The organism is Brachybacterium sp., assembly GCF_036379615.1.
Classification (GTDB): Bacteria; Actinomycetota; Actinomycetes; order Actinomycetales; family Dermabacteraceae; genus Brachybacterium.
In genome coordinates this window covers 1-57183 of record NZ_DASVGJ010000060.1, presented here as the reverse complement: position 1 = coordinate 57183, position 57183 = coordinate 1, and the positions used below count along the sequence as shown (strand labels likewise).

Genomic DNA, 57183 nt, shown 5'->3' with positions numbered 1-57183 from the left:
CCGTCCATCGGGGCATCACCTCCCGGTCGACGAACGCCCCGGCACGGCCCGCGAGGGCACGTGCCGGGACGGCGTCATCGATGGAGCGGGGGATCACTGCAGGGACGAGAGGTCACCGGAGCAGAGGATCTCGGCGGTCATGTCCTCCGGCGGCAGCTCCTCCTCGGTGAAGCCGAAGTCGCCCACGATCGACAGGTAGCGCTCCGGATCCGCGATGATCTCGGCGAGCTTCTCGTTGTAGGCGTCCAGCACCGAGGTGTCCTCCTGGCGGAAGACGGTGCCGCCGGCGCCGACCTGCTTGACGCCGTCGAGCTCCGCGACGAAGCTGTCGGTCACCTCGACGCCGTCGACGGTGTTGTCGGCCAGCCAGTTCAGGGAGATGGCGGTCAGGGCGAAGGCATCGGCGTTGCCGGCCTTGAGCGCGTCCACGCCGTCCTGCGGGCCGCCCACCTCGATGCTGTCCAGGCCCAGCGTCTCCGCGTATCCCGACTCGACCGCTCCGGACATGGTGGCGACCTTCAGCCCGGAGTCCACGAAGGACTGCATGTCCACCAGGCCCTCGGGGTTGCCCTCGGGCACCATCAGCGCGGTCGTGTACTGGAACTCGGGCTCGCTGAAGGCGGCCTCGGCGCAGCGCTCGGGCAGGATCGACATGCCGGCGCTGACGGCATCGAACTGCCGCGAGTTCAGACCCGGGATCAGCGAGTTCCAATCGGTGAGCCGGCCCTCGACGGTGTCGATGCCCAGCTCGCCGAAGATCTCACGGTGCATGGCGACGGTCGCGCCCATCAGCTCGCCGCCGTCCTCGAAGCTGTAGGGCGCCTCCCCGGCGAAGCCGACGGTGATCGTCCCGGCGTCCTGCAGCTGGCTGAGCAGGTCGCCCCCACCGCCGTCGCTGCCACCGCCGGTGTCCCCTCCCCCGGTGCTGGTGCGGCTGCAGGCGGCGAGACCGCCCAGTGCGGCGGCCGACAGGACGAGCCCGCTCCCTCGGATGAAGCTGCGGCGGTTCTGCATGGAGATGCTCCCTTGGCGTCTGTGTGACGTGATCTGCTGTGATCGGCAACACTACTCGGTGTCGGACAATCTGCGGATCGGCGGATCGGATCGCACTCCACGCTAACGGGGCCCCCGGGGTCGGGGCGCGGTCGAGGCGGCTTTCGTGATGGGGTCGTGACCCGCCGCGAGGTCCCGGACGTTCGCCGCGAACCGTCCCCGAGGGGCCCGGAGCAGCCCCGGAAGCGCCCCGGACGAGGCCCGCTCGAGGCAGATGTGACGGCGATGACGCGAGGCGGGAATGACGTGGGCGGCCGGAGGACGGATGATGGGACGACGCACCGCGCGGACCTCGCGCACCAGCACAGGAGGATCACATGCGCCCTCGCCAGGAGGCGGTCCGGCTGCCGATGATGCAGCCCATCCGTCGACCCTCGATCATCGACCAGGCCGAGCTCGAGCTGCGCAATGCGATCTACGTCGGGGACCTGCGCCCCGGCGACACCATCCCCGAGGTCCAGGTGTCCAAGCAGATGGGCATCTCCCGCTCCTCCCTGCGCGAGGCCTGCCAGCGCCTGGTGCGCGACGGCCTGCTCACCCAGATCCCGGGCCGCGGACTGTTCGTGACCACGATGGATGCCGAGACCATGTCGGACTTCGTCGACTACCGACTAGGCATCGAGATGCAGGCGGCCACGATCGTGGCCGACCGCGTCGCCACGCTGCGGGGGGCGGGCGACGAGGACGGCGCCGTCTCCCTGCTGGCCCCTCTGCAGGACGCCCTGGAGCGGACCCGTCGGGCGCTCGAGGCCGAGGAGGTCATCGAGGCGGGCAACGCCGACCTGGAGCTGCACCAGCTGCTCGCCGAGAGCGCCCGGAACCGGTTCCTGGTCTCCGCGATGAGCACGATCGTGATCCTCACCCGGATGGGCAGCTTCTCGGATCCCCGCGGCTTCGGCGTCCGCGCCGACATCACCGCCGTGCACGAGGCCCTGTTGGCCGCCCTCGCGGCCGGCGATGGCTCGCGCGCCCGCGCCGTGCTGCGCGAGGCCCTGCAGGAGCTCGCCAGCCGGCTCCGCAGCGGGGAGAGCGAGCAGGAGGTCGTGCGCGACCCGGACCTGCTGGAGTCCGACGGCCCGGAGTGGACGACCATCGGCGAGGACTGAGCGAGCACCGAGCGAGGAGCGACCGAGGCCCGACCAGGGAAAAAGCCCCTCCCCTGCGGAATCACCGCAGGTGAGGGGCCTTCTTCTGCGGAGACGAGAGGATTTGAACATCTCGTCTCACCCGTCTTGACCTGCCCTTTTGTTCAAACCGTTGACCTTCGTGCCATCTACGTGCCAGATGCTTCGCGCCGTGTCGGCACGTGGAAGGCCGGCCGCGGACGGCGTGCCAGATCGAGCTCGCCCCTTGACCCTCGTGCCAGATGGACCCACGCGGCATCACCCTGCCGCTCCCCTGTCGCCTTCGAGCGCCTCCCTTAGTTCGTCTGCCTCAGCTCGACAACCAGCGCGCTCGAGAGCAGCGACCGCGGCACGAGCAGCAACAGTGACTCGCTGGATCTCGGCACGCAGCGCAGCAACCTCGCCCCGGACCAGGAGGGCGTCGTCGCCGACCCACTCGCGGCGGAGGTCCCGAGACTGACGCTCGCCTCGTTCGTCATCGAGACGGATGTCAAGGCTCCGCTCCTCGGACCCATGCTCCGAGCAGTTCTGCGCATCTGCAAGCAGACGCCGGACCCCCCGCTCCTCTTCCTCGAGCTGCAGGATGACCTGATCTGGGAACCTCGTCGCGAGCGACTTCGCGACCTCCAGAGCTACCGGCCACGGGGCGACGGTCACCGCGCCGTCTTCGTGCGTGAGGTCGTGCCCAGTCAGCTCACCACTCGCGACACCGGAGAGCCTACTGAGACGGTCAGCCGAGACGATCCTCAGACAAGGGATATCCATTCCGAGCGAAGCGACGTCATCATCGACAAAACCTCTGAAGAGCGCAGTGACCGCCAGTTCCTCCGGAGATTCCCACCTCGGTCCGAAATCGAGGTATTCCGGCCCTAGTTCACAGAAGGCTTCACGCCGCGCTTCCTCCGCCATGAAGTCATTAACCTGATCCCACTGCACCTTGAGCCGGTTGGGAGTCACTCGCTCCTCGAGGCCATCCGGCGTTCCGACCCCGTGATGGACGACAACCCGCGCAGGGGGCCCGGGGTCGTGCCGGAGCACCGTGACAGGCGTGAGGGGATCTCCTGGGCGCGCCCGGTACGCCCAGACCTCTCCGACCTCAGCATCAAGACCCCGCATCGCATTCTTGCCCACCGCACACCTCTGATCGTCTCAACAGGACCGCCGACCCGACGATTCATCGTCAACACCGCACATTCTCTCACGCGAAGTCACGACGATGCCTCGAGGATGCAACATCAGAAAGACACTCATCCTGATACAGGAAATGGAAAGGGCGCATCAACGACACTGCATGCCGACTCATATAGGAACGCGCGGCACGCCCGTCGACGCACTGGCTCCCGGAAGGTCGCGATCCTCCGAAGGCTTCCACGAATAGCTCCCGCGGGAGGCCCAGCTCGGCGCTGGCCACCGCCGCGTCACGGTGTCCACAGCACCCAACTCCGACCATCCGTCGCCGACCAGCTCATCGGCGGAGCCACTTCGTTGAGCGATGCCGATCCGCCGGCTATCGATCGGGAGCAGCTCTCCCGCCCCTTCCGTAGGCGAGAATGGCAAGGTGCCCAGCTACTACGCGCTCTCTGACGTCCACGGCCATCGAGAGCAGCTCGCCGCAGCGCTCGACATCATCGACCTCGATAGTGATAGCGCCGCTCGTCTGATGTTGCTCGGCGACTATGTGGATCGTGGCCCGGACAGCGCCGGCGTACTTCAGCTCGTCCGGCAGACACAGGAGCGCTACAGCGGCCGCGTCATCCCTCTCCTCGGGAACCACGACGTGGCATTCCTTGAGTGGCTGGACGGCGAGGACGACGACTACAGCTGGCTGCTTGCCGATGCTGGCTTCACCACTGTGCGGTCGTTCCTGTCGCCGTTGGAGCTAGCTCTCGCCCTCGGTCATGACGTCCCGGGCGACGACGCAACCGACCTCGACGGCGAGTCGATGAACGGCAACATCAAGCGCGCGATCCTCACTCGTCACAGGGATCTCGTCACGTGGCTTCGCAGGCTGCCGCTCGTGCATGAGACCGAACTCCACATCTGGGTGCATGCCGGTATCGACGAGGACGCAGGAGACCTCTGGCGGCACGCGACGCCGGACTACGTCCTCACCGAGAAGAACCCGGCCTCCGTCGGACCCCATGAGGTCGGCAAGACGATCGTCGCCGGGCACGTGCAGACATCTCAGCTGCATGGGGATCCCGGCCAGCACGGCGTCTACGCGGACGAGGGCCACATCTACGTCGACGGCTCCGTTGAGGTCACAGGTCGACTGAACCTGCTTCGTATCGATGGCAACGGGAGCTGGACGGCACGTTCCATCGGGGCATCAACAACCGGGCACTGATCGGGGAGCTACCACTCCGCGTCATCGGCGATGTCGTGGCGCTTCTCCTCGACCCTGCGAGTCTTGTGACTCGGTCGGCAGAGCCGACCCGGGGTGAGTCTTGAAGAGACTTTCTGTTTAACCCGCTGGGTCGAGGAGATCCTATCCATCGTGTCAAATCGGCGCAACAAGCCTCAACAAGCTCGCACCGCGAGCGCCAGGCCGGGGCTGCCGCCACCTGGTCATACGGCTGCACGACGTGCGCGGTTATAGAGCTGCGCCGACCGGCGCAGCAGTTATAGGAGCGTGAGCGCACAGGCGAAGCCCGCTCGCGCAAGTGACACGCCCGTCCCGAGCAGCGGTAGACGAGCAACGTCGGAAGGGGCTGAGCCGGACTGTGTCCGGCTGGGGAGCAGCACAGCTGCTCCGGGGAAGAGCATGACGAGCGACAAGTCAGCGAGTGGCGCAGCTACTTAAGGACGAGTGACAAGCGAAGGAGCAGCACAGCTGCTCCGGGGAAAAGCTCGAAGAGCGACGACAAGTCGAACCACCACAAGAAAGCAAACCTACGATGATCTTTGCAACCAACACCCGCAACAGGTGCTCGCGATGCATGCGCCCCTTCTCCGACAAGCTCACAGACGCGACGAGGTGGAACGCGAACTTCAAGACGGGAGTTTTGGTCGGCCTACTGTGCCCCAAGTGCCAGACCCAGGAAGAGTTCCTCGAGGCCGAGACCAACGCCGCCAATCTCGCGGACGCCGATCTCGTGAGCTTCCGCTCGCTCGATCCGACGAAGCGCGCCGAGCTGATCATCGAGATGATCGACAAGAGCGCGCACACCGTCATCGAGAAGCACCGCAAGAAGGCGGAGCGTACCGGAAAGACGCGCGTCCGAGTTGACGTCCAAGCTTGGGCTGCGGAAGCCGCTGCGGGCGTGCCTGCCATCCAGGGCCAGTCCGAGTCCTTCATGGCTCACGCCCGTGAGATCGCGGCTGAGTACATCTCCGGGGCTCTCGGTCTGACGACAAACGCCGCGAAGGCCTGAGAGCGCCGCAACGCCTGCGGCCTGAGTCGCGTTCGCACAGACGGCCCTCGGCGTCCTCATGCGTCCCCTCCATCACTCTTCCCGGTTCTGCTCCGCAGAACTCACTCATCCGCCGGAAGCGAATAGGCATCGCTCGACTACGCGACCACCGACGCCGACGGGCCACGCGCCCCACACACCCGAGCACTCGAGCTGCGCTCGCCCCAGACCGTGGGCGATCCGCACTTCGAATCACACCCCAGAGAACCAGAGCCCATCCATTTCTACGGACCGGCACCACAGACGGCCAATCAATAATTACCACGAGAGCCCAAAAGGGAAAAGTAGACTTACCCCACTGCCTCCCCGAACAGTAGACATTCGGATCGAAAGAAGACCACCATGCCCCTCACCCTCCCAAACGCGGCACTCCCCGTGTTCTCTGACTCATCTTTTGATCGCACCGACCCCAATCACCTACGCGAGTGGATCCAGATAGTTTCGAGCGACTGGGATCTCATGCAAGAAATCAACAAGGGATCCCATCGCCAGCGGGCGGCCGCACCGGCTGAGCTAGAACTCTTCGACTCTCTAAATTTGAGATTGACGCTTGAAAGGGCTGCATCATTGACTACACCTTTGGGTCGATCACATGCAATGCAGGTGCGCTACTGGGCCGGTTGGTGTCTCGCCGCTGGATGGGAGCCGAAGGATGACTATATCCCTGAGGCCATCGAGGACGTAATAATCTGGCATGCGATCTTCGAGATCGAAGTATTACACCCAGCCAGGTTGAGGGACTTTGGCTTCTCGGTTGCGAAAGAACGTCGTGCGGTCAGCGAAGGCACTTGGTCCTACGACGACCCTCAGAAGTATTTTATGCCAGAATGCGATCAACTCGATGCCATCGACGATGAAGGATCCACGTGGCGGATCTGGTATAACGAGTACGGGTGCTATCACATTCGGCTTCTCACTCCCGCTTCAAATAATTGCAAGGCCTGAGACGCCAACGCACCCCAGGATCCGTCGGTGGTCGCAGCGCTGGCAGATCCAGGTGCGGTGCCCAGGGGCAAGGGTGTCGCTGCGGCAGCTGCAGGCGTGCCAGCCGACGAGGTGCTGGGTGCCCGAGCACTCGGGACAGGGTGTCGGCGACTGCTCCACCCAGCCGCCGGGCGTGCGGGTCAGCGGCGGGATGACCTGCAGTCCGTCGTATTCGTGGATCGTCTCGCCCATCATCGTCATGAGCCCAGTGTGCGCCGCCAGCCCGACAGAGAACGAGGCCCCGAGGGGATCACCCTCGGGGCCTCGTCATCGGTGGGTGCGGATCAGCGCTTCTTCGCCGCCACCTTCGCGGTCTTGTCGGAGGTCTTCGAGGCGGTCGCGTAGCCGCTCCTCCTGCCGGTGACCTCCACGGTGACCTGCTTGCCCTGCACCGAGCTCGGCAGCACGAGCGCGTTTCCCGCGTCGGCGCGGGGGGGGCAGAAACGGATCCGCTCCTCCAGCGAAGAGTACGCACATGGCCTCGCGTCCGCTGAGTATCATGAAATCTCCGGGCTCACGCACCACGGTGATAGGGGCGTCCAGTACGTCGCCTTCCGCTACACCGAGCGGCTTGCATAAGCCGGCGCGGTCGCGTCAGTCGGCTCGACCGGCGACTCCTATGGTAACGCCCTGGTAGAGCCCTTCAACTCGCTGTTCAAGTAGGAGCTGGTCCGCAATCTCGGGCCCTGGGAGAACATCGACGAACTCGAGATCGCAACCGCCGACTACATTGACTCGTTAACCACCGGCAACTTCACGGCCAGATCGGCATGATCCCGCCCGTCGAACTCAAGGAGAACTACCATCACCACCAGACCGTACCGGCAACCGCCGACGCGGCACTTGCGAGCCTCTGACAAACCCGGGGTGATTCACGCAACAACTAGCGGGCGAGACCCGCCGCCGCTTACGCGACCACGTAGAGCAGAACGGACAGAACAACTCCCACGCCGCCAAGGATAGCAATCCATAGCCGCGACCTCGGGATATTGCCCCGAAGGGCAAGTGAAACATACACCAGTCCGAGCCAATTCGCCCAAAGCGCTGCAAGCAGAAGCACGACCGTCAGCCCCGGCACCTCCGCGCCGGCGACACCGAAGTACGCTGTCGCGAGAATGCAATAAGCGAGGGTTGCGACAAGAAAAACAATCTCGCCAACTCTAATGCGTTGCTGCCTGCCGACATCCCTAGTTGCAGCAAGCATAGACGTACCCTCCCGTGCAGTTGTTCGCCAAACAGGCGGAGCAGAGCAATACTGCGCACGCGAGGAAGAGCTGCCAAGCGCTACCGGAGAAGGCACATCCCGCGCAGCAAAGGCCCGCGCTAGCGCGATCGAACTCACGGCACGTGCGACAGCTGGAAGAGCTTCCTGTGCAGCTGCACTTCACGAGCGGATCAGGGCATGGGCCAGGCGCTCGGGACAGAGATCTAGAAGCAAGTGTCTGGCCGTCCGGGGCCGTCTCAGAAAAGCGAGCGGTCTCGGCCGCTTCATTCACTTCAAAAACGGTTGACGCTGTACGCAATTTCGTGCCGTCCGGAGAAAGCTCGACATGCCGGAAGTAGAGGTTCGAGTTCGCCATCGGAACCGCGAAGGCCAGTAGCTTATTCGGCCCAAGATCAGAGATTGCACCTATCGGGCCATACTGCTCTGAGGCCCCGCCGAGAAAGACCTCGGTGCGGGCCACGTCATCCATGTACAAGTCTGCGTGTTCCGAGAGCGTCGAGTCGTCCATCAGGACACTGTTAACCCCTTGCCAAAACCATGCCAGTTGGTCGCTACCTGCGCCTCTGGTGTTCGACTCTGCGCGGGCGAACTCTGGGAACAGCGCCGAGAGCGCCGCGACGAAACCGCCACCGATGAGAGTTCTTCGCATCAGTTTCATTATCTCTCCCCTGCTAGTGTTCAACTTTCTCTGAAAGTGCTACTTCTGAATGAAGTTTAAGTTCTATGCGGTTAGACTGTCGGAAAGGCCGCTCATGCTCTGCTTCGCAATAATGGCGGCAAGAATCACCAGCGATGCGCCAAGCGTTGCGACGGCCCATGCATTCCACGGGAGCGAAGAAGATCCAAGTCCGATGATGGCGGGTACTAGAAGTGCAATAAAGAACAGGTTCCGCGCCACCAGGATCGGGCTCGCCCTTCTCTTAGATAGCGAGCCGAAGCAACCACACGATGTCGGTAGTCTCCGAGCGATAGCAACAGAAATCACGGCTGTGTATGCGGCGAAGATTGCTGAAGCTACCAGAACCCAAGGCCCCGCCATATTGATCACTACTGCCATTCCCACGAGAATCTCAACCGCAGGCAGTACCATGGCTAGGGGTTTTTCGGTTCTAGGCCGCGTCATCTTGAAGGCCCGAATCTGGAGAATTAATTGGCTCGGCCCCTCCCTTAGCTTGGCGATGCCAGCGACAACCAGCAAACTGCCCGCGATAATGCGCATTAGATCAAAGACCATCGGTAACCACGACCCTGTAGTACATGCTTTGGCTTTTGCGCGCCCGACTGCTCTGGTAGTTGTCCAGTAGACGCTGTGATGAACACCACCGTACATGCTCATAGTCTGCTGTCAAGGATGACTGCTTAGAGCACGCATCTCGATTGTTTCGGCGTCAGGGCCTCAGGCGGTGCGGATGATTGAATCGGCCCAGGGTTGATCCCGCTGCTGTTTGAGTCCGGAAGGATCGATAGCATGCCGAGGAAGATCGATTCCCAACTGCGCGCGAGGTGCGTGCGGCTCGTGCGAGAGCACCAGCAGGAGCACCCCCACCCTGACCGCCGCAGTCACCGCGGTCGCCCGGCAGGAAGGCGTCTCAGGGGCAGGTGAAGCACCTCGGCGGTGCGTTCTTCACGAAGTGGCTCGCCTTCGCCTCGATGACCGGGGCGGTCGACGGCTCCGAGGTCGCCCCGATCCTCGACAAGCGGGTGATCACCTGGCTCCGAGAGCACACGACGCCCTCCGAGGGGCTGTCGACCTCGAGGACTCCGAGCTACGAGCGATACCTCGAGCTGCTCGACGCTTGGGGTGGGCCGTTCGCTCGAACCCGGACGCAGGTGGAGCTCGCGATCTTCGAGCTCACGAGGGACCGACCGGCCGGGTAGCTCGCTGAGGCACCTAGGGCGTGTCGCTAAAGTCTTCCAGCGCAGTTGTGCGATCGGGGAGACTGTGCGTGTGCTAGAGAACCAGCGAGTGCTCATCCGCCCCGCACGATTGGGAGACGCAGATCAGGTGTGGCCCTTGGTCCACGACTTCGGACCCTCGTTCGCTCCAGAACGCCGCGAGTTCGAGACGACCTGGCGAACGCTCAGCGAAACCGCCGACACGCTCGTCGCGGTCGCCGAGGTGACGGGGCACCAGATCGTGGGGTACGTATTGGCCAACAGCCGTCTGACCTTCGTTGCCAACGGACCTGTCGCCTGGGTCGAGGAAGTGATGGTCGCCAAGAGTCATCGCCGATTTGGCGTCGGGCGGGAGCTGATGGAACACGCCGAGAACTGGGCGGCCGAGCGCGGTGCCTCTTACTTGGCGCTTGCGAGTCGACGAGCAGGACCGTTCTATCTCAGGCTCGGCTACGAGGACGCGGCAGTCTTTTACAAGAAGCCCCTGGTCTGAGCACACCTCTAAAGCAGGTGGTTGAGCCATTGAATGATGGCGCGGAGAACGGTTCCGGCGCGGTAGGTCAGGGCGAGCTTGTCGTAGCGGGTGGCCAAGCCCCGCCATTGCTTCACGTCGCTATAGCCGCGTTCGATGACGTTGCGACCCCGGTACGCCTCGGTGTCCAGCCCGACGGGTCGGCCTCCGCGGGACCCGCGGTTGCTGCGATGCTGCTGCTGGTCGCGGGGCTCGGGGATGACGGCCTTGATCCCGCGACGGCGGAGGGTCTCGCGGGTGGCCCGAGAGGAGTAGGCCTTATCACCGCGCAGCATGTCCGGTCTTGTGCGTGGCCGGCCAGGCCCCTGGCGGGCGACGGAGAGGCCATCGAGCAGAGGAGCCAGCATCGGTGAGTCACCGTTCTGCCCGGGCCCGCACAGGACTACCAGGGGCAGGCCGTGGCCGTCGACGAGCTGATGGATCTTGGTCGAGAGTCCGCCGCGGGAGCGCCCCAGCGCGTGGTCAGGCGGCTCGACGCGAAGATTCTTGTGTTTCCACAATGCCCCCTGTGGTGCGCTCGAGATTAGTGCCGTGCTGGTGAGCGCGGCAGATCGTGGAGTCGACGGCAACCGACCAGTCCAACTTCCCGTTCGCGTCGGCACGGACCAGGAGCGCGTCAAGGATGCGGTCCCAGGTGCCGTCTGCGGACCAAGCGCGGTGGCGTTTCCACACCGTCTGCCAGGGCCCGAAGTCGGAGGGGAGGTCGCGCCAGGCGATCCCGCACCGGTATCGGTAGATGATTCCCTCGACCACCTGACGATGATCCCGCCTCGGCCTACCTGACCAGGGGCGTTGAGCCGGCAGAAGGGGCTCGATGGCCTCCCACTGGGCCTCGGACAACACACGTCGGCGACTCATTCATCCACCATCACGCCCTCGACCCCCACAAGCTTAGGAGACACGCCCTAGGTCACGCCGAGCGCGTCCTCCGGCTCGTGCTGCGCGCCTGCCGCTGCACCGGTCGCAGGCCGTGCTTGCCGAGCAGCCAGTGCACCCAGGTCGCCCCATGCTCAAGGGCGAGCGAGAGCGTCTGCATCGGCACCCCGTCCCCGACGAGGGCGAGGCATCTCTCGGCGACGGTGAGCCCCTCGGGGCCTCCCATGTCGCGGTGCCCGGGCCGAGCGCGCGGCGCGGGAGGGCACTGCTCGAGCAACCGGCGCAGCTCAGTGAGCTCCGCGGCAGTGGGTGTCCTGCGCGTCTGGAGCGCTGGGTAACGGGTCGCCCTCAACCCCTGGGTCGCCTCGAGCGCGGTGCGCACTGCGGTTCTCGAGCACTCGAGCGCCTCGGCGATCGCATCGAGGGTCTCCCCCGCATCGCGCCGGCGCGCGACCTCGGTGGGATCCGCTACGGGTTTCTGGCCCCAGCGGCGGTACTCCACGGGGCGCAGCTCAGCGACGATGCGGCGAAGGCTGCCGGGGTGCAGGTCGAGGTCATGGGCGATCGCTGCCCAGGACTCCCCCGCGGTGTACCGCTCGTGGCCGGTACGCGCGATCCGCTCACGCTCGGCGACAGTGAGGCGTCCGCGCACCATCAGAGCCCGGTCCTTCGCGGGGTCGTCACGATGCCGTGGTGCACGCTGAGCTCCTGGTGCTGAGGGCGGATGAGGATCCGATGCCTTGCCCGTGTCGGTGCGGGAGCGGGTTCAGAGACGGATCTGCTCCTTCAGCGCAGAGTATGCACATGACCGCGCGTCCGCTGAAGATCATGGCGTCGGACGGACATGCCACGAGGCATCTATGACACCGGGCGACGTTCATGCGATTTGACTCACCTTTTTGAGGATGCTTAACCTGCTAGTGCCCCGATGGAGATGGCGGGATGGGGCCGCCATGAAGTCAACCCGAAGGGATGAATGAACATGCCCAATCTGTCTGAACTCAATGTTGATCGCAGGCGCGCATTCATGCTGGGTGGCGGAACTCTGATTGCCGCCGTGCTCGGCACCGGCTCGGCCGCCTCGGCCTCAGCCGATTCGACGCAGCCTCTTCCGCGAGCAACGGGCGCGACGGGCAATTCCCCGAGCCTCGACCTCACCGACGAGCAGATCGCTGCCGCTGACAAGTTCGTCACCCAGACAGGCCAGCGCTACGAGCTGGACGAAGCGGCCGCCACGCGTGAAATTGGTGCGGCTGCGACCGACGAGGTCCGCGCAGCTGTTGATGCCTGGAACGAGAGCGTCGGCGCTGGAAGCACCAACGGCGCAATTCGCCCACAGGCCGGGGGAAAGACCATGTACACGGGGCCACACGGCTCTATCTCGGCCCACTGGTACGGCCTGAAGATCCACTTCGACAGCTACCTTGCCGGAAAGGTCACTGCGGGCACCGCGACGGCTTCGGCGATCGCCGGAGGAATCGGCCTCGCCACGTCCGAGACTGGTGTAGGGGGCATCGCCGGCGGGGCCGTGGCGACCGCACTTGCCGCCGCCAGTGGAATCATCGGGCTGTGCCAGGAAGCGGACGGTAGCGTGACTTGGTACTGGCTGCTGAACGGCGTCGGAGCATGCAACCCCTTCGCCTGACCCGATAGTTTTGCGCCAAGAGAGGATTGGTTAGATGCGAAGCGTTAAGCCGATTGGATACACTTTCGTAGCGATTGGCATTCTTTTGGGAGTGCTTGCGCTCCTTGGCGTAATCCATCCGCCGGTGTATGTCACATTGCTCCCAGCTATCGGAGTGATTGTTGTGCTGATTGCCGAGCTCAGGTTGCGGCAAACGCGGGAATGATCCGCCCCGGCAGTGGGTCGACCTCCGCGGCACAGCTCCCGGCCGCCCATCGACTCGCCGTCCTCGCGTCGCGCGCCCGCCTTGGCGCAGCGCGAGGGCGCACTCGCCGTCATCCCGGTTGGAATGGTGGCAGGTTTCGCCGCCAGTCACATCACCTGCCTCCCCTAAGGGTGTACACAGCAGGGTGTAGGGTGTGGATATGTCTATGTTCATGTTCAGAGATAGACTCATTATCGTGGGAGTGATTGTTGCTAGCACTGCACTCATTGCCTACGGCTCCCCTTTCCCCAGCGCCGTCCGAGTGACGATCGCAATGATTGGCGTCGCTCTCGCTTTTGTTGTGGGGGATAGATTGCGCACCCGCTCTGAAACAGCGGAAGACGACATGGAGACTGATCCTGACGAACACGTTCGATGAGTTCGAGCCACCGATTCTCGAACGGCGGAACTGAAGAGATGCGCTCGATCACGGCCTTGATGCCGGGATCGAGCGCATCTCTTTGGGGGTCGCGTACCGAGGCGGTGCTCGGCCGACCGTGTCAGGTTGCTACAGCTCGACGGGCTCGATCAGCGCGGGATCGGTGCGGTCCAGGGGCCGGACATTGTTCACGGCGCGGTTTGCCCGGTCCCACGCTCTGGACAACGCCGAGCGGATCTCAGCCGGCCTCGCGGCCAGATCGACCTGCCGCACCGCGAAGGGGATCCCGTCGATCGTGACGTCCAGGTCACGGCCCGGGGAGCCGCCGACCAGCGCGCCGAGCAGCACCGCGCGGGTCTTCCCCGCAAACGTCGCCCTGAACACCGAAGCGTAGGAGACCAGCTGGCGCACATGGTCGGGCTTGATCATCGCCTTGTCCCGGTGGTGGGTGAAGATCGGTGCGAACTTGCACTCGATGATCACCTGCTCGCCGTGCCCGCTGATCACCACGTCGGCGTTGAGGTTCGGCAGGAACGCGAGGTCGGCCGGGTCGCCCGTCGCGGGCCACGGTTGGCTGGCGCTCTTCACCGCGTACCCCTGCGATACGAGGTGGTGGCGGTAGAAACCGCGCACTGCCTTCTCGAAGAGCGCTCGCATCGCGCCCTCCTTCTGCCGCAGGATCTCCGGCAGCTCATTCGTACCGGGAGCGTGCTCGGGCGCGCACATGTCCCGCACCAGGGAGCTCAGCGCCAGCAGTGTCCGGTCCTCCCCGTCGAAGTGCCCGAACTGCTCCGTCGACAGCTGGGCCGGCGTCGGGTCCACGGGGCTCACACCGCACCGCTCGAGCATCTGCGCGGTGGTCAGGCATCGCCGGCGCACGTCGTCCGAGATCGCTCGGGGCGCTGCACGCCGCAGCGTGACGAGCATCGACCGGTAGCGCGGCAGATCCACCGTCTGCTCGTCGTAGCGGCACAGCACTCGACCCGACTGCATTAGCTGTCCACGGGCTGTGCCGAGGTGGTCGATGCGACCACGAACCCGGGTCAACGGCTCGATCCGCCGGCGATAGCCGAGAGCGAGCATCGTGCGAACCCGGCGCTCGACCCGCGCGGCAAGGACGTCCGCGAGAGCGTCCAGCAGGTCGTTGTCGCGTTCTCCGCGCAGGAGCCGCTCCCGATCCTCACCGGTGAGTCTCTCGAGGAACTCCGAGGCGTACAGCAGCAGGAACCAGACGCTGCGCACGTCGATCCGAGTCGAGCCCTCGCCGGCGACGAACACCTCAGAGCTCCGCGCGCAGTCGGCCGACGATCGCGTCCACCGTTTCCGGTCGGTCGTACCAGTACTCCCGCAGCTGCGGGGCGACCGACGTCTCCACGACCGCCTCGAACCACGGCCACAGCTCGCTCGCCTCCACTTCCGGGGTGAAGTACGAGTGGCCGATGCGGAAGGACTTTCCGAGGCTCGGGTCGGCGGCGATCTGGTCGTTCATCGCAGTGATCCGGCGCGCGATCTCGTCGATGTGTCCTGTTGGCGCGGTGCGGAACTTGTCCCGAAGGTGGGCCTTCCAGGCGTCGTTGAATTGCGGCTCGAGCTCGAAGAACGCGAAGCGGCGGCGCAGCGCGAAGTCGACCAGTGCGAGCGACCGGTCCGCGGTGTTCATCGTGCCGATGACGTACAGGTTCTCCGGCAGGTAGAAGCGATCCTCATCGTCATGGGTGTAGGTCAGCTCGAGGGCGTCTCGCTCGCTGCGCTTGGTGTGCTCGAGCAGCGTCAGCATCTCGCCGAGGGCCTGGGCGGGGTTGCCCCGGTTGAACTCCTCGATGATCACGACGTGCGGGATGTCGAGGTTCTCGCGTGCGAACTCGGCATGCTGCAGCAGCGGGCCGTCCACGAGCTCGAGAGTCCCATCGCCGCTCGGCCGCCAGCCGCGCACGAAGTCCTCGTAGGAGGTGCCAGGGTGGAACTGCACTGCACGGACGCTCTCCTCGTCCTCGAACCCGATCAGCGCGTATGCCAGCCGGCGCGCAAGCCAGGTCTTCCCGGTCCCGGGCGCGCCCTGCAGGACGATGTTCTTCGTCGACTGCCAGCGGTCCACGATGGCGCGCAGCTCCTGCGGCGAGTGGAACGCTCCGTCTTCGACGATCGACTCCACGGTGTACGGCGCGAGCTCCTCATCATCGGTCACCTCATCCACCTCCGGGTCGACGGCCTCATCGTCAGCGATCCAGAAGTCCGCCAGCGGCGGCCGGTAGAACTCGGGCAGGGGGCCCGGCGACGGCGAGAGCCACTCACGCAACGCCGCGAGGTCGACGTCGACATCACCACTCGCCTCCCGGCCGGTTTGCGCGGGGAAGAACGCCGCGACGATCCTCTTCTTGTCCTCGCTGGAGACGATGGGGAAGAAGTAGTCAGGGTGTCCCAGATACGTGAGCGAGCTGCGCAGGGACAGCTCAGGGGATCCGGGCGCGCTTCCGATGATCTTGCGCCACTCGAGCGGCTCCTCTCGACCTCGCTGGATCTCCTCTGGGGTAAGGGTGCGCAGGTGACGAACGAACTCGATCAGCGTGGAGAGCTGCTGGAAGCGCCGGATGCCGAAGGCGACTCCGCCACGGAAGACAGGAGATTCGAGTGCCTCGAGGATCTCCGGCGGAATCTCGTACTCTCCGCTCGCGTCCCGCAGCACCCTTTGAATATTGGCGATCTTCCTGCCGGGGAGGAACTGCACCAACGGCAGCATCTGCAGCAGGAAGAGCTCCGCGAACAGCACACGGACGTCGTCGGCGACCCCTTCCAGCTGCAGGTCCAGCTTTGTGAAGAAGTCCTGGCCCGAGACATCGGGGCGCTTCACGAATCGGTCGACGAGGATCTGGATGTTCTCGTCGGTCCACACGTCGTGATCGGTGAGCACGGACCCACCGCTGCGCGCGCACTCGAGCAGCCGCTCCGCCTCTCGGCTGACCGGCCCGTCTCCCGTATTGACCTCGCAGGCAAGCGGTTCACGCTCGATCGACCCCACCGCGACCTCGGGAGCACTGGTCTGAGCGGCATCGAACTCTGCGAGCAACTTTTCGACCTTCTCCGGGGTCGTCGTCCCGCGAGAGATGTTCTGCGTCCCGACGGCCTGGATCATCTCCCGGGTGAGCTTCCATGGCTTTCCCTTCGGGTGCTCGGGGTACTTGTCACGGAGGATCTCGCGCACGTAGTAATTGTCGTTCTTCAGACCGAGCTTCTCGGCCACATCCTTCGGCTCCCATGTCGTCATATCACTGACCGTAGCGGCCAGGTGCGACGCGCGGAGGTCGAACCTTGCACCGTCACCGGAAGTTCGCCGTGAGGGCGTCTCGACGCCGAGTCGTTGCGGGCGAAGCGCTGACCATGCCTGGTGCCGGCACAGGAGCGCGTCCTGCGAGGATGGATCCCATGACCCCTCGGCCCAGCTATCGCATCTTCCGTGCCGCGTGGATCATGGCCCGCGCTTTCACCCCGCACTTCGTCCTCGCACCGCTTGCGCTTCCGTGGACGCTCCTGTCGGTCATCCCCGGCACGCTTCGTCGCGGCCTCTATCTCGATCCCACGCGCACGGGCATGGTGATGCTGTACCGCTCGAGACCGATCTTGGACCTGCTCGTGCTGTTCCCGGTAATGATCTGCCTGTTCGCCGTCTACTTTGCGGGGGTGCCCGTGTTGCTGGGGCTCATCGTTCCCGGGCGGTGGATCATGCTGACCTTCGGAGTGGTGACCACGATGTTCATGATCGGGCTGCTGTTCCTGCTGCCGCGCGGCGGTGGCTCTCTGTTCCCGTGGGGGTCGGAGACTCCGGAGGGCCAGCGGTGGGAGATCGCCGGGCTCGCGCAACTCCCCGGCACCAACCTCACGGGCATCCAGCTCGCCCTCCGCGCACTCGATACCGTGCCGGCGACGGGCGATGTGGTTGTCGCGACCGCGAACTCCGCGGACCTGTACCGGCAGTACCAGGCCTTCGGGTTCACGGGCGGGCCGAAGCACCGCGTCCACCGCGTTATCGCCTGAGCCGCGACGAGGCGCGTCTCCGCGCTCAGCGCCGCCATCGACCCCGGCGGGTCAATGGACGGTGTCCGAACCCGACCCGGTGTACCGCTTGAGGAAGCCGTCGATCCTGCCGCGCACGAGGGTGTGCTCGTCGGGGAGCAGCGCGCATCGCTCGCGCAGGGTCGTGACGTGCAGCAGGCGGGCTTCGATGAGCGCGTCCACGAAGTCCAGGTCCTTCTCCCGGGCCGCGCCGAGCTTCGAGATCGCGAGGTCGTGGGGCTCGAGGAAGTGCGGATCCGCAGGCTCGGATGATCGCAGCTGCCAGCTGATGAGTCGGTCCCGCCAGCCTCGCGGCAAATACTCCGCGGTCGAGACGTGGACACCCTCTGCGTAGACGCCGTAGGAGCGATGGAACGAGGACATCTCGCCGATCGCTCCTTCGACGTCGTCGGCCTTGATCCGCTCAGGGTCGTCGAGGAAGGCGATGTCCGCCTCGATGGACGCAGTTGCGGCGGCCGGCAGATCGTCCTCGTCGAAGGTGCCGAGGATCGACTGCGACCCGATCACGAGGACGTCGCGGTCGCCAGCGATGTCGCACGCAGCGCGCAGGATGTGCGCGAGCTCCTGGCGTTTCACGCGGCCGAATGCTCCTGGCCCCAGTGCTCCCGGAAGGACGCAAGCACGCGCCGTCGAACCTGGTCCGAGAGCACGCCCGCGAAGGGTGAATTCTGCCGGAGTTCGCTGGAGCGGTCGTCGGTGCCTACGAGGACTTCCGCGACGTCATCGACGCCGCCGTCCACTATCTCCAGCCACTGCTCGAGGTAACCCGCCGCCATGCCGTCGCTGCGGTGCTGCGGCAGCCACACCATGATGTTCTGACGCGCCTGATCCAGCACCGTGGTCGGGTCGATCATCAGCGGCCCCATCAACGCACGGTGGAGCCAGAGGCTCTTCTCCTGCTCGCGGGTCAAGGACGGTTCGAGCAGCTGCTGGACGTCGCGGCGACGGATCCGACGATGACTGCCGGCACGCGAGCATGGCAGCTCGCCGCGGTCGCAGAGATCGACGACATGCTGACGCGAGACGCCGAGCATGCCCGCCGTCTCTCCTGTGGTCAGCCAGTCCTTGTTCATGCCCACGATCGTACCCCTAAACACCATAAACACAACGGGAGAAGGCAGTGCCGGGCGGTCACCCCAAGTCGATCGGCGCGATGAGCCCCGAGTCGCTGCGGTCCAGGGTCCGCACGTTGTTCACGGCGCGATCCACGGGATGGGTGACGAGCGTCCTCGCGATCTTCTCGGAGACCTCGCCGAGCGCGCCGTGGAGGTGCTCGCGCTCGTCCTTCTCGAGCTTGCCCGGAGCGATCCACTCCCTCATCACCTCGTCGTCGAGGAACGCCGGCATCCGATCGTGGACGTCACCGGCGGCGTCCCTCGCCTCGCGGGTAATGATCGTGCCATTACGGACCGTTTATGGTGCGGCGCGGAGCGGTAGCGAGGTGATCGTGAGTTGTTCTTGACGACCCGGAGCTGGGCAGGAGTGCCGGCAGCCTGGAGAAATGAGGTGCCGCGTCCGAGACAGACCCGTAGCCTCGACTCCAGCACACCGTCGAACTGAGCCGGAGGTATCGTTGCGTCCCTTGATTCTTAGCGGTGGACCAGCTGTAGGGAAGTCGACCTGCGTCCGAGTACTAGCTCGCGAACGCGACCGTTGTGCGGCGATCGATGGCGACGACGTTCGACAGCTTGTCGTCTCCGGAGAGCGAACGTTGTGGAGCGGTCACGATGGTGAGGAACAGTTCCTCCTATCCGCTCGGAACGTCTCTGCGCTAGCTCGGAACTTCGGAAACGCCGCCTTTGATGTCGCGGTCGCCGACTTCGTGACCGCATCCTCGCTCAAGGTCTACCGTCGCGAGCTGCCGGGTTGCTTCGTGGTCCACCTCCAGGTCTCGTTGGCGGGTGCGCAAGAGCGCGCCACCACTCGCCCTGTCTATCTGACCGACCAGGAGTTCGTGGTCCTCCATGACATGATCGCGACGCCGCCCGCGGCAGATCTCTTCATCGACACGGAGCGGATGAGTCTTGAGCACCAGCTCCGCGAGATCCGCAACGCCTGGCACTCAACATGACTCCGCGGGACAAGATCGACACCGAGGTCCCGAGAGACTCCTCTGGGTCATATGCGACAGTTTGTGGGACAGCACCATCGGTGTGCGGGGACCTGGGCCACTACTGCCCATAATTCTGTGGACGGCCCACCTACCCTGGTCTGATGACTGACTACGATTCCCGCATCGTTGACCTCTACGACGAGGACAATCCGGAAGGCCCGGACCATGCCTTCTTTCGCGCTCTCGCGGATGAGCGCCAGGCCCACGAGGTCCTCGACCTGGGGTGCGGGACGGGCATGTTGACGGTCAGGCTCGCGACCGGGAATCGGACCGTCGTCGGCGTCGATCCTTCGCCTACGATGATCGCTTTCGCACGGGATCGGCCCGGTGGTCAGCGGGCTACATGGGTAGTGGGAGACAGCTCAAGCGTCCCGCGAGCGCAGTTTGATTTCGCTGTCATGACCGGCAACGTTGCTCAACACATTTCCAATCCTGACTGGACGAGGACGCTGAGTGACCTTCGCGCAAGCATGAGTGTGGGCGGCACCCTCGCTTTCGATAGCCGCAATCCGTCGGCCCGCGCATGGGAGGGCTGGGCCGCTCCCGATAGGAATAGCAGGGATACCCAGCACGGTCCGCTTGTCGAGTGGATGGATGCGGAGCTCGTTGATGACCGTACGGTCCAGATCACTGCTCACAACCTTTTCACCCGTACAGGCGATACCGTCACCATCAGGGAAGCCCTCAGGTTCCGTTACCGCGTGGAGATTGAGCGCGACCTCCGGACTGCGGACTTCGACATCGAAGCGGTCTACGGCGACTGGTCCAGAACTCCGTTCGATGACACCGCCCCGGTGATGGTCTTCGTAGCTCGGGCTCGCTGAGCCAGTTCACCGATGCAGTTGTCGCTGAAGCGCGCTGGCAACTCAACGGGACGCATCTGTCACCGTGGAAGCTCCCCTGCAGGCTGGGTCGTGATCAGATCGTAGTCGAGCACGAACCGTCCGCACATCGCGGCCTCCTCGTCGTCGATGAGCACAAGCGTAGTCCCAGGCACAAACGGGCCTTCCGATGTCCGCGCCACCCGTAGAATGTCCACAAACTGGACAACGTGGAGGTGGGGGATGGAGCCGGAGATCACTGAGGCTGCCAAGTACGACAACAGCCCAAAGGCGATCACCAAGAGAAAAGCCCGGCTCGAGCCGCGCGAAGTCACGTTCTTCATCGGGAGCTGCTCGACCTTCAGCAACGACATAGCCAGCTTCTACCTGACCACTCTGGGTTTTGCGGGTTTCTTTTTCTCGAAGCCTCTCGTGCGTTTCATGTACGCCAATGTCACCGGCTATGAGGACACGGATAATCGCAGTTTCGTCATACACCTCAGGGATGGCAGCGCAGACGTCACCATCAAAAAGCTCGCGAAGGAGGAGTGGATCGCGCTCAAGGCGGCACTCGACACCTTCCCCCGCCTCGGCCCCAACGCAGAGGCATGGAACGCGTGGCTCACGCGACGCCGCGAACTGGCCGCCAACTTCGTACCGACGGACAAGGAGGTCGCCAAGGAGACCCGCACCCAGCAGCGCAAGGAGAGCGCCGCAGCACGCGCCGCGGAATTGTCGGTGCGCCAGGCGCAGGACCAAGCCGAGCGGGAACATCAGCAGGCACTTAAGGAGCGGGCAAGAACGAAGTCCTGGCCCCGCACCAAGATCCCGACTGGGCCTCCGAACAAGACCGGCGGCTTGATCATCCTCCAGCACTGCCACCAGGGCGAAGAGCCATGGTTCATCTTCACGAGCATCGGCGCAGGATGTATGGCGTGCTTCAGCGATCGACTGATGATCATCAAGGGCGGGAACACGCAGGGGTTCATGACGGGAACGATGTTCGGAAGCCGGAGCACGACCTTCTACTACCATGACATCAATGCCCTCGAGTTCAACAAGCAGTTCGGAGGAAGTGTTCTCGAGGTGCTGACAGCGTCATACCAGGGAACCGCCAACCACGACTTCTGGCAAGGCTCGACGAAGAGCCGCAATGCCAACTCGGGAGATCCGTACACCCTCAGCAATACCCTGCCGTGCAGCAACGGCGAGTACACGCGTGCTCGCGCCGAGATGTCTGAGCTTCGCGAGCGGATTGCTGCGGCCAAGCAGAACAACGTGACTGTCACGATGCCGGCCTCTCCCGCGATGCCACCGGCGCTTCCGACTCCGGGAGTCACCGCGGCCTCGGGCGACGATCTGGTGTCGCGCCTCGCGAAGCTCGCAGAACTCCGTGATGCCGGTGTCCTGACGGACGAGGAGTTCGCTGCCGCCAAGGCGCGCCTGCTGTCGTTCCCTGAGGCGTAACGACCGAGCGACCCTGCCCGATAGCGACGCTACTCGGGCCACCTCACACTTTGATTCTAGAGAGGCCACCGCATTTGACATCGACAGACTCTCCGACGGTGTTCGGCTCATCACCCGTGTGAACAGCGATGACGGCACGGAGCCGATGCGATGCACCGCGTATTTCTCAGAGGGCTCGAGATCCAAGATCGGCGCTGTCGACGTTTATCTCGGGCGTTAACGGTGGCCAGCCGAGACGTTGCTGTCGCGAAGCGGATGCAAGATTGGCACGCGCGGAACCGATATCTCAGGGAGCACTACCGCAACCTTGACGGCGTCCAGCTCCGACCGACGAACGAGCCGTCAACGATCGTGCAGACGAGGTCCGGACCGCTCGAGTTCACGAGCCACACGCGCCTGCACGGCATGACCTCTCTCGTCACCGCTGCCGCGGGTGATGCCGCGGTCGGCAACGCCATCGATGAGCTCCTGACGCTGCGCTACTCCAAGGGGTCGATCACGGATACGGCCGAGTGGGGCCGGCACCGAGTGCGGCAGCAGGCGTTCGGACTGCGACATCGTGCAACCGGGGAGCTGAAGACCTCCGCGGAGCTCGAGGTCGAGGACGACGTGTGGAAGCACTACCTGCGCACGCTCCGCGGCATGCTCGCCCCCCTGCGCGAGGACACGATCGAGGACGAGCACCGCAGGACCGGGCTCGGCCGGCACGGAATGGTGCTCGGACTACATGCGGCCGTCGGACGGGAGCCGATGCTCTGCGATTCGCCAGAGCGCCGTCACAGCCGGCTGGGTACCTCCCACCTCGGCGAACTGCTCGAGATTGCGGACCTCGCCGAGATATCAGCCGTCGCGGACATGCTGCACCTCGCGACACAGGCGCTCCCCGCACCGTCGCAGGTGGAGGGGTCGGTCGTGCAGCCGCGGTGCGGGCACGGGAACGCGGACCTGCTGCTGGACGGGACCCTGATCGAGGTGAAGTCCGGCGGCAGCACCAGGGTGCAGACGCTGCTGACCGGAGACGTCATCCGTCAACTGCTGGGCTACGTGCTCTCGGTGCCGCCGAAGCTCGAGCAGACGGGTCCGATCACGCGGGCCGGCTGGTACCTCGCCCGCTACGGCCTGCTCTGGGACTTCCCGATCGAGGAGATCCCGAGTCGGCTCTACGGTAAACCCCTCGACCTCGAGGTCGCCCGCGAGGCGTTCCGACGCGGCATCCAGCCGGGGGAGCTGAGCTAGGAGAGCTCGACGGGCGCGATGAGCCCGGAGTCGTTCCGGTCCAGGGTCCGCACGTTGTTCACCGCGCGGTCGACCGGTTGAGTCACCAGCGACGCAGCGATCTTCTCGGAGACCTCGCCGAGCACACCGTGGAGGTGCTCGCGCTCGTCCTTCTCGAGCTTGCCCGGCGCGAGCCACTCCCCCATCAGCTCGTCGCCGAGGAACGCCGGCATCCGATCGTGGACGTCACCGGCGGCGTCCCTCGCCTCGCGCGTGATGATCGTGAAGGAGACGTCCCACTCGCCGTCGCTGTTCTGCTCGGCGGTGGTGAGACCGGCGGCGTGCAGCAGCTCGCCGCCGTCGGCGTGGACGAAGTAGGGCTGCTTGCCGTCATCCATCTCGACCCACTCGTAGTAGCCCGACATCGGCACGACGGCGCGCGAGCTCGCGAAGCCGGCGCGGAACATGCCGTTGGTGTGCGCGGTCTCGAAGCGGGCGTTGATCGGGCGGGGCCCCTTCTCCTTGGCCCATCCGGGCTTGAAGCCCCAGCGCGCGAGCTCGAGGGTGCGCTGCACCTCGCCGGAGTCCTCGTCGTAGTGCTCGCGCACCACCGGGGCCTTCGTCCGCGGGGCGATCGAGAAGACCGCCTCCCAGTCGAAGGCGGGGTCGGAGCCGATGGCGTAGGAGTGGAGCATTCCCTGGGTGTCGAGCTCGAGCACGTAGCGGCCGCACATCACGGACCTCCTCGTAGTAGGCACTCCGAGCGTAGTCCAGGATCGCATCACGCCCAGGGCGCGGCAGCAGACTCGGGGAAGAAGAAAGGCCCCGAGGGTGATCCCTCGGAGCCTTTCGCAGGTGCTCGGATTCGGCAGTCGATCAGCTCCAGGTACCGGAGACGCTCTGATCCAGCACAGTGCGCGCGTTGTCCGCGGACAGCATCGCTGCAATCCGGCCTTCGCCGCAGATCTGCTGGTACACCGTGATGTCGACGTCGAGACCAACGAGCTCGACCTCGACGACGGCGAGGACCTCAGGTCTGAACCAAGTGCGATCGCAAGCCTCAGCGCCCGCCACAGGCCCACCGCTATTCAGGAAGAGAAATCAGTCACTTCCCTTTCTCGCCTACCCATCCCAACAAAAAAGCTGACGGCAGCCGTGACGACGCAGAGCTGAAATACTGGCATAGAGCCGCCTTCGGCTAACCAGCCACGCCACCCCTCGAGGAACCCCTCCGGTGGCACATCCATCATTATGTATGCCATCACGACTGCAATAAGACCCAGAACTGAATACCCGATGCGAACACCCCTGCGAACTCCGACGCTAAAGCGGCTCACACGCGTAACAATCACCGCAACACAAAGCGCACTCAAAGCAACGATCGATACCGAAGAGAGAATGGGAAGCCGCGGCTCGGTAACCGCCACGACTATATTGCTTAGATCGTATACGGCACCGGACCGACTCCCGGAAGCCTGGATCGAGGAAATCCCAACGAGTAGGACGTGGACAATCGCAATTGCCGCCCCCGAAAGGAAACCAAAGAAAATTCTCATCTCACACCACTACCCCACCTTTGCATCACGACAGAAAACTCGCCCATCAAGTCCTCACCTTACATGTAATACTCGCGACTCCTCCGCCGCTATTATACCAGCCACACGCACTCGTTGCGTTCTTTACCCTCGTGTGCGATAAATGTCCTACTTGACCAGCCCCAGTGGCATTTCGCGCAACTTCCTTATAGCCAGGTGCCGGGTAGTACGTTTTAATATACTGAGTGACTGAAATCCCCAGGGTGAGCTGTACTGAACCTCCGCTAATCGTGGCACGTGTGCCGCTATCACGTTGAGCTCCCGACGCGAGACGAACATCATTCGCATACGTGTAAGTAGCGGCGTGTGCCGAGACGGAGGGGCCCAGTATCAGAATCGCCGCCGCCAACGCGGCGGCGATCATTGGAATCCTGCTCCAAACGGTAGTCATACAGACGCAATCCTCTTCCATGCTTGAGCTCACTCCGCATCATCGAGGGGGGTGAACTCGAAGGTCGAGCCGTCCTCCCTCGAGATCTTCGTTGGCTCGAGGACACGGTCCGCATCTCCGCTTCGAACAACCAGAAGCCCACTACGGATTCCAGCCTCTGCGGTTTGGGGCACAAAATTCGCACCCGACGCAGAGTATGGCTCGAGCTCACTCGATGACACGTCTGCAGGCATGAGATATGCCTCTGGATTGTTGTCCGCATCGGCAGTTTCGCCCGTTCGCAACGAAAGTCCCGTTCTACTAAACTGACCGATATCGGCGCAGGTCGACGATGTAACCTCATATTCACCGGGTGCTTGGACGACAAGACATACCTCAGAACTACCAGCTCGTCCCAGCCAGTAGGTCCCAAGCTCATCCTCACCCAAGAGACGCACGCTCGCTGGATCAATCCCACCCAGCGCCCCCAAATCCGCCTCTTCTGCGAGGACTAGATCCTTGGCGCTCTGCGACTCGTCGAACTCTGGCAACAAGGTTTCAACCGGAGTCGAGTGTGCACCGTCCGCGTACGCTGGAACCGCTGTGCACGCGACAGCCAGTAGCAGGGCACCGGGAATCAGAATATTTCTCTTGCTCAGCTTCTTCATCATTGCCTCCATTTCGTCATTTCACTAGCACCAAGTGTTGGTGCTAGGATCGCGCAGAACACGTCATCGGCAAGCTTCCAATGCTCCCACTCCCGAAACTCCACGTCCACGAGCATGCAGAATGCACTCTTGTTGCGCGAGAATGAGTGAGGTTTGCACCACTACCCCCAGTTGAACGTGCAATCTCCTTATACCCCGGAGCGGGGTGATACGTCTTGATCGTAACCGTCGGCTGTGCACCCTCCGCATTTAGGCCGTCTGCCCTTGCGGAGCCTCCAGTGATCACTGAACGCACGCCAGAATCGTGGCCAGAGTTCTCACGAGTCATGCTATTTGACGCATAATAGTAGTTTGCCGCATTTGCCGCCGGCACCCCGAATGCCAGGATTGCCGCCGCGACAAGAGTGAACATCAAAGACACCCGCGTAGGGTTCACGGTGCCTGTCTTGAACTTGTTCGCGCTGTGAACGTCGCTTTTCAACACTGAAACCCCCGTATGCGGAATTAATCTGTCCGTCGACCGTACATTCCTGGGGGATATCGGGCAACTTACCAGACAGATTTTTTGCACCGTATGTCTCTTTTGTCAGGGCCAGGGGGTACGGGATCTGCTGATGGACATCGGCAGGTTGCCCCACTGTCACGCGGTCTGCCGTCGACGAGTTTGTGCAGGTAAGCCCCAAGTTCCTGGGAAGAGGCTGTGGAACTGGTCGGATGTGCTGTTGGATGCGCAGTGCGCGTACTCGGAAACATGTAACGATGCCGTAACGCTCTCTAGGGCGTCCCTGAGCTGCTCGGCAAACAATGCGCTGGGGCAGGCGTGCGGACAGTTGACGCCGACTGAGCTTCTCCGCTCAGCAGCCTGGAAGAACGTGCAAGATGCTCTTGCCCTAGCCCATCAGTCCCGTGGCGACTTCACGCGTGTTGCCCGGCCCAGTGAGGACGGCGTCATGTTCGAGCAGATTGCGAGCTCCAGCGAGCTCCTAATGATCCCCGGCACCGAGTAGATCGCCACCACCGCTAGCTTGGTCGACGTGGCGGCTTGTATCCCTTCCCCTCTCGCCACTGATGAGCTCGATCACCCGGCCGCGGCGCGGCCATGGCGATGCGTGCCAGATGCTGTATGGGACGCTGATCGAGATGAAGTCACTTCGGGGCACTCAGCCGAACGCAGACCTGGCCAGCGACGTGATCCATCAGCTGCTCGGGTACGTGCTATCGGTACCGCCCGGGCTCGAGAAGGAGCAACCGGTGACTCAGGCGGGCTGGTACCTCGCCCGCTACGGCGTGCTCCGGGACCTCCCCATCGAAAGCACTCCCCGCCTGGTCTACGGCAAACCGCTCAGCCTCGCGAACGCGCGCGAGGCGTTCCGGCACGGAGTAGCGCCGGACGAGGTTTCCTGGGCTCGCCCCTGATGGGCTGTGCGACGACGAGCGCCCCGAGGCGATCCTCGGGGCGCTCTACGTTGGAGGGCTCCGCAATCGCAGTCACGATCGCTGCCAGCCGTCGACGGAGGGGCCGGGTTGCTTACCGCCGACTAAGAACCTTCGCCGTCTTGCCAGAGGTCTTCAAGACGGCGATGTAGCCGCTCTTGGCCGCCTTGACCTTGACGGTGATGGCCTTGCCCTTGTGTGCCGACTTCAGCACGAGGGAAGACTTTGTCGCACCCTTGATGGGCTTGCCGTTCGCGTACCACTGGTACGAAAGCTTCGTGCCGGAGGTCCAGCTGCCGGCCTTCGCGGTCAGCTTCGAGCCCACCCGAGCCGACCCCGAGACCTTCGGGGTGGGCGACTTCAGCGTGGCGCGGGTGACCTTCGAGGTCGCCTTCGAGGTCTTCGAGACGGTGGAGTACCCGCTCTTGGAGCCCGTGACGGTCACGGTGATGGGCTCGCCGACGGTGGACGCCGCGGGGGTGTAGGTCGACTTCGTCGCACCCTTGATCGACTTGCCGTTCGCCTTCCACTGGTACGAGAGCTTGGTGCCCTTCGTCCAGGTGCCGGTCTTCGCCGTGAGCTTCTGTCCCACCTTCGCGGTGCCGCTGACCTTCGGAGTCGAGGTCGACAGGACGCCGGAGGCGACGGGCTTGGAGACACGCGAGGTGTGCGAGACGGTCTCGAAACCAGCCCGCTCACCCGTGACCGTTACCGCGAGGCGCTTGCCCTTCAGCGACGGCGTGACGGACATCGACGACTTGGTCGCGCCCTTGATCGCGACGCCGTTGGCCTTCCACTGGTAGGAGAGCGTCGTGCCCTCGGGCCACGTGCCCAGAGTCGCGATGATCGTCTTGCCGATGCGGCTGCTGCCGGACAGGCCCGGCGTGGGGCCGGTCATGGTTCCGGCCTTGACCGGGGTGGTCGCTGCGGAGGTCTGCTCAGCGCTCGTGTAGCCGTCCAGGACGCCCGTGACGGTGACCGTGATCTCCTTGCCGACGTGCTCGGGCGACACCGAGAGCTTGGCGAAGATCTCGTTGTCCAGGGCGACGCCGTCGGCGTACCACTGGTAGGTGAGCTTGGTGCCCTTGGTCCACTGCTCCGGCATCGCGCTCAGCGTGTGCCCGACGGTGGGGGTGCCAGCGATGTCGGGGACCGGGGCGTCCAGGACGCCCGGCGCGACCGTGCCGTGCACGCTCGAGAGCCGCTTCTCGGGGTAGCCGTCGCGGGCACCGATGACCAGGAGGCCGATGTCCTTGCCAGCGAGGTCGGGGGTAATCGTCAGGCGGGGTCCGCCGTCGCCCTCGAGCCAGTGCAGATTTGCGCTGTGGCCGGCCGCCCAGACGTACTCGTACCGGGTGTCGGGCACCCAGCCCTGCGGGACCGCGGTGATCGTCTCGCCGACGCGGAGCGTGCCGGTGACCGTGGTCTTGCCCGGGGTCTGCGCCTCCGGGAGGACCGGGCCGTCGCTGTTCCCCGACGCGCTCCCGGAGATGTAGTCCGGGTGCGTCCCCTTCACGGAGACGATGACGTTCTGGTCGATGAGGTCGGACGTCAGGGTCAGGCTCGGACCGGTCGCGCCCGGGATAGTCACGTAGCCGTGGCCGTCAGGGCGCGTCGAGACTTCCCACTTGTAGGTCAGCTTCGTGCCCTCGGGCCAGCCGTGCGAGGTTGCCGTCAAGGTCGACCCGACATGCTCGGTGCCCGTCACCGAGACGGTCGCCTTGGGCATGGCCGGGAGGCTGACGGCCTCGCTCGGGTCCGACTCGACGGTGCGGTCGGTGTGGCCAGCGAGGACGCCGGTCACCTTGACGGTGATGCGCTTGCCGGTGGTGTCGCGCGGAGGCTTGATGCGGTCCTCGGTCTGGCCGGGGATCACCTCACCGTCGGCGAGCCACTCGTACGAGAGCTTCGTGCCCTTCGCCCAACCGGCGGTCTCGGCGACGATCGTCTTGCCAACCACAGGGGTGCCCGCGACCGCCACAGAGCCGCCGGTCTGCTCGACCAGACCAGCGACCTTCGTCGTGGTGATGCTGTCGACGCCAACCTGGTCGAATGTCCCCTCCGAGTCACCGAAGTAGAACCACACCGTCGTCAGGCTGATCTCGTGCCCGACGTGCCTGTCGCTGAGCACGTACTCGTCGGAGGAGAAGTCGACCTCGCTGTCCACGACGCCGTCGACCTTCCAGAAGAACTCCCGGGCCTTCCAGCCGGGCCAGGAGCCGGTCTCGGCCTTGAGGGTCGTGCCCACGGTCGCGCTCGTCGGGAGGGTCACCCGCGGGGTCACGGAGGTCGGGACAGAGGCGGTCTCGGCCGAGACGTGGTTCCTAGGCAGGTAGTCGACCTTGACTCCGAGCACTTCCACGGAGAGCTTCGCGCCGGCCTGAGCCGAGGTGACGGTGAAGTCGCGCTTCGTCGCGCCGGTGATCGGCTTGCCGTCGGCGAGCCACTGGAAGGAGAACCTCGTGCCCTCGGTCCAGTTGGCGGTCGCCACCGAGAGCTGCTGGTGCACCTGCGGCGGGTGCCCGTCCTGAAGCCCCGTGATCGCCGGGATCGACGAGGACAGCGTGCGGCGCAGCTGGATGTCGGAGTCCGCGATGTGCCACGGGGCCGAGGTGAAGCTCGCCGGCTGGTACTCCGGGTGCGAGGCGCTGACGGTCAGCGTCAGGTCCTTGTCCCCGTACCAGGGCTGGTCGAACAGGAAGGTGGGACCGGTCACCCAGTCGATGAGCTCACCGTCGACGGACCACTGGTACGTCACGGTCGTGCCCGAGGGCCACTCCAGCGGGAGCGCCTCGACGCCGCCGACACCGGGCAGCGGCGCGAGTTCGAGCGGCTCGACGACGAACTCGGCGCGGCCGTCGTCCTGCGAGGTGGTCGTGAGGGTGGTCGGGCCCGCGTGCGCCGGGGCCGTCGGACCGAGTGTCAGAGCGCCGCCGAGCATGAGGCTCGAGACGATGACGAGAGAAGCCGTACGCGCCACGGCGGTACGTGCTGAGAATGTGGACATACATCCCCCGTTCGAGGTTCGTGAAACCCCGAAATGGGGCCTCTTAGATACCACCTATTCTACTCGCTGAAGCATCACCCGAGAAGGTTTGTCGCGTAAGACTTTGAAGGGCTCGCACGGCCACGTTGATAAACCAACATGCCGGTGCCAAACCGGCACTATCTCTTCTCAGAGCGAACCGCAGGAGAATGCAAGGAGAGGGTGTCGGAACGACAAGAACCCCACCTCGGGAGGTGGGGTTCCTGCTGCCTCGGCCAGAGGCAATGTCTCGCTCTACAGAGACAAAGCCAGTCTACACGAGGAATGAGGAATATCGGAGGTGCACCGCGTCACTCGGCAGCACCAGCAGCGACCTCGCCAACCTCCTCGGTGACGGCCTCGCCGGCGTCACGCAGATCCTGCAGACGTTCGACGAAGGGGCTCGTGTCGGCTGCGGCCTCCTCGCGCAGCTGCTGCGCGAGAGCGGTGAGCTCCTCCTCCTGCGCACCGGCCATGGGCGCGAGGTCAGGCACGACGCAACCCTCCTCCAGCTCGAGGGGTTCGCCGAACTGGTCGCCGAGCTGCAGGAACACCGTGCCGGAGTCGGAGGCCGACATCACCCAGTAGGTCGCGTCGCCGGTGTAGTCGCTGGGGTGGGAGACGGGACCAGTCGCGATGCCGGTGACGCCGTGCCGGAGGAAGCTGTCCTCGACGAGGGCGTCCTCGGACACGTACGTCGCCGACCCCTCGCCGGCACCGAGGAGCCAGTGAGCCTCCTGCGCGACCTGCACCTCGCCGAGAGTCAGCATCGCCGCGGTGTCATGGCCGACGCCCAGAAGCGGGGAGAGCGCGACCGCGGAGCAAGTACCCGCCGCGAGGAGGCAGAGCCTGCCGAAGAAGGACGAGGCGACTGCGGAACCATCCTCATTGGCCCATGCGGCACGAAGCCTGCACAGAAGCGAACGGGAATCGGCGGTGGACGAGATGGACGGGGTGCCGGCAATGGCGGTCATAGTGACTCCTCTAGAGCGAGAGATGGCCACAGCTGCAGGGGCTTGGCTAGAACTCCTGCCGGTTCTGCTGTGGTGCTCCAAATGTATGGCCCCGGCGACCGAAAGGGAAGGGGTTGGACCAACTTTTCTCGACTTTCTTCTGCAGGTCGACGAGGCATGCTGATAAACCAGCATCGCACCGCCAGAATGACCCCTGCAGAACGCTCGAGAGAATCACGCGAGGCCTTGAGAACTGCGGGCTAGGCCTATCTGCCGGGGCGCGCCTCCGGCCCGCCCCTCCACGGGGAGTCGTCCAGGAGGAGAGGGCGAGCGCTTGATCTCCCTCGGGATCTCAGGGGTCAGGGGAGGGGGCGGGGCTCGCCGCAGGCGGCGCACTCGGGCATCAGCGCTGCCGATCGCAGGGGGTTGAAGTATGCCTCAACACCCATCACCACAGGTCAGATTCGGATCCCGGGGGGAGATCGGCCTGCCGTGTTGAAGTGAAGAAGATCCGCTTCAACACGCATCACTGCAGGTCAGAGTCCCTCTCTAGGCCAAATGTTGAAGTGTTGAAGTGATCTAGAGAGGTTCGTAGAGCAAATCTGCCGGAGGCCCGTGGTGGGGCCCCGATGCAGCATGTTCTACGGCGGGGTTCTGCCGAATCGCCTCAACCACCTCAACATTCAGCCCCGTTTCCCGTTCTGACCTGCGCTGATGCCTGTTGAAGTGCGCTCCGGCAACCTCAACACCGACCCGGTGGGTTCACCTCGACCCCTCCCCCTCCCCTGTCCGACCTGCGAGAACGCGACCGGAGGCCGTGTTGGAGCGCCGCTCAACAGGCAGCTCGACATCGCCACCGCGGCCAGCTCCCCCAGGGGTGTCAGAGGTCAGGGGAGGGGGACGCCAGGGTCCGGGGTCGCAGGGGTGTTGAAGTACGCCTCAACAACCATCACCGCAGGTCAGGGTCAGATTTCGGGGGAGATCAGCCTGCAGTGTTGAAGTGAGGAGGATCCACTTCAACACGCATCACTCCAGGTCAGAGGCCCTTATTAGACCGAGTGTTGAAGTGTTGAGGTGATCCAGAGAGGTTCATAGGGAACTTCCACCCCGAGGGCTGTAGCCGCTGCATGTTCTACGGCAGAATCCTGCCGAATCGCCTCAACACCTCAACAATCACTTCGGTTTCGTACTCTGACCTGGGCTGATGTCTGTTGAAGTGTGCCCTCGCAGCCTCAACACCGACACGTCGGGTTCGCGTTGACCCCCTCCCCTCCCCCTGTCTGACCTGGGAGAACGCGACCGGAGGCCGTGTTGGAGCGCCGCTCAACAAGCAGTTCGACATCACCACCGCGGCCAGCTCCGTCGCCGGCCGCGCGCCGCCTTCGCGGTCGCGGGTCCGGGCAACCTCGGCAGTCATGGCAGTAGTCATGCCAGTCATGCAGTCATGGCAGTTGCGTTTCATTACTGCCATGACTGCCCGTCCCTCGCTCTGCTGTCGGGCCGGTGGGATGCCGCTCGAGATGGCGGTGCGGCTACGCGCGGCTCGCGGCCGCGCGCGTAGGGCCCGGCAACCTCGGCTCGGAGGCTGCCCCCTCGCCTGGCTGACTTTGCGTGGGGCGGCCGGAGGCCGCGCCCGAAGGCCTTCTTGACCCCCGACTGCGCACCAGCGCCGCGTTCCCCTCGGCTCGAGTCCGGTCGCGTCTTGCCTGCGTCGTGATCACCGTGGGACCGCTCTGCCCGAGCGGCCGTTCGCCGTCAGTCACGATCGGCGCAGGTGAAGATGTTGCTTAAGCACCTTGCGAGACCTGAAGGAGCCATGTAAAATATACCCACTCCAGCAGATCCCACAGGGTCCGGGTACCCAAACCCGGCCAGCATCCCTGATAGTGGCCGGTGAATAGAGCCCAGACGAGGCCGGGAACCGGATGACTCCCCGCACCCTGAGGACTCTCCATGTCTGCTGATTCCACCCCTGATGCACCCCTGGCCGACGTCGGCCCGGTGCAGACCCTCCCGCGCTCGGTCGAGATGCTGCGCTCCGACGAGGGCGACCCGATCCTGACGATCGGCGAGGTCAGCCAGATCCGCGTACCGGGCCACCTCCCGGCGTTCGGCTCCGAGCCGACCATCCGCGACCACATCGCCCGCGGCGTCGTCCCCACCGAGCGGCTGGGCGGCCGTGGTGTCGGGATCCGCCGGTCTGACCTGTGGCGGCTCCACATCCCCGGCCGTCTCGTGCCCGCGTCCATGCAGGAGTACGTGGCTCCCCGGCAGAGCTCGCAGGACACCCGCGAGATCGCCGACGTGACCGCCCAGGTGATCCGGAGCTGGCCCACGATGGACGACCTGCACCGCGCAGCGCTGCGCGACCTCCTCGCCTCCTGAGGACAAAGAAGAACGCCGCCGGCTTAGCCGACGGCGCACTCCCCCAGTCTGAACCTCGCCGCTGAGCCTGCAACTCATTCGCGGCACCATCTCCTGAAAGGCCCTTTCATCGTGGCATACAGCGACGCCGAGAACAAGTACGAGCAGCCCATTTGGGATGACGATCTCGATGGCCCCGACACCGCCCCGCCGCTCGAGCTCGTCCCGCCGCCGGCGGAGGAGATCCCGCTCCCCGACTGGGCGGAAGCCGCGCTCGCGAGTGCCGAGCGCTGGCTCCAGCCGCGCATCACCTTCGCGACCCAGAGCGCGATCATCACGAACATTACGACGGCCGTCCTGCGTGGGGTCCCGAGGAGCGTCGTACTCGACACCGACTTCTCCAGCTTCGTCGTGCACATCACGAACAGGCTGCTGACGAAGCGGAACGATGAAATGCCGAAGGGTACGCCCACCGCCGGGAAGATGACCCTGCTGAAGTCCCTCACGCCCCGGCAGATCGCGAGGTTCATGAAGCATTTCAACCACGCCGTGCTCATCAACCCCGTCGATCTCACTCGCCCCCGCAAGACCGACTTGATCGCCGTCTACGTAGGGGACGGGCCGCGCGCGGGTACGTACGACACCGACGAAGACAGCATCGTCGAGGTGGCTCGGAAGCACTACAACGAGGACCTTTCGCCCTACGACGCAGAGTCCGTTCTGAAGCTCCTCAAGGGGTTCGCCGACCGCAAGCCGATCACGAGTCACCCCGACCTGATCGCTTTCAAGAACGGGATCTTCCACTACGGCAACACCGACTTGGACCTCGAGATCGAAGGTAAGCACTTCCATTTCGCCCCCAAGTCGCTGAACCCGTTCGCACCCGAGTTCATCTTCGTGACGAAGACTGAGGTGCGGTACCTGGATGTTCCGGAGCTCCCCGAGGTGCGGATCTTCGACAACGTCGCCACCGACGGGCCGAACGGATGGGAGGTGCGGGAGTGGATGGATGACCTCGGCGACTGGGAGGGTGGTGAGGGGATCACGGAACTTCTCTGGGAGGTCATCGGAGCGTCCCTTCGCCCGTTCGTCTCCTGGAAGAAGACGGCGTTCTTCATCTCCGAGAAGGGTAACAACGGCAAGGGCACCTTGTGCGCACTTATGCGCAACATACTCGGACCCGCCGCGCACGCCTCGATCTCGATCACCGACTTCGCCAAGGACTTCGCCCTCGAAAGCCTTCTGCGTACGCACGCCGTCATTGTCGACGAGAACGACGTGAATGCGTTCACGGAGAAGATGGCCGCTTTCAAGGCGGCCGTCACCGGCGACCACTTTCAGGTCAATGTCAAGTTCAAGGACATGATCAACTTCAAGTGGAAGGGGTTCATGGTGCAGTGTCTCAATGACATGCCGAAGGTGAGCGACAAGACCGGCTCTTTCTACCGCCGCCTCCTCTTCATCCCCTTCTCGAAGAGCTTCACGGGCAAGGAGAATACGTACATCAAGGACGACTACCTCGCGCGCCCGGAGGTCCTCGAGTACGTCGCCTGGTACGCGATGAACAAGGTCGGGGCCACGGCCCCTGGTGACTACTACCGGCTGAGCGAGCCCGTGGCGAGCCAGAAGTACCTCGCGGAGTACGTGGAGTTCAATGATCCCATCCAGCACTTCTGGGCCGAGAATCGGGACCTGTTCCGTTGGGACACGCTCCCCATTAAGGGATTCCTTTATCCGCTGTACAAGGAGTGGTTGGACAAGATGATTCCGGGAGGCAAGAAGGTGGGATACCCGAAGTTCCTGAAGGAGCTTCTGATGATCATCGAATACGACTCGGACTGGTGGGCTGAGATGGTTACCGATGGGGAAGGTAAGGAGCGGGTCAAGGTCGAGCGTCCGAGCGGTGTGACTGGCGTTCGCGAGTCCCTGATCGAGACCTATCGGATCCCGGAGTTCTGGGACGAGCGTCGGAGGCACTGGTCGACGTATTGGTGCAAGAACGACGGCCTGGCCGGGATCAAGCGGAAGGTGCCGGGCTCGGCGAAGCCACTGCCGGGCGACCTGCCCTGCGAGGACGACTGCACCTGCCGTGCCTGCAAGCTCCGGGACTACACCCCCGCCCCGGGGACCGGAGTCTGGGTCAACGCCGCCGAGGACGCCCCGGACGCGGCCTGACCGCAAACACCTGACCACCTGACCGCAGTACCCCAACACCCACCGAAGAACCCGACAGATAGGACATCCATCATGGCTCTCAACCGCAAGCTCACCCGCGAGGAGAAGGCGATCCGCGAGCAGCAGGCCGAGCTGCAGCGCCAGCTCGAGGCCCTGCAGGCCGAGAACAAGGCCGCGGAGGCAGCGCTCCAGGCCGCGGCGAAGGTCGCCGGGCTCAGCGCCTACCGCGTCGTCGACGCTCTGTACGACCTGCTCGAAGTCGATCCCGAGACCCCGACGAGCCGCATCACCGATCGCGGCACCGTCGCGGTGCCCGTCGACAAGAAGGAGGAGGAGCGCACCGAGCGCCTGCTGACCATGCTCGAGACGATCATCGAGGAGGCCGACCCCGCTTTGCTGGGCCGCCTGAAGACGGAGGACAAGGGGGGCGTCGAGATGCGCCACCTCGAGCGCGAGGAGCGCCGTGAGAAGCGCGAGAAGCGGGGGCGGGGTCGGACCGCCCCGACGCCCGTCCAGCCCGTCCAGAAGCCCCTGACGGCCCCTCAGAGCGACGACGAGGACGAGGAGGAGCCCGAGACGCCCCAGTGGGGTCAGCTCGCCTCCTGAGCCACTTCACGAAGAAGCCCCGCCGGATCGCTCCGACGGGGCTTCTTCATACCCTGGGTGCCCGCTCACGTGCGCAGCGGGCGACCCTCGGCCTTGGGGCAGGTGGGAGCGTGCTCGATCGGCTCCCCCGCGTACAGCGCGGCCATCTCGTCGCACTCGGGGCAGATCCGGTAACCGCCGGCGAACACCTCGTCGCCGTGGAGCGCAGGTCCGTTCCACATGGTCACATCGCCTGACCCTGGGACTGCAACTGGGGCTGACGAGCCCGCAGCTGCGCCTGCCGGCGCTGCATCGCCTGCAAGCGCTCCGTCGCCGACTGCCCCTGCGCCTGCGCCGCGGTGGCCCGCGCCGCCGCCGCCGGAGCCTGCCGCGGAGCACGGGAGGTCCGCTCGGCCGCCGGGGACTGCTGCTGCTTGCGCCGTGCAGCCGCCTCCGTCGCCGTCTGGTGCGCCCGCTGCACCTGAGCCTGCGACCGCGCCCTGCTCTCGGCCTGCGCCTGGCTCTGAGCGCGCGCACGCGCCTGTGCCTGGGCCTGGGTGCGCTGGGCCTGAGCACGCTGAGCCTGCGCCCGAGCCTGCTGCTGGCTCTGCGCCGTCCGATCCGAGGTCTGCGGCTGCCGGCGTTTGGCCGCCTCCGCCGCCTCGGCCTGACGCTTGCCCGCGTCCTGGGCCTGACCGGTCGGGGACGCCTGCTGCCCCTTGGTCGTCCTGGCCTCGGCCGCGTGCCGGGCCGCCTGCTCCCGACGCGCGACCATCCGCCGGCGCTGCCGGTCCTGCTGCGCCTTCCTGAACTCCGGGGAGTCCTCCCCGAACCGCTTCTTTGCCGCCTCCATGCCGTCGATGCGGATTGCCGACTGCACCTTCTGGACGTCCTTGGGGTTCACCGTCTGCTGTGCCATGCCTGACTCCTATCTCGTGGTGGGTACTGCTGGTGGGTACTGCTCAGAGCTCCATGCCGTGATCCTGGCTCGCCTCCCTCTCCCGGCTCTTCTGGTTGGCCCGTGCCAGCCGCTCATGGATCGACGGGGCGCGCCGCTCCTGGCGCGCCTCCTTCGCGATCTGTGCACGGTGGTTCTGGATGCGGATGCCCTGCAGCGTGTCGATGAGCGACCCGTCGCCCGCGGCGGCATTCAGCTCTCGCAGGACCTGACCGGTCGCGTCGTTCTTCGACATCGACGGGGCGGCGGTCGCGAGCTCCACGCGGCGAGTAGTGGCGAACCGCTTCAGCTCCTCCGGGTAGCGGAGCTTCGCCTCGGTCATCACCTCGTGGACACGCTGGTAGCGGGCCTCCTTCGCCACGCGCTCCTGCTCGGCCTGGCGGATCTGCTCCTGCTCGCGCTGCTGCGCCGCCAGTCGCTCCTGCTCGGCGGCCTCCGCGCGGACCCCCTCGAGCCGCGCGAGGAAGACGTCGGGCTTGCCCGGCTGCCAGTGCATTGCCCGCTGCGCGAAGTACGCCTCGTTCACGAGCTTCACCTCCGCGGCCGCCCGCCAGTACTCCTCGTCACCAGCCGGGTAGTCCTCGCGTGCGAAGTCCAGCGCCCGCTGATGAAGCACCGCGAGCTCGCTCGCGTACTCGCCGCGGTAGACGTCCAGCGGATCAGACGGCGCGGCCGGTGCGTCCTGCACCGACGCCTCAGTCTTCGCTCCCTCGAGAACCCACTGACGACGAAGTTTCGGCTCGAGCTCGAACGGCTCGTCCTCGAGCGACAGGTCCAGCGACTTCCGCTCGGGCTGAGCCTCGATGGTCTTCTGCTTGTCGTGCTCGCGTGCGATCGTCGCCTGCACGGCGCTGAGACCCTCGTCCCCTCGGACACGGGAGACGGCAGCGGTGAACTGCTCGAGCACGTCCGCGTCGTCCTCAGCGACCGCGTGGAGCAAGTTCGCGTACCGGCCGCGGGTGAGGCCGACGTAGAGCCCGGCCGCGTCGGTCTGGCCTGACAGCACCATGTGTGCGGTGTCGACGGTCATGCCCTGCGCGCCGTGCGCGGTGACCGCGAACGCGAGCTGGACGTTCTCGCGCACGTAGTTGGGGTCCAGCGTCCGGTGGTGACCCGACTCGACGTCCTTGACGATGACCGACCCGTTCTCCTGCACGGAGCGGACCTCCCAGACCTGACGGTTCGCGACGTCCATCTCCCGGTCGTTCAGTCGGGTCGCGACGCGCGCGCCCTTGGCGATCGGGTCACCGTCCCGGCCGCGCACGACGACGCTGGCGTCGATCGTCCTGTTGGCGACGAGCTCGTCGTAGACGGCGCGGTTGATGCGCTGGGCGACCGTGTTGGTTGACGCGACGGCGATCGAGTTCTCCCCGGCCGTCGTCTCGAGCGCGACCGTCTCGGCGACCCGGCCGATGACCTCGTCGACCTCGCCCGTGCGCACCTGACCGCGCTCCTGCAGCATCGCGACGAACGCGCCCGGCTCCTCCCGCTCGCGGAGCTTCAGCGACGCGTCGGCGTACTCGGTGTCGATCTGCGGGGTCGTGCTCGTGCCGTCGGCGATCCGGAACCGCTGGACGTTGGTGAGGTCGTGGTATGCCGAAGTCGCCGCCCACGCGTCACGCAGGTAGCCGCCGCGGCCGACGGCCGGCAGCTGCTTGGAGTCGCCGAGCAGGACGATGCTGCCGACGCCCTTGTCGTCCGCGTACCGGTGCAGCGCCCATGCCGTCTCCTTGTCGAGCATGCCGGCCTCGTCGACGACCAGGACGCTGTCCTTGTCCATGCGCCACTCGAACAACTGCGGCTTCCACTGCTCGGGGAGCGTCCAGCGCCCACGGTCATCGAACGACGCGCCCGCGGCGACCAGCAGGCCGTGCACGCTCGTCGCCTGCGCGCCGATGGACTTCCCCATCTCGAGCGCGCCGCGCTTGGTCGGCGAGACGGCGACCAGGCGACGGTCCTGCGCGATCAGCTCCTCGTTCGCCGCCTCGAGCATGGTGGTCTTGCCGCTGCCCGCAGCGCCCTCGACGACGACGAGCGCGTGGTTGCCGGTGATCGAGCGCGCCGCTGCTGCCTGGTCCTCGCTGAGCGAGAAGCTGCCCCTGTTCTCGGTCACGTACCCGTCACGTCCACCGCGCTGTCCGCGCTCCTGCAGACGACGCATCACCTCCCGATCGTTGGTGACCACGCGTCGGGTCGTGAAGCGCGTCCGCTTGGCATCGTTCTGCGGGTCGAGCCCGTCGAGCTCGAGCACCTCGCCGGTCGCCGCTTCGATCGCGGCGGACCGCACGGTGAGCGCGTCCTCGCCCAAGACGTACGTGTCGGCCACCCGACGGTCGATCGCCGCCAGCAGCTCCATCCGGGAGAACGCCGTGCTGTGCGCCTCGAGGTCCTTGATCGCCTCACGGGCGATCACCTCGGCGTCGATGGTCGCCGGGTCCTCCCGCATGACGGTGCGTGCCTCGTTCTGCTGAACGACCTCAGCCAGCCGCTGCGCCTTGTCCTCGAGCACGCCCGCCGCCGTCTTCGCCGTGGCCTTCTTCTCCGGACGGTCCGTCGCCCACCCGAGCTGATCCCACTTGCGCACCTGCGCGGCGCTCGGCTCCTTGCCCGGGTTCTCCGACCGCCATGACGCCTCGGCCGCCTCCTTGTGCGCGGCGACCTGGTCGCGACGCGAGGAGAACTCGTCCACCAGCGGCTCGAACTCGGCGATCTTGCCGCCGCCAACGCCGGGCTCCCACGTGTAGCCCTCCTCCGCGATGACGCGACGCAACTCCGGATCCGTCGACATCGCGAGGTCCGCCGCTGCCGACATCCGACCCGCCGCGGCGTAGACCATCGCCCCGTCGACGGCCTTCCACTCGAGGCCCTTGCGGGTCTCAACCTCCACCCTCGGCAGCAGCTGCACATGACGGTGATAGTGCGGGTCTCCCCCACGCGAGCTCGTGTGCTGAACGTGCGTCGCCTCGACGCGAGAAGCGCGCACCGCGACCTGCGGGCCACGAGTCTTCATGACCGCACGCCCTGCCGCGTGCACCGCGAACGCCTCGACCGACGCGGTCGTCGCACGGTCCATCGCGGCCTCGAGCGCCTCACCGATCCGGGGGTTCGCAGCTGCCGCGAGCGACAGCGACTTCGAGGACGAGACGAGCACCTCGTGGTACACCGGCGACTTGCGCTGACCTCCGCGCTGTTGACCGCGCACGGGCGAGTTGGCATCGAACGGGTCGCGGTGCTCCATCCAGCGACGGAACTGCTCGCCGTCGATCTCGCGGGCCGACGCCTTGCCGTTCTCCACCGCGATGTGGGTGACGGGGAGGTCCTTGCCCTCGCGGAGGTACGTCTCGCGGAGGTAGTTCTCCGCGGCCTGTGCCGTCCCTCGGAAGGTGACAACTCCGCCCCTGCTCATCTGCCTGCTCCGTCTCTGTCCGGGAAGTCCGGACACGCCGGACGGGGGTCATTTCAGCAAGGTGAATATGACCGCCCCGGAGGACGAGCATGCGCGAGAAATCTGGCAGGAGAACCCGCAGGTGTAGCGGTCTCAATTGTACGCCGCTGGCGTCTGGCCCCGCAAGGGGCCGCTAACTCGCGCAGCGAGTTAGATTGCGTGCCTCTGATTCTCCCTTGCCGTGTGTGCACGCCTCCAGTCGGCATGTGTGCACATGATCGGGTGGGGGCGTGCACACACTCAACGTCGACGCATCAGCCCCTCGCGCGTGCGCGGGTCGACGGTGGTGAAGTCATCCGCCCTCGGGGTCATCAGCCCACCGGGAGGTCGTGGTCAGTCCTGTGGGAACGGCCGGTCTCATCGGTGTCCGGTGCCGTTGCCGCTGCGGTGGTGGGAGTTCGGTCGTGAGGTCGGAACGCCGGGGCCGTCTCGTGGTCCGCGGTGGCGTCCGGGGGGCGACTGCGTCCATGCACCGTCGGCGCTCACAGCGCCGGGCGCAGCGGAAAAAATAGAGAGCCCCGACCGTGATGGTCGGGGCTCCCCGTTGGTAGTTGGCGGTCATGCGGCGCTGGGGACGTTCCCCTCGGCAGTCGTGGGCAGACGGTCCATCGCGGAATCGACCAGCTCGGTCCTCGTCCAGACGGTGGTGTCCGCGAACACCGCCGCCAGCCGGGGCACACCCGAGTGCTCACGCTGCAGCTGGCCCAGCAGCCGGTCGTAGTTCGTGCACTCGTGCCACAGCACACGACGGCACCAGTCCTTGACGAGCTCGGGCTCCATCGCCTGCAGCTGGACCGCCGGCGAACCCTTCGCCGCCGTGTAGTAGTCGATGCGCTGCTGCGCCCGCTCCACGAGTGCCGACCAGTCCGCAGGCGGATCGATCATCTGGAGCTGCTGCCTCAGCTCCACGGCGGCGCACATGGCATCACACCCCGGCTGAGTATCAACCGCGCGACGATGGATCTCATCCATCCCAGCGCCGTACCTGCGGCCGAGCTCTGCCTCTTCGACGCGGACCACCCTGTACCAGTTCACGACACTGCCCCCGGAGGCGTTGAGCGGGACCACCGCGTCCGGATCGCCGATGCACAGCAGGATGACCGCTGGCGTCCAGCCGCGATCGACGAGCTGCTCGGTCGACAGGAACACGGGCTTGCCGCTGGCGGCGCGCGCGGCGTCGTGCTGCCAGAGCTCCGTCGTCTCGATCGTCTTCACGGTCGCAAGGTCATACTCGTAGTCCGTGGACGTCAGGTGCGCGCGGCGCAGCTCGCTGGTCCAGCCACGCGCGTAGAGCTCGCGGGCGGTGATGTTCCGGACGGGTGCCGTCGTGGTGCTCATGGTGTTCTCCTGGCCGAGGTCTGGATGGTCCGGTGGTCGGACGTCCGAGGGAGTCTGTCAAGGAGGCACCCGGGCCGGCTCTGCCGGCCCTCGCCCGGAGGGCGAGTGCCGACCTGCCGCTCCGACAGTCAACAACGAGAAGCGCCCCGACCGTGGTGGCCGGGGCGCTTCCCTGTGCTCAGCTGCGGGCGGTGCCGCTCACGCTGCGGCGCGGCTGAGCATGCGCTCGTAGTCCACGAGCTTCACGAGCATGCCGGGCATCCCGCGCACAATCAGCCGGGCCTCGTCCATGGAGCGCGGCAGCAGCTCCGCTCCCGTCATCGAGGTCGTCTGGTCGGAGGAGAAGTTCTCCTGCCCACCGGAGCCGATCGAGGACACCTTGCGCTCGGTCGGCGGCACCGTCCACGCTGCCTGGTCGATGATCTCCCTCTCGATCGCGCCGACACCCACCAGAATCGAGGGGAAGATGTTCAAGAGCACCTTGGCGTCCTTGTCACCGAACCGCTTCTCGAACTGCGACGAGTGCTGCGCCGCCACCAGGAAGTGCATGCCGTAGCTGCGCATCACGCCGATGTACTGGTCGAGGTTGGGCAGCGGGCAGATCTGCGGGCACTCGTCGATGACCATCTGGATCTTGGGCAGCCGCTTGGTGATGGCGTGCTGCTTCCAGTGCCGCACCAGGGACTCGATCACCGACGCTGCCGCGCTCGCGCCACCGCCGTCGTCCGGGGAGACGAGATACAGCGTCGAGCCCGGCTGCTCGAGCAGGTCGGGGCTGAACGGCACGTCGCCCGCCTTCCCGCGGACGGTGCGCTTCTTCCAGTTGCCGAGCGCCACGCGGAGGTTGATGCCGATCGAGTCGCGCTGGCGGGGGTCGAGCATCCTGCTGCGGACGATGTCGTCCGCATGCACGGAGCCCATGAGCTCGGACCGCCGCGCCGCGGTGGTCCAGCTCGGCGTCAGCAGGTCACCCTCGGCGTCATCACCCCCGTCATCGCCGGTGTCCAGTGCCGCACGCATCACCCACTCGATGCCGCCGCCCCAGACGGACTCTCCCGTCGCGGGGTCCGGGTAGAAACCGCCTGCCTGCACGAGACAGGCGAGCGTCCCGAGCGCGAGCTGCATCCAGAAGGCGCTGTCGCCGCCGCCACCGCCACCACCGCCCATGCCGAGCGTGCCGAGCTTCGTCAGCAGCTCCGCAAGCCCGAGCGCGGAGTCGTCGTTGGACCCATCCTCATCCCATGTGAGGAGCGCGCACGGGTCGCTGCTCAGGCGGGTCACGTCGCTCGGCAGCTTGTCCCAGTCCGCCTGGCCGGTGAGGTCCATGACGTACATCGGACCGCCCTTGGTCGCGCGCATCCGCGCGGACATCTCGGCGAGGTCGCTCTTGGCGCTAACGGCGACGACGCTGTCCTTCCACAGGAGGATGCTCGGCACCAGCACCCGGCGGCTCTTGCCGACGCCGGAGCCAGCGAGCACGAGCGTGTGCACACCGCCTTCGGCGAGGCCGGTGGTCTGCCCCGTCGCGTCCATCGCGAACCCCACGTAGGGCCGCCCCTCCTCGGGTGCCCCACCCGTCTGCTTGCGGCTGCCCCACCGACTGCGCTTGGTCTGATCGGTCATGGTCGGTCTCCTTCGTGTGTAGTGCTCCTGCGGGCCTCGTGCCCGGGGAGCGGATCTCATCTCCTGCTGGCGGCTCTGCCTCAGCAGTGCCTGTGTAGGGTGCGTCGCGCTCGTCGTGCGGGTCGGTCAGCTGGCGGCTCCCTCCCTGGTGCTGCGCTCGGTCGTCACATCTCCTCCTGACTGCTCGTGCTGCCGCGTGGTCTACCTGCTCCCGGTCGCGCCCCTCCGTGGCGGGTGTCGGGGATCTGCTCGGCGATGCGCCGAGCGAGGTCCTTGTCCTTCCTCGCGGCGGCGATCGCGCCGCGCACCCATGCGACGGCGCTGATGCGCACCGGCTGTCCACGGGCCTTGGCGCGTGTCTTCTCCGCGCCGCGGAGCAGCTGCGAGAGCTGTCGGGAGTCGTCGTCCGGGATGTTCACCTTCATGCCAGAGATTCTAGCGGGCCCTCTTGATTTAATTCAAGTGGGTCCGCTAGAATGGGGGCATCCGGAGCTCCACGAGAGCTCATAGGCCGACCATCCGCGGCGGCCACCACCGTACGAAGTGCCGCGCCCGCCCCCGGGCGCGCCTCGTTCTGTCGGCTCTGTCGCCGGGCACTCGCCCGCGCACTGGACTCTGGATAGGAGAACCCGCCATGTGGCGTCTGGTCTTCGGCGCGATCATCCTGGTGATCGCCTGCCTGACGGTCTTCTTCATCGGCTACGTCGCCGGTACGACCGCCTCGCCGCTCGCAGCTGCGGGCGCGATCCCGCTCAGCGCGGTCGTGGGGGTCGGCCATGCCTGAGCCGATGTACGAGGCCGAGCGCGCCGCGTGGATCAAGGGCCGGCGCTGGTGGGACCGTCACGCCGCGATGCGCCGTGCGGACCTGCTCGCCCGTGCCGCTCGCAAGCGCGAGCGCGCGGCGACCGGCGTCGGCGACTCCGCGCTGCACGAGGAGATCACCAAGGGACGCTTCTCCCAGTGGACCCACCACGACGACTCCAAGACGTCGGCCCTCGGCGCGATCGCCTACGTGCTGCTGTTCTGCTACGCCCTGCCGCTCACTGTCGGCATTGCATGGGCGGTCAGCCACGTCGTTTACCAGGTGTGGCGGACGGTCCTGCGTCCCCACGTCTCGCGCCCCTGGCCGCCGCTACTGCTCGCCGCCGTGATCGCCGCCGCCGCCGTGATGGGTCGCCGGCTCGGACTGGACCTGATCCTCATCCACCCCCTCGCTGCCGTGTACGAGGAGGCGAGCGGCGGGATGCTCGCTCCCGCGGCGCTCTCGCGCTGGTACGCAGCCGGCACCATCTCCTTCCTCGAGATCCAGCTGGTCCTCGGTCTTCTGTGGAGCGTGTACCGCGCTTGGTCGTGGGGATGGGTCGCGCCGACCGTCCGCCGCGCGACAGCGGCCGCCGCGTCCCGCGACGGCAGAGCGGTCGACCCCTCGGTGCGGATCCTCGGCGGTGCCGCGGCAACCGCGCCGGTCGTGGCGAGCACGACCAAGGAGCCCGAGCTCGAGGACGCGGCCTTCCAGATCCTCCCGGACCTGTCGGACGTGCCCGACGACCCGGAGAGCGACGCCCCTGACGTCGATGCGAGCGAGCCGGAGGTCGAGTTCGACAGTGACGAGCCGGAGGCCGACGATCCCGAGCCCGCTTTCGACGACGAGCCCTTCGACATCGACGACATCGACATCGAGGCCGTCGCGCAGATCATCCCCACCGTCACCACCACCGAGAAGGAGCTGTCATGACCACCCAGCCCGACATCCACATCCACAACACGAACTTCGACTCAGGGGCCCACATCTGGCGGGTCCTCGCGACCTTCCTCGCGATCGGATCGCTCGTCTCGCTCGCCTACGGCCTCACCCAGTGGGGGCTGCTCGAGATCGCCGCCACCGGCACCTCGGCGGTCCTCGCCATGCTCTTCCAGCTCATGATCCGCAACGGCTTCATCGTGCTCGGCGGCGAGCCGAGCGAGGACTCGCGCATCCAGGAGGGTCGCAACGCTCTCAAGGCAATCGCCGGGATGATCCAGGCCTACATCGACCACAGCTCTCTGCTGCGCCTGGTGCTCATCTCCATCGGCTACGGCGTCGCGTTCGTGCTCCTGCGTCAGACGGTCACCTGGGCGCTGACCATCTTCACGAACATCTGGATGGCGCTGGCCGCCGGTGGCGTGGTCGCTGCGTTCATCTGCTTCCCGACGCTGTTCGCCGGACTCCTGCGGGCCGTCCGGACGCGTACGGCCCGTCCGGCTCCTGTCGCGCCGGCGGCCCCCGTGGAGCCCGCCGCTCCGTCGGCGGGCCCTGGGCAGACAGCCTGACGAGCACACCGGACCAACCCCATCTCACCGAAAGGACTTCACCACCATGACGATCACGAGGGAGCTCATCAGCCTGCTCGCCCTCGGCACCATCGGCCTCGCCGGTTGCAGCTACGCCGGAGCAGAGGCAGACCGCGAGGCCGCGGCACAGCCGGCCCCGACACAGCCCGTCGCGCAGCAGCCGGCCGAGCAGCCGGCACCCGCCCCGGCACCGACCGACACAGCGACCGAGCCCACCGCAGCGCCTGCGCCGAGCGACGGCGGGGGCGAGGTCACCCAGCCGAGCGACGAGGGTGGTGAGGTCGCGCTGCCCAGCGACGGCGGCGGCGCTCTGCCGGCACCGACCGGCATCCCGCTCGTGGACACCTCGGAGGGCACGGTGACCTACCTCCGGGCGATCCAGAACTTCTCGCCCACCATCGAGTCGTGGCAGATCACGGACGGCCAGCTGCACTACATCTCCTACACCTGCATCGGCACGGTGGACTTCGAGGCGTACGCAAGCGTGCAGTCCGAGGGCAACGGTTATACGACGGTCCGGTGGGAGGGCAATGCCCCCGGCTTCGATCAGAGCGGTGAGGAGTCGATGCTGATCGATGAGACCACCCTGGGGTCCGCGGACGGGTTCGACGACGACGGGCCGGCGAACACCCACCATCAGGCCGAGCTCGGCGAGTTCGGTCGCATGTGCTCGGGCGCAGGGAAGGCCCTCGCTGGGTTCGTGCTCTGAAGTGCCGGAGGGGTGGGGTCACCTACTGCAGGTCACCCCACCCCTTCTTCCTGTCCGTCAGTGCCCATCAGGGTGTACCTGAGTGGACAGCAGGTGCTGGGGCGAGCCCAGCCGTCAATCACGGTCCGCTGAACAGCAGTTGGACACAGTCGTAGAGAGGGTCAAGAGATGGATGGACAGGTCAGACGCGGGCCGACGCACCCCAAAGGGCAGATCGTCGGGTATGTCCGAGTCAGTGCGATGGACCAGAACGAGGCGCGTCAGGTGCACGCTCTCGGGGAGGTCGACCGGCTGTACACCGAGAAGATCAGCGGCAAGGACGTCACTGGACGACCAGCGCTCACCGAGCTGCTCACCTACGTCCGCGAAGGCGACGTGGTGCGGGTGAAGTCGCCCGACCGGCTCTCCCGATCCACCACCGACCTGCTCGCGCTCATCCGGCAGCTGCGTGATCGCGGGGCCGCGGTGGAGTTCGTGGACAACCCGTCGCTGAACACCGACAGCCCGCAGGGCGAGTTCATGCTGACGATCCTGGCCGCGGTCGCGCAGCTCGAGCGGGCCACGATCCGCGAGCGTCAGGCCGAGGGGATCGCGCTGGCGAAGGAGCGCGGCGTCTACGAGCGTGCACCGCGAATGGACTCCGATCAGATCGCCTTCGCGCGCGAGCGCATCGCTGCAGGGGCTTCCAAGGCGGCGATCGCGCGACAGCTCGGAGTCAGCAGGCAGACGTTGTACACGGCCCTTGCTGGCCGTGGTGCGTACAGCTCCTGATCGTTCCAGAGCCGCACACCGCCAGACGCCGGTGCCGTAGGCGTGACGCGCTCCCTTCGGAGGGGCGAATCGTCGCAACGACGAGCACAGCAATTTCGACGCCGCCGACTACATCCACACTCCGGAGGATGTTGACGCTCTGCTGCGCACTGCCCTCGAGGACGCGCACACCGACCCCAACGCAGTCCACGAGGCCATCGGGATCATCGAGAGATCTGGCCACCCGCTCCCGTCATGGTGGACCGAAGCGCGCTAGTTCAGCCCTACTCGAGCCGGGGACGAGGGTGCTGACCACCACGGTCGCTCGCGCGCAGTGCCGCCTCCCAGACAGATGGATCCACGAGCACCGCACGCTCGTCGTCCGTAAGCTCGTCGCCGAGGGGCTCGTCCACGGGGTCAGGGGCTTCCGGGTCGCGTCGTCGCATGCCGAGATCATCGCACGACGGAGCCGCCGGCTGCGCTACTTCGACCGCGGGGACCGTTGCTCCACGTATCGCTCCGCATCGACAACCTGCAGAACGATGCCGTGCTCGGGGCACTCGACGCTCGCGCGCATCATCGAGAAACCCCGCAGCGGTTCGCGATGCTCCTCACCGAGCACTTGGATAAGCTGCTCGATCGGGTATCCGGACTCGCAGTCCGGATCCGGCAGACCATGGCCGGCAACGCTCGAGACCATCGCTGAGGTCTCGGCGTACCGCGCGGCGATGTACTGCTCGAGCGCCTCAAGCGAAACCCGCCACTGCCCCCTGCCGCCGACCTTGATCGCGCGCAAATCGCCCGATCGGACAAGGGCGAGAGCCTGTTGATACGAGATCGACAGCTCCGCCTGCACGTGCTCGAGCGGCACGAAGCGCGGGAGGTGCACAGGGCTGGTCATGAGTCGAGGGTAGGCCAGCGAGGGCTGTCTGGGCGTCGATGTTCACAGCGCCTGCGGTGCAGTCAGTGTCATCGTCGCTGAAGTGGGATGACCTTTTCAAACCCATCAGCGATTAGGGACAGCTCGAGCTCAAGAGCGGGTTCATCGAGGAACCACACGAAGGTTCCCTCCGCGATGTCCTTGAGTCGCCGCTTGGCTGGTGACGCATTGCGCGAAGCGAAAGCCGTAAGAAAGCGACATGAGTCTGGATTGATGCGCTGATCAGCAGCCCATTCGAGGAGCTCGGCCTTCCGTCTCTCATGAATGGGCCCGTCACTGTTGACCGCCTCGACGATCCAAAACTCGGCAGGCTTGGTCCCGAGATCCACGAGGACCGCATCCGGGAGCAGGCTCGCGGCATCGATCTGCACTCCGAGTACAGTCAGGGTCCGCTGGTCACCGACGTAGACCTTGTCTCCCGGCTCGCTGACGGTGAGCACGACGGGATCGATCAGCTTCCGGGGAGCCCACTCCTCGATCACGCCTTTGAGGATCTCGGACGACTGCCCGTGCTCGAGTGTGCGCTGCTGCCCGTCAGGCAAAGTGACCGTGACTGCATACTCTGACGAGGCAGACTCACGTCCGCGGTGGGCACGGAGCCGGGCACCCGCGTCGAGATACTCGTCAGTCCAGCGGCTGATCGCCTCGGTAAGTTCATCGCCCTCGAGGGTCGGATCGAAGAGATCGGCGAAGTGGGCCTCGATTGCCCACCTTGGGAGGTTGCTGGTCGTGCTGAGGCCCGCGCGCTGCCGCATCACGTTGAGGCCAAGCCACTCCTTGAAGACGTCATCGCGCAGCGTTTCTCGGCTATTCTCGCGATATCGCGGAGCGATATCGATATCCCACGTGGCCAGAAGCTCCTCATATGCCTTCCGTCCACGGAGTGCCGCCTTTCGCCATTCGACGCGGTCGGACTCCTCGGTGCGATCATCGAGCATGTTCTGCTGCTGCCAGAGAATGGTCGTGGGTCGTGCCCAGACCGGCGGATCCTCGTCGAGAGGAGCGACTGCGTCCATGTAGATCAGGCTCGCCACTGCCCAGGAGGCGATCGGGCTCGAGAGGGTGGTGTCGAAGGCTGTACGGGGGAAGATCCAGCCGAGGCGCTCCTCAGCGAGTTCCGGATCGATCACGGGCCTCACAGGCGACCTCCAAGCCGGTACTCCTTGCTCACGGCGACGCTCAACTCCTGATCGTCCAGCCGTTCCCACGAAGCAAGTGTTTCAGCTGACGGCAGGGGTAGCGCGGACAGCTCGAAGGCCGAAAGTGCCACCGACCCCGAAATGCAGCGAGCGACCGCGTCCAGCGCTGAGCTCTGCAACAGGCGGCTCAGAAGACTCATGGATAGGGCTGGCTCTGCCGAGGTCGGTCGCAGGACGTTGACGTGGTTCTCGATCACCACGGACCCGCCGAGGTGCTCGAGGTGCTCGGCGGTGAGGTGCACGCTGGTCAGTCGACGAGTCTGCTCAGGGGCCGTGGTCCGCTGGACGAGAACGGCCGGTTCGGAGAGGAGCATCGTGCGGCGGTCCCGATCAGACCGCACCACGAAGAACCGCATCGCACCGCGCCGGGCGTCGGTGTGCAACCTGCCGCCGTCGAAGTCGGCTGACCAGATGACGGGGACACCGGAGCTGTCGTTGAGGTCGGCGAGCCTGCGATTCCAGACGAGGGGGCCTGTAGACACGCGCCAACCGGCGCTGCTCAGGGTGAGGGGCATCTGCGAAGCGGCAGCCGACACAGCAGCGATGTCGGTCCGGCGAGGAATGATCCATGGTTCGGACCCGCGCGGTGACGGCACCTTCGCGACCTTCGAGACACCCTCGTCGTTCAGAGTCGAGATGCTCGCCTGTCGTATGCGCGCCATCGTGAACGTCGCGAGGCAGGTCTCCTGCAAGACGGTCGAGAACACCCCGGAGCGCTTCTCTACGAACCCGAGCTCCCGCAGCCGCAGAGTCGACGAAAAGTGCTCCCGGAGGGGCGAGAAGTAGCGTCCAGCGAGGAAGGATGTGGGCACGAGGGCACCGAGGACACCCTGTTCATCAAGTCCTTCCGCACCGGCGGCCATGAACAATCCGTAGATGTTGGCGTGGCCGTAGACGACATGGGAGAACCGCTCCCTCTCCTGGTCGGAGAGCTTCACACGACCGTAAGGCGGGTTCATAACAACGGCGCGTGCGCTCCGCGTGGCGGGCGCGAGGCCGTCACCGACGTGGCAGAGCGCCGGTAGCGGTCGGCGGTCCTTCTCCGGGATGCGGGCAAGGGTGGGAAGCATCTCGGCCGCGAGGACGAGGTTCGCGACCCACACAGCGGCCGGGTCGTTGTCGATGCCCTCGAGCAGGTTCGGCAGACCCGCCAGCACCAGGCGTGGGTTGACGCCGGCACTCGCTCGCAGGTGCTCCCGCAGGGCAGGGAGCAGCAGTGCCCCTCCCCCGCAGGCAGGATCCCGCACAAGACCCGGCAAGGTCTTGGCCGCTGCGCCCCCTCGTCCGAGGGCCTCGCGCACCTGCGACCAGAGCGGCAGGGAAAGCTCCGCGGGGGTGTAGTGCCGACCGTGGCGCGCGCGTGTTGCGGCACTGAGTGACTCGACGTAAGCCTGCCCGACCTCTTCGCCGGTCAGCGCACCCCACTCCTCCTCAAGCTGCGGGAGCTCTGACATGGAGAAGGGCGGCTCGGCCGATACAGCCTGAGTGACGTCCAGCCATACTCCGTCAAGGCCGGCCGCATCAGCTCTGGCAGTCCACCAGGACGGAAGCGCTGCGAGGACAGCAGAGGCCGTGGGGGAAAGCTCCGCGGAAGCCTCCGCGGAGCTGATATGCCGTCGCGAACCCCGCGCACCGAGCGGGCGGTCCTCGATCAGAGCGGTCTGTAGAGCCATGCCCCCACTCTATTGAATGACGCTGACCCGCGGACCCAGTTGACCGATTCTGGTGGCGCAAATCGCCTGGTCAGACAGGCAGACGGAATGGTCGATAGTGCGTGAAACCGGCGCGCCCCTCATCAGGATCGCTCGAGGGTCGCTCTGCCGCGCACTGCGCGTGGTTCAGCACGGCTGACTCACCGTCACTCAAGAAACCCCGTCGGGTCCAACGGGCGCAGAAGTGCGTCGATGTCGGCGCGCGCGACGCGCGGAGTGCGGCGACGAGCTCCCTTGGGGGCGACGTCGTAGGCCTGCAAGGTGCCGTCGTTGATGCGGCGGTAGATCGTCGCGACGCTGACGCCCAAGTACTTGGCGGCAGCGGGGATCGGCAGGTAGGCGGGTTCGATGACGGGTGCGCTCACGGTATCTCCAGCGGTAACGACCCGTCGTCGCATGCGGGTGCTACCGAAGCCGATCGGAGCTCCGGCCCGGCGACCATCGCCTCAGGCTGCGTACAGCGAGCCCGCTCCGTCGCGCGGGCCAGTGGCGATCTGGTCGCCAGACACCCGATCTCGCGGTGCCCCAGGATTGGTCAGCATCATGCAGGAGATTTCTGCGCTAGACCGCCCATAGGCAGTCACCGACTGGCTCAATAATATCAGAAGCCAGCATTGCCGGACAACGGAAGCCAACAGATCACGCAGGGTCGGATTCAGACTTTTCGTCGCCTTCACGAATCCGTTCGTCCAGCCGCCTTGCGCGTTCGCGGTCACGGGCGTCGCTGGCCACCTGGTAGCCCATCGCCATGGTCACGGTGGTGTGCCCGAGTAGCCGCATCAGCTCGGCTGTGGTCGCCCCGCCTTGCGCAGCAAGAGTCGCTGCTGAGCGACGCAGGTCATGGACGGTCAAATCAGGCTTGCCGATCGCCTCGAGCCCCTTGCGATGGGCGCGACGCAGAAGCGCCTCACCCATCGGCTTCGATGGGTCATTGATGGCGGGAAACACGAGCGAATCTGGCGTCTTGAGCGACGTCTTCGCAAGGTGTTCACGCAGCGGCTCGACCATCATCTGCGGCATGGACACCGTCCGCAGAGCCGCTGCTGTCTTCGGGGCGTCGATCCTCCAGTCGAAGCTGTGGTCGTCGACCCGCACGCGGCTGACGGCCTGCTCGATGCGCAGCTCTCCGGTCTTCAGGTCGACGTCCCGGCGTCGCAGGCCCCGTACTTCCCCAGAGCGCAGTCCGCACCACAGGCTCGTCATCAGCGCCAGTCGGTACTGCGGGGGCACAGCTTGGATGTACTTCTTGCCCTCCTCAACCGTCACTGCGTCGCCGCGCTTCTTGGGCTCCGGCTTGCCGGCACCGCGGACCCGGCACGGATTACGGTCGATGATCTCGTCCTCCACCGCCTCAGCCATCACTGACTTCAGCAGGTCATAGCAGCGACCGTCCTGGGTGGGCGTGCTGCCGAGCGAGTCCCACCACTCCGTCACAGCGGCCGCCGTCAGCTCGGTCAGCGCCACGCCGCCCAGCGCATCCTGACCACGGTTCTTCCAATCCTTGCGGTACAGATCGGCAGTGGTCTGCGTGATCGGCCGGCGCGTGCGCCTCATCCGGCGCTGGATCACAGTCTCGACGTACTCCCCCACCGTTACGCCCGCACTCTCCTGCTGCAGAAGGCGACGCTCTGGCGGGCTCCAAGCCCCCGAGGAGATCAGCTGGTCCTCGCTCGCGAGCCAGGCCTCCGCGTAGGCCTTCTTCGCGAAGGTGCGCGGAGCCTTGTGCACCGCGAAGTCAGGCCCGGTGTACCGTGCCTGGAACCGTCCTGAGGACAGCTTCCGGATGCTGCCGAACGCTCGCTTACCAGCCATGTCGATCCTCTCGTCAGCAGGAGGCCAGCGCGTGCCAGATACGTGCCAGATGGATCGGGCCGTGCCAGATCCCTGCCAGATTAAAGCAGGTCAGAGCGGTGCCGTGAGTGCTATTGCGAAGCTCGTCTGGCACGGAAAAAGGGCCGCCAACCAAGTGTTTCACCTGGTCAGCGGCCCTTTCTGGCCGGCGGAGACGAGAGGATTTGAACCTCCGAGGCGATTTTGGTCGCCTACTCCCTTAGCAGGGGAGCGCATTCGGCCGCTCTGCCACGTCTCCTGGCGCCGGACCTGGACCCGGCACGCCGATACAGCATACGGGAGCGGGCGGAGTGCTCCAAAGCGAGAGCGCGCAGATCACGTCACACCTTCGCCGCCGGGTTCAGAGGGCGAGCTTCTCCTGCAGCAGTGCGATGTGCTTCGGGGTGCCCACGCGATACTTCACGAAGGTCAGCACCCCCTCGGCGTCGAGCGCGAAGGTCGAGCGGATCGTGCCCTGGACCAGCTTGCCGTACATGTTCTTCTCGCCCCAGGCACCGTAGGCCTCCATCACCTGATGGGACTCGTCGGAGGCGAGCGTGTAGGGCAGCTCCTGCTCGGCGACGAATCGATCCAGCTCGGTGATCGGGTCCGGGGAGATGCCGATCACCCGGTAGCCGGCGTCGAGGAACATCTGGTGGTGGTCGCGCAGGTCGCAGGCCTGCTTCGTGCACAGGGAGGTGTTCGCCGCGGGATAGAACCACAGCAGCGCCGGGGCGCCGCGCAGCGCGGCGAGGTCCACCCGTCCGCCGCCGGCGGTGGGCAGGTCGAGGGCGGGAGCGGTGTCGCCGACGGCGAGCTTCACGGGGGCGGAGGGCATGGGACTCCTGAGCAGCGGTGGAGGGACGGTCCTCCAGCCTAGCGGCGTCCCCGCCGGCGGCCGAGATAGGTCTCGCGGAAGCGCCGCTCGGCGTGGCGGTCGCCGAGCAGGAGCAGCTCGCCGGGGACGGAGGGGATGGACTCGGTGTCGTAGCCCAGCGTGCCGTCCTCGTCGAGCACGGCCACGATGTGGCATCCGGTGCGGCGATGCACCTCGTCGTCGCTGAGCGCGCGGCGCACCAGGGAGGAGGGCCGCGGCACCAGGAACAGCTCGTTGCCCTCGGCGACCAGGACGCGGCGGCTGAGTCCGGCGTGGTTCCACAGGTCTGTCGCGCCGATGGTCGCGTAGGAGAGCACCGCATCCGCGCCGGCGCGATAGAGGGTCGCGACGTTGCGCTCGTAGGTGGCGCGGGAGACCACCTGGAGCTCGGGGCGCAGGCGACGGCAGAACAGGGTGAGGTAGACGTTGAGATCGTCGTCCCGGGGCGTGATCAGCACGGCCGAGGCCTGTTCGAGGCCGGCGCGACGCAGGATCCGCTGATCGGCGGCATCCCCTTGGACCACCGCATAGCTCGCGGTCCCCTCGAGCACGGAGTAGGAGGTCTCGACCCTGCCGGGCAGCATCTCGACGATGGTGCTCGGCACCCCTTCGTCGCTCAGCGCCCGGGAGACGGCGCGTCCCACGCGACCGCCGCCGAGGATCACGACGGGCTCCTCGGACGGCGCCCGGCACTTGAACTGCGCGTCGAACTGCGCGAGATCCTCCGTCCTTCCGGCGAGCACCAGCACCGTCGCATCGGAGATCCGCAGTTCGGGCGTCATCGCACGCAGCCGGCCCTTGCGCAGGATCGCCAGGATCCGCACCTTGGAGCGCAGCCGGGCCCGGGCCTCACCCAGGGTGAGCCCCACCAGGGTGGTGCCCCGAGCCGCGGCCTCGGCGATGATGGTGGTCCCGAAGTTGCCGATGGCGTGGAAGCGGCCGGTGGAGCCGAGCACCCGCGAGGCCATCTCCCGGCCGAGAACGGCCCCCAGCTCGAGCACGTGGTCGGCACCGGCGAGGTCCAGCACGTCCACGGAGACGGGCTTGGAGGCGGTGACGGCGATCGGCACCTGGGCCGCGGCCTGGCGAACGGTGAAGGCGACGTTCGTGTTCGCGGTGTCCGAGAGGGTGGAGATGACCAGACGCGCGCGGGAGGCCCCCGCGTTGCGATAGGTCGCGGCGGAGTCCAGGGGGCCCACGATCACCTGCCGCCCCTGGTCGTGCAGCTCCCGGGCACGCACGACGTCCTCGAGAACCGCCACGGCGGGGATGCGGGAGCGTTCGGCACGCGCGGCGAACGCCTCGGTGACGGCATCGGAGCCCACCAGCAGCACGTGATCCCGCACCCCGGCGTGGACCTTGCGCGGGGTGCGGGCGGTGCGGCGATGGTCGAGCCACGGGGTGACGACGTACTGGATGACGAAGAAGGGCAGCAGCACCAGCATGTAGACGACGCCGCTGAGCAGCACCGCGAGGGAGAACAGCCGGCCCAGGTCCGAGTCGAAGGTGATGTCCCCGTACCCGAGGGTGGACATGGTGGTGATCGTCCAGTAGACGGCCGTGGCCCAGGAGTGGTCCGCCGCCTCGCCCCGCATCAGCAGCATGAACAGCAGGGAGTACGCCAGGACCATCGCGGCGCCGATGCCGAGGATCACCACGGCGGCCTTCGAGCGGCGGCCGACGAACAGGTGCCGATCCGTTCGTCGGCGCTCCGGGGCCGAGCTGCCCATCCCCGCCCCTCCCACTCCGAACGTCCCCGGGCCGGTCCCGGAGCTGACGGGGTTCACAGTAGGCCCGTCCTTACCCGGACGCATCCGCGGCGGCGCACGATGAGCGCTGCGCCACCTTCGCGGGAGCGCTCCGGAGGACAGCGGTGCCCTACGAGTCCGCGGAGCCCTCCGGGCCGGTGGCGTCGGGCCCGGACCGCCAGGCATGGGCGACGAGCTCGGCCAGCACGCCGACGTCGATCGCCGCGAGCGAGCGCACCCACAGGCACCCGGCCCCCCGCCGATGGGGGCCGAGCTCGTCCAGCAGCTCCTCGGAGCGCGGGAACCCCTGCAGGCCGTAGAGGGCGAGCTCCGCCTTCCGCGGGCTGAAGCCGAGCTGGAAGGTGTCGCCCTCCCGACCGGTGGCGTAGCGGTAGTGGACCTCGCCGTAGCCGATCATGCTCGGCCCCCACATCACGGCGCGCTCCCCGGTGGCCGCGTCGTAGATCTCCAGCAGCTGCGCGCCCTCGGCGCGGCGGCGGCCGTCGAGCCCGTCGACGTACTCCGCCGGGTCGACCGCGGTGGCATGGGTGCGGATGTCCTTCGCGTTCTCGCCGGTGGCGCCCTGGGTGATCACGTCCCGGTGGGCCTGCGGCGCGGGAGGGTCCTGCAGCGAGGCGCCGTGCTCGGCGAGCACCCGCTGCAGGCGGCGCCCGGCCGCGGGGCCGACGCCGTGGAGCGCGGCGAGCTCCGGCCAGCTGCGCCCGTCGAGCTCGCCGACGGTGCTCAGGCCGTGCTCGGACAGGGCGCGGGCGGCGGGACGGCCGATCCCCGGGACATCGCCGATGGGGGTGCGGAGATCGCTCATGGTCGGAGCGTAGACCGCCTCAGCCCCTGCCGTCATCGCCCGGCGCCCGGGCTATGGAGCCACGCGGCACGAACCGGGTGGGAACCCCGATGTGGGCCGGCTCCCCTCCCCACTGATGGAGCAGGTCGATCGCGGTCGCCCCCATGTCGTATCGCGGCACCAGCACCGTGGCCAGGCCGGGCGTGACCATCGCGGCGAACGGGATGTCGTCCCAGCCCACGAGGCTGATCTGGCCGGGCACGTCGATCCCGTAGCTGCGCAGTCGCTCCATGAGCGAGAGAGCCATGAGGTCGTTGTAGACCAGCACCGCGGTGGCGTCGGTCTGCAGCAGGGCCTCGGCGCCCTGGCGGCCGCCCTCTGCCGTGGGGGCGAATGCGCCGATCTCGATCCACTCCAGTCCCGCCTCCTCGCAGATGCGCGCGACGACGTCGCGCCGCACCTGGTCGGAACGGCTCACGGCAGGGCCCCCGACGTACCCGATCCGGCGGTGCCCGAGCCGGCGCAGATGCCGCACCGCCGCGGGGATGCCGGGCATCGGATCGGCGAAGACGCCGGGGTGATGCGAGGAGACCCGGTTGACCAGGCTGAGCCGGGTGAACGTCGCGGCCTCCCGCAGCGACTCCTCGTCCATCCGGCTCGAGCACAGCAGGATCCCGTCGACCTGCGGCGCGA

At 66.2% G+C, this 57183-nt stretch carries 53 protein-coding genes, 1 tRNA gene and 1 pseudogene (1 of these 55 only partly in view); 21 read left to right on the top strand and 34 right to left on the bottom strand.

The annotated features are described in order from the left end of the window. Together VF289_RS11675 and VF289_RS11670 are read right to left on the bottom strand one after the other, a co-directional pair. Positions 1-8, bottom strand: partial view of an amino acid ABC transporter permease gene (locus VF289_RS11675; protein WP_330884061.1) — the beginning only. It extends 829 nt beyond the left edge of the window; only the first 8 of its 837 coding nucleotides appear in the window; it begins with the start codon at positions 6-8; its stop codon lies beyond the left edge, outside the window. Positions 9-93: 85 nt separating this feature from the next. Next, on the bottom strand, positions 94-1014 hold the full coding sequence (locus VF289_RS11670) for a transporter substrate-binding domain-containing protein (RefSeq protein WP_330884060.1): 921 nt from the start codon (positions 1012-1014) through the stop codon (positions 94-96). A 356-nt stretch (positions 1015-1370) separates the two neighbouring features. Between VF289_RS11670 and VF289_RS11665 the strand changes: the two genes are divergently transcribed. After that, positions 1371-2159 carry a GntR family transcriptional regulator gene (locus tag VF289_RS11665; protein ID WP_330884059.1) on the top strand — a complete coding sequence of 263 codons (789 nt, stop codon included), beginning with the start codon at positions 1371-1373 and terminating at the stop codon, positions 2157-2159. Between the two features lie 276 nt (positions 2160-2435). Here VF289_RS11665 and VF289_RS11660 read toward each other — a convergent pair whose 3' ends face one another. Continuing rightward, positions 2436-3308, bottom strand: coding sequence for a hypothetical protein (locus VF289_RS11660; protein WP_330884058.1), 873 nt, complete (start codon positions 3306-3308; stop codon positions 2436-2438). 427 nt (positions 3309-3735) lie between these two features. On the opposite strand from VF289_RS11660, the gene VF289_RS11655 reads away from it, so the two are divergent. The 3 genes from VF289_RS11655 (at position 3736) to VF289_RS11645 (ending at position 6535) form a co-directional block, all read left to right on the top strand. Continuing rightward, positions 3736-4524: a metallophosphoesterase gene (locus tag VF289_RS11655; protein WP_330884057.1), complete on the top strand. Its 789-nt coding sequence runs from the start codon at positions 3736-3738 to the stop codon at positions 4522-4524. A 592-nt stretch (positions 4525-5116) separates the two neighbouring features. Beyond that, positions 5117-5551, top strand: coding sequence for a hypothetical protein (locus VF289_RS11650; protein WP_330884056.1), 435 nt, complete (start codon positions 5117-5119; stop codon positions 5549-5551). Positions 5552-5932: 381 nt separating this feature from the next. After that, positions 5933-6535, top strand: coding sequence for a hypothetical protein (locus VF289_RS11645; protein WP_330884055.1), 603 nt, complete (start codon positions 5933-5935; stop codon positions 6533-6535). Here VF289_RS11645 and VF289_RS11640 read toward each other — a convergent pair. From VF289_RS11640 to VF289_RS11630, 3 genes are all read right to left on the bottom strand, one after another. Beyond that, entirely contained in the window at positions 6515-6775 is a 261-nt protein-coding gene (locus VF289_RS11640; RefSeq protein ID WP_330884054.1) for a hypothetical protein, read from the bottom strand. The two genes, VF289_RS11645 and VF289_RS11640, sit on opposite strands and share 21 nt — an antisense overlap. An 83-nt stretch (positions 6776-6858) precedes the next feature. Beyond that, entirely contained in the window at positions 6859-6981 is a 123-nt protein-coding gene (locus VF289_RS11635) for a hypothetical protein (protein ID WP_330884053.1), read from the bottom strand. A gap of 1539 nt (positions 6982-8520) precedes the next feature. After that, positions 8521-9135, bottom strand: a complete 615-nt coding sequence (locus VF289_RS11630; RefSeq protein ID WP_330884052.1) for a MauE/DoxX family redox-associated membrane protein — start codon at positions 9133-9135, stop codon at positions 8521-8523. Between the two features lie 263 nt (positions 9136-9398). Between VF289_RS11630 and VF289_RS11625 the strand changes: the two genes are divergently transcribed. Further along, a complete protein-coding gene (locus VF289_RS11625) occupies positions 9399-9677 on the top strand; it encodes a hypothetical protein (RefSeq protein ID WP_330884051.1) in 279 nt (92 codons plus the stop codon). 64 nt (positions 9678-9741) lie between these two features. Continuing rightward, the gene (locus tag VF289_RS11620; protein WP_330884050.1) at positions 9742-10188 is read left to right on the top strand and encodes a GNAT family N-acetyltransferase; all 447 of its coding nucleotides are present in this window, start codon (positions 9742-9744) and stop codon (positions 10186-10188) included. Positions 10189-10196: 8 nt separating this feature from the next. Here VF289_RS11620 and VF289_RS11615 read toward each other — a convergent pair. Both VF289_RS11615 and VF289_RS11610 read right to left on the bottom strand, forming a co-directional pair. Beyond that, positions 10197-11085 (bottom strand): IS5 family transposase gene (locus tag VF289_RS11615; RefSeq protein ID WP_330884049.1). Its coding sequence is split into 2 segments (ribosomal slippage): positions 10197-10733 and positions 10735-11085, totalling 888 coding nucleotides; the frame shifts between segments, so codons are not numbered across the junction. Positions 11086-11137: 52 nt separating this feature from the next. Further along, entirely contained in the window at positions 11138-11758 is a 621-nt protein-coding gene (locus tag VF289_RS11610; protein WP_330884048.1) for a hypothetical protein, read from the bottom strand. A gap of 321 nt (positions 11759-12079) precedes the next feature. Here VF289_RS11610 and VF289_RS11605 point away from each other — a divergent pair, with 321 nt between their 5' ends. Next, positions 12080-12748 carry a hypothetical protein gene (locus VF289_RS11605; RefSeq protein WP_330884047.1) on the top strand — a complete coding sequence of 223 codons (669 nt, stop codon included), beginning with the start codon at positions 12080-12082 and terminating at the stop codon, positions 12746-12748. Positions 12749-13500: 752 nt separating this feature from the next. On the opposite strand, the gene VF289_RS11600 is transcribed toward VF289_RS11605, so the two are convergent. Together VF289_RS11600 and VF289_RS11595 are read right to left on the bottom strand one after the other, a co-directional pair. Further along, positions 13501-14649 carry a 5-methylcytosine restriction system specificity protein McrC gene (locus tag VF289_RS11600; RefSeq protein WP_330884046.1) on the bottom strand — a complete coding sequence of 383 codons (1149 nt, stop codon included), beginning with the start codon at positions 14647-14649 and terminating at the stop codon, positions 13501-13503. A 1-nt stretch (position 14650) separates the two neighbouring features. Further along, entirely contained in the window at positions 14651-16633 is a 1983-nt protein-coding gene (locus VF289_RS11595; RefSeq protein ID WP_330884045.1) for an McrB family protein, read from the bottom strand. A gap of 203 nt (positions 16634-16836) precedes the next feature. On the opposite strand from VF289_RS11595, the gene VF289_RS11590 reads away from it, so the two are divergent. Then, positions 16837-17400 (top strand): hypothetical protein, encoded by a 564-nt coding sequence (locus VF289_RS11590; RefSeq protein WP_330884044.1) that lies wholly within the window; start codon positions 16837-16839, stop codon positions 17398-17400. A gap of 51 nt (positions 17401-17451) precedes the next feature. Here VF289_RS11590 and VF289_RS11585 read toward each other — a convergent pair whose 3' ends face one another. The 3 genes from VF289_RS11585 to VF289_RS11575 are packed head-to-tail and all read right to left on the bottom strand — an operon-like array spanning position 17452 to position 18831. Then, positions 17452-18015: a DUF6036 family nucleotidyltransferase gene (locus VF289_RS11585; RefSeq protein WP_330884043.1), complete on the bottom strand. Its 564-nt coding sequence runs from the start codon at positions 18013-18015 to the stop codon at positions 17452-17454. Further along, a complete protein-coding gene (locus tag VF289_RS11580) occupies positions 18012-18512 on the bottom strand; it encodes a helix-turn-helix domain-containing protein (RefSeq protein ID WP_330884042.1) in 501 nt (166 codons plus the stop codon). Before VF289_RS11580 ends, VF289_RS11585 begins: the two co-directional genes overlap by 4 nt. Before the next feature lie 58 nt (positions 18513-18570). Further along, positions 18571-18831, bottom strand: a complete 261-nt coding sequence (locus VF289_RS11575; RefSeq protein ID WP_330884173.1) for an SOS response-associated peptidase family protein — start codon at positions 18829-18831, stop codon at positions 18571-18573. Positions 18832-19261: 430 nt separating this feature from the next. On the opposite strand from VF289_RS11575, the gene VF289_RS11570 reads away from it, so the two are divergent. The 4 genes from VF289_RS11570 (at position 19262) to VF289_RS11555 (ending at position 23076) form a co-directional block, all read left to right on the top strand. Continuing rightward, a complete protein-coding gene (locus VF289_RS11570) occupies positions 19262-19510 on the top strand; it encodes a hypothetical protein (RefSeq protein ID WP_330884041.1) in 249 nt (82 codons plus the stop codon). Between the two features lie 143 nt (positions 19511-19653). Further along, complete coding sequence (locus VF289_RS11565; protein WP_330884040.1) at positions 19654-20376, top strand: class I SAM-dependent methyltransferase; 723 nt, start codon at positions 19654-19656, stop codon at positions 20374-20376. A 240-nt stretch (positions 20377-20616) separates the two neighbouring features. Further along, a complete protein-coding gene (locus tag VF289_RS11560; protein WP_330884039.1) occupies positions 20617-21840 on the top strand; it encodes an SHOCT domain-containing protein in 1224 nt (407 codons plus the stop codon). Between the two features lie 405 nt (positions 21841-22245). Then, positions 22246-23076 (top strand): hypothetical protein, encoded by an 831-nt coding sequence (locus VF289_RS11555; protein WP_330884038.1) that lies wholly within the window; start codon positions 22246-22248, stop codon positions 23074-23076. On the opposite strand, the gene VF289_RS11550 is transcribed toward VF289_RS11555, so the two are convergent. From VF289_RS11550 to VF289_RS11540, 3 genes are all read right to left on the bottom strand, one after another. Further along, the gene (locus VF289_RS11550) at positions 23073-23789 is read right to left on the bottom strand and encodes an SOS response-associated peptidase (protein WP_330884037.1); all 717 of its coding nucleotides are present in this window, start codon (positions 23787-23789) and stop codon (positions 23073-23075) included. The genes VF289_RS11555 and VF289_RS11550 overlap by 4 nt on opposite strands. Before the next feature lie 142 nt (positions 23790-23931). Next, positions 23932-24129 (bottom strand): hypothetical protein, encoded by a 198-nt coding sequence (locus VF289_RS11545; RefSeq protein ID WP_330884036.1) that lies wholly within the window; start codon positions 24127-24129, stop codon positions 23932-23934. Positions 24130-25070: 941 nt separating this feature from the next. Then, the gene (locus VF289_RS11540; protein ID WP_330884035.1) at positions 25071-25688 is read right to left on the bottom strand and encodes a hypothetical protein; all 618 of its coding nucleotides are present in this window, start codon (positions 25686-25688) and stop codon (positions 25071-25073) included. Between the two features lie 1068 nt (positions 25689-26756). On the opposite strand from VF289_RS11540, the gene VF289_RS11535 reads away from it, so the two are divergent. Continuing rightward, on the top strand, positions 26757-27104 hold the full coding sequence (locus VF289_RS11535) for a hypothetical protein (RefSeq protein ID WP_330884034.1): 348 nt from the start codon (positions 26757-26759) through the stop codon (positions 27102-27104). A 112-nt stretch (positions 27105-27216) separates the two neighbouring features. Here the strand turns inward: VF289_RS11535 and VF289_RS11530 are convergent, their stop codons facing one another. Then, positions 27217-30129 carry a hypothetical protein gene (locus VF289_RS11530; protein WP_330884033.1) on the bottom strand — a complete coding sequence of 971 codons (2913 nt, stop codon included), beginning with the start codon at positions 30127-30129 and terminating at the stop codon, positions 27217-27219. Between the two features lie 329 nt (positions 30130-30458). Continuing rightward, positions 30459-31121 carry a hypothetical protein gene (locus VF289_RS11525; RefSeq protein ID WP_330884032.1) on the bottom strand — a complete coding sequence of 221 codons (663 nt, stop codon included), beginning with the start codon at positions 31119-31121 and terminating at the stop codon, positions 30459-30461. A gap of 1932 nt (positions 31122-33053) precedes the next feature. Between VF289_RS11525 and VF289_RS11520 the strand changes: the two genes are divergently transcribed. From VF289_RS11520 to VF289_RS11510, 3 genes are all read left to right on the top strand, one after another. Further along, a complete protein-coding gene (locus VF289_RS11520; RefSeq protein WP_330884031.1) occupies positions 33054-33485 on the top strand; it encodes a hypothetical protein in 432 nt (143 codons plus the stop codon). A gap of 111 nt (positions 33486-33596) precedes the next feature. After that, entirely contained in the window at positions 33597-35639 is a 2043-nt protein-coding gene (locus tag VF289_RS11515) for a phage/plasmid primase, P4 family (protein WP_330884030.1), read from the top strand. Positions 35640-35711: 72 nt separating this feature from the next. Continuing rightward, positions 35712-36245: a hypothetical protein gene (locus VF289_RS11510; RefSeq protein WP_330884029.1), complete on the top strand. Its 534-nt coding sequence runs from the start codon at positions 35712-35714 to the stop codon at positions 36243-36245. A gap of 65 nt (positions 36246-36310) precedes the next feature. Here the strand turns inward: VF289_RS11510 and VF289_RS11505 are convergent, their stop codons facing one another. The 6 genes from VF289_RS11505 to VF289_RS11480 all read right to left on the bottom strand — a co-directional run bounded on the left by VF289_RS11505 (position 36311) and on the right by VF289_RS11480 (position 44013). Continuing rightward, positions 36311-36466, bottom strand: coding sequence for a hypothetical protein (locus VF289_RS11505; RefSeq protein ID WP_330884028.1), 156 nt, complete (start codon positions 36464-36466; stop codon positions 36311-36313). A 2-nt stretch (positions 36467-36468) separates the two neighbouring features. Next, positions 36469-37143, bottom strand: a complete 675-nt coding sequence (locus tag VF289_RS11500; RefSeq protein ID WP_330884027.1) for a hypothetical protein — start codon at positions 37141-37143, stop codon at positions 36469-36471. 43 nt (positions 37144-37186) lie between these two features. Continuing rightward, positions 37187-40588, bottom strand: a complete 3402-nt coding sequence (locus VF289_RS11495) for an AAA family ATPase (protein ID WP_330884026.1) — start codon at positions 40586-40588, stop codon at positions 37187-37189. A 597-nt stretch (positions 40589-41185) separates the two neighbouring features. Beyond that, positions 41186-41965 carry a hypothetical protein gene (locus VF289_RS11490; RefSeq protein WP_330884025.1) on the bottom strand — a complete coding sequence of 260 codons (780 nt, stop codon included), beginning with the start codon at positions 41963-41965 and terminating at the stop codon, positions 41186-41188. A 198-nt stretch (positions 41966-42163) separates the two neighbouring features. Then, the gene (locus VF289_RS11485) at positions 42164-43588 is read right to left on the bottom strand and encodes a type IV secretory system conjugative DNA transfer family protein (protein ID WP_330884024.1); all 1425 of its coding nucleotides are present in this window, start codon (positions 43586-43588) and stop codon (positions 42164-42166) included. Positions 43589-43752: 164 nt separating this feature from the next. Continuing rightward, positions 43753-44013, bottom strand: a complete 261-nt coding sequence (locus tag VF289_RS11480; RefSeq protein WP_330884023.1) for a hypothetical protein — start codon at positions 44011-44013, stop codon at positions 43753-43755. A gap of 209 nt (positions 44014-44222) precedes the next feature. On the opposite strand from VF289_RS11480, the gene VF289_RS11475 reads away from it, so the two are divergent. The 5 genes from VF289_RS11475 to VF289_RS11455 all read left to right on the top strand — a co-directional run bounded on the left by VF289_RS11475 (position 44223) and on the right by VF289_RS11455 (position 47400). Further along, positions 44223-44372, top strand: coding sequence for a hypothetical protein (locus tag VF289_RS11475; RefSeq protein WP_330884022.1), 150 nt, complete (start codon positions 44223-44225; stop codon positions 44370-44372). Then, positions 44365-45324: a hypothetical protein gene (locus tag VF289_RS11470; protein WP_330884021.1), complete on the top strand. Its 960-nt coding sequence runs from the start codon at positions 44365-44367 to the stop codon at positions 45322-45324. Before VF289_RS11475 ends, VF289_RS11470 begins: the two co-directional genes overlap by 8 nt. Continuing rightward, a complete protein-coding gene (locus VF289_RS11465; protein WP_330884020.1) occupies positions 45321-45899 on the top strand; it encodes a hypothetical protein in 579 nt (192 codons plus the stop codon). Before VF289_RS11470 ends, VF289_RS11465 begins: the two co-directional genes overlap by 4 nt. A gap of 46 nt (positions 45900-45945) precedes the next feature. After that, a complete protein-coding gene (locus tag VF289_RS11460) occupies positions 45946-46629 on the top strand; it encodes a hypothetical protein (protein WP_330884019.1) in 684 nt (227 codons plus the stop codon). A gap of 168 nt (positions 46630-46797) precedes the next feature. After that, positions 46798-47400, top strand: coding sequence for a recombinase family protein (locus VF289_RS11455; RefSeq protein WP_330884018.1), 603 nt, complete (start codon positions 46798-46800; stop codon positions 47398-47400). Positions 47401-48073: 673 nt separating this feature from the next. Here VF289_RS11455 and VF289_RS11450 read toward each other — a convergent pair. The 10 genes and pseudogenes from VF289_RS11450 to VF289_RS11405 all read right to left on the bottom strand — a co-directional run. Continuing rightward, a pseudogene (locus VF289_RS11450) lies at positions 48074-48280 on the bottom strand (helix-turn-helix domain-containing protein); the annotation flags it as partial. 68 nt (positions 48281-48348) lie between these two features. Continuing rightward, positions 48349-49449: a BsuBI/PstI family type II restriction endonuclease gene (locus tag VF289_RS11445; RefSeq protein ID WP_330884017.1), complete on the bottom strand. Its 1101-nt coding sequence runs from the start codon at positions 49447-49449 to the stop codon at positions 48349-48351. A 5-nt stretch (positions 49450-49454) separates the two neighbouring features. Next, positions 49455-51191 carry an Eco57I restriction-modification methylase domain-containing protein gene (locus tag VF289_RS11440; RefSeq protein ID WP_330884016.1) on the bottom strand — a complete coding sequence of 579 codons (1737 nt, stop codon included), beginning with the start codon at positions 51189-51191 and terminating at the stop codon, positions 49455-49457. A 185-nt stretch (positions 51192-51376) separates the two neighbouring features. After that, positions 51377-51595: a helix-turn-helix domain-containing protein gene (locus VF289_RS11435; RefSeq protein ID WP_330884015.1), complete on the bottom strand. Its 219-nt coding sequence runs from the start codon at positions 51593-51595 to the stop codon at positions 51377-51379. A gap of 274 nt (positions 51596-51869) precedes the next feature. Beyond that, positions 51870-53042: a site-specific integrase gene (locus VF289_RS11430; protein WP_330884014.1), complete on the bottom strand. Its 1173-nt coding sequence runs from the start codon at positions 53040-53042 to the stop codon at positions 51870-51872. 188 nt (positions 53043-53230) lie between these two features. Further along, positions 53231-53319: transfer RNA gene (locus VF289_RS11425), tRNA-Ser, on the bottom strand. Between the two features lie 102 nt (positions 53320-53421). Next, positions 53422-53898, bottom strand: a complete 477-nt coding sequence (locus VF289_RS11420; RefSeq protein WP_330884013.1) for a peroxiredoxin — start codon at positions 53896-53898, stop codon at positions 53422-53424. A 38-nt stretch (positions 53899-53936) separates the two neighbouring features. Next, positions 53937-55667 (bottom strand): potassium channel family protein, encoded by a 1731-nt coding sequence (locus VF289_RS11415; RefSeq protein WP_330884012.1) that lies wholly within the window; start codon positions 55665-55667, stop codon positions 53937-53939. Positions 55668-55815: 148 nt separating this feature from the next. Further along, positions 55816-56511 (bottom strand): DUF1801 domain-containing protein, encoded by a 696-nt coding sequence (locus tag VF289_RS11410; protein ID WP_330884011.1) that lies wholly within the window; start codon positions 56509-56511, stop codon positions 55816-55818. 19 nt (positions 56512-56530) lie between these two features. Further along, positions 56531-57183, bottom strand: a 653-nt coding sequence (locus VF289_RS11405) for a LacI family DNA-binding transcriptional regulator (RefSeq protein WP_330884010.1), incomplete at its 5' end; no start/stop codon positions are given.

Excerpts from the sequence above, each read along its gene's own strand:
- VF289_RS11670 (WP_330884060.1), bottom strand. The coding sequence starts at position 1,014 with ATGCAGAACCGCCGCAGCTTCATCCGAGGGAGCGGGCTCGTCCTGTCG.
- VF289_RS11665 (WP_330884059.1), top strand. The coding sequence starts at position 1,371 with ATGCGCCCTCGCCAGGAGGCGGTCCGGCTGCCGATGATGCAGCCCATC.
- VF289_RS11650 (WP_330884056.1), top strand. The coding sequence starts at position 5,117 with ATGCGCCCCTTCTCCGACAAGCTCACAGACGCGACGAGGTGGAACGCG.
- VF289_RS11645 (WP_330884055.1), top strand. The coding sequence starts at position 5,933 with ATGCCCCTCACCCTCCCAAACGCGGCACTCCCCGTGTTCTCTGACTCA.
- VF289_RS11640 (WP_330884054.1), bottom strand. The coding sequence starts at position 6,775 with ATGACGATGATGGGCGAGACGATCCACGAATACGACGGACTGCAGGTC.
- VF289_RS11630 (WP_330884052.1), bottom strand. The coding sequence starts at position 9,135 with ATGAGCATGTACGGTGGTGTTCATCACAGCGTCTACTGGACAACTACC.
- VF289_RS11610 (WP_330884048.1), bottom strand. The coding sequence starts at position 11,758 with ATGGTGCGCGGACGCCTCACTGTCGCCGAGCGTGAGCGGATCGCGCGT.
- VF289_RS11605 (WP_330884047.1), top strand. The coding sequence starts at position 12,080 with ATGAACATGCCCAATCTGTCTGAACTCAATGTTGATCGCAGGCGCGCA.
- VF289_RS11595 (WP_330884045.1), bottom strand. The coding sequence starts at position 16,633 with ATGACGACATGGGAGCCGAAGGATGTGGCCGAGAAGCTCGGTCTGAAG.
- VF289_RS11590 (WP_330884044.1), top strand. The coding sequence starts at position 16,837 with ATGGCCCGCGCTTTCACCCCGCACTTCGTCCTCGCACCGCTTGCGCTT.
- VF289_RS11580 (WP_330884042.1), bottom strand. The coding sequence starts at position 18,512 with ATGAACAAGGACTGGCTGACCACAGGAGAGACGGCGGGCATGCTCGGC.
- VF289_RS11565 (WP_330884040.1), top strand. The coding sequence starts at position 19,654 with ATGACTGACTACGATTCCCGCATCGTTGACCTCTACGACGAGGACAAT.
- VF289_RS11560 (WP_330884039.1), top strand. The coding sequence starts at position 20,617 with ATGGAGCCGGAGATCACTGAGGCTGCCAAGTACGACAACAGCCCAAAG.
- VF289_RS11555 (WP_330884038.1), top strand. The coding sequence starts at position 22,246 with ATGACCTCTCTCGTCACCGCTGCCGCGGGTGATGCCGCGGTCGGCAAC.
- VF289_RS11550 (WP_330884037.1), bottom strand. The coding sequence starts at position 23,789 with ATGTGCGGCCGCTACGTGCTCGAGCTCGACACCCAGGGAATGCTCCAC.
- VF289_RS11540 (WP_330884035.1), bottom strand. The coding sequence starts at position 25,688 with ATGAAGAAGCTGAGCAAGAGAAATATTCTGATTCCCGGTGCCCTGCTA.
- VF289_RS11535 (WP_330884034.1), top strand. The coding sequence starts at position 26,757 with ATGAGCTCGATCACCCGGCCGCGGCGCGGCCATGGCGATGCGTGCCAG.
- VF289_RS11530 (WP_330884033.1), bottom strand. The coding sequence starts at position 30,129 with ATGTCCACATTCTCAGCACGTACCGCCGTGGCGCGTACGGCTTCTCTC.
- VF289_RS11525 (WP_330884032.1), bottom strand. The coding sequence starts at position 31,121 with ATGACCGCCATTGCCGGCACCCCGTCCATCTCGTCCACCGCCGATTCC.
- VF289_RS11520 (WP_330884031.1), top strand. The coding sequence starts at position 33,054 with ATGTCTGCTGATTCCACCCCTGATGCACCCCTGGCCGACGTCGGCCCG.
- VF289_RS11510 (WP_330884029.1), top strand. The coding sequence starts at position 35,712 with ATGGCTCTCAACCGCAAGCTCACCCGCGAGGAGAAGGCGATCCGCGAG.
- VF289_RS11505 (WP_330884028.1), bottom strand. The coding sequence starts at position 36,466 with ATGTGGAACGGACCTGCGCTCCACGGCGACGAGGTGTTCGCCGGCGGT.
- VF289_RS11500 (WP_330884027.1), bottom strand. The coding sequence starts at position 37,143 with ATGGCACAGCAGACGGTGAACCCCAAGGACGTCCAGAAGGTGCAGTCG.
- VF289_RS11495 (WP_330884026.1), bottom strand. The coding sequence starts at position 40,588 with ATGAGCAGGGGCGGAGTTGTCACCTTCCGAGGGACGGCACAGGCCGCG.
- VF289_RS11490 (WP_330884025.1), bottom strand. The coding sequence starts at position 41,965 with ATGAGCACCACGACGGCACCCGTCCGGAACATCACCGCCCGCGAGCTC.
- VF289_RS11485 (WP_330884024.1), bottom strand. The coding sequence starts at position 43,588 with ATGACCGATCAGACCAAGCGCAGTCGGTGGGGCAGCCGCAAGCAGACG.
- VF289_RS11480 (WP_330884023.1), bottom strand. The coding sequence starts at position 44,013 with ATGAAGGTGAACATCCCGGACGACGACTCCCGACAGCTCTCGCAGCTG.
- VF289_RS11475 (WP_330884022.1), top strand. The coding sequence starts at position 44,223 with ATGTGGCGTCTGGTCTTCGGCGCGATCATCCTGGTGATCGCCTGCCTG.
- VF289_RS11470 (WP_330884021.1), top strand. The coding sequence starts at position 44,365 with ATGCCTGAGCCGATGTACGAGGCCGAGCGCGCCGCGTGGATCAAGGGC.
- VF289_RS11465 (WP_330884020.1), top strand. The coding sequence starts at position 45,321 with ATGACCACCCAGCCCGACATCCACATCCACAACACGAACTTCGACTCA.
- VF289_RS11460 (WP_330884019.1), top strand. The coding sequence starts at position 45,946 with ATGACGATCACGAGGGAGCTCATCAGCCTGCTCGCCCTCGGCACCATC.
- VF289_RS11455 (WP_330884018.1), top strand. The coding sequence starts at position 46,798 with ATGGATGGACAGGTCAGACGCGGGCCGACGCACCCCAAAGGGCAGATC.
- VF289_RS11440 (WP_330884016.1), bottom strand. The coding sequence starts at position 51,191 with ATGGCTCTACAGACCGCTCTGATCGAGGACCGCCCGCTCGGTGCGCGG.
- VF289_RS11430 (WP_330884014.1), bottom strand. The coding sequence starts at position 53,042 with ATGGCTGGTAAGCGAGCGTTCGGCAGCATCCGGAAGCTGTCCTCAGGA.
- VF289_RS11420 (WP_330884013.1), bottom strand. The coding sequence starts at position 53,898 with ATGCCCTCCGCCCCCGTGAAGCTCGCCGTCGGCGACACCGCTCCCGCC.
- VF289_RS11415 (WP_330884012.1), bottom strand. The coding sequence starts at position 55,667 with ATGGGCAGCTCGGCCCCGGAGCGCCGACGAACGGATCGGCACCTGTTC.
- VF289_RS11410 (WP_330884011.1), bottom strand. The coding sequence starts at position 56,511 with ATGAGCGATCTCCGCACCCCCATCGGCGATGTCCCGGGGATCGGCCGT.